The sequence below is a fragment of the Microcoleus sp. Pol17C6 genome, assembly GCF_036701145.1.
GTDB lineage: Bacteria > Cyanobacteriota > Cyanobacteriia > Cyanobacteriales > Microcoleaceae > Microcoleus.
In genome coordinates this window covers 1-45,567 of the sequence record NZ_JAUBQH010000057.1, presented here as the reverse complement: position 1 = coordinate 45,567, position 45,567 = coordinate 1, and the positions used below count along the sequence as shown (strand labels likewise).

Here is a 45,567-nt window from a genome sequence, read left to right as displayed (position 1 = left end):
CTCCTTCCCTCAAACTCCTGTGGATGCTTTTTATGCTTGTAACTCCTCCTAGTTGTAAAAAACCTACACCTGTCAGGGCCAGATCCCCCCTAGCCCCCCTTAATAAGGGGGGGACAAGATTCCGATCAAAGTCCCCCTTCTTAAGGGGGATTTAGGGGGATCTGGCCTCAGCTATAAACGAGAGCTCAAAAAGTTTTCAGGCGATTGTTGACACATATCAACTATTCCGCGTCCCTACAAACCAATCATCATCACTCCTCGCTAACAGCCAAACCAGAAACCACAGGGGCGATCGCATTTAACTTCAAAACAGGATGATCCCCTTCCACCTGTCGGCAATTCCACTCATTTCTAAACAGCAAAACCGGCCTTCCCCAAGTATCTTTCACCGTCACGGTATTAAACAGCCGCCCAACTTTTTCCAGCGCCTCCCAACCGCCGTCAACCCAACGAGCTACACTGTAAGGCAACATATCGATCGTCGTTTCCACATTATATTCCGACTGCATTCTGAACTGCACAACTTCAAATTGCAACTGTCCGACAGCCGCCAAAATTGGCTCGCGTTTCGCCTCATCAACCGAGTACATAATTTGCACTGCGCCTTCTTCCTGCAACTCAGAAACGCCTTTGCGGAACTGCTTAAACTTAGAAGGATTGGGATTTCTCAAAAAAGCAAAAAGTTCAGGAGAAAAACAGGGAATCCCTTCATATTCCAGTTTTTGGCCGGTGTAAATAGTATCGCCGATCGCAAATACCCCCGGATTGTTCAAACCGATCACATCGCCCGGATATGCAACCTCGATCGACTCGCGATCCTGAGCAAATAACTTTTGAGGCCTTGACAAACGCACCGTTTTACCGCTGCGAGCGTGAGTCACGTTCATGTCCTTTTCAAATTTGCCCGTACAAACCCGAATAAACGCCACCCGATCGCGGTGTCTGGGGTCCATATTCGCTTGCAATTTGAACACAAACCCGGTAAAGTCTTCATAAGTTGGCGGCAAATCTCCGGCGGTGCTCTTGCGGGCGATCGGCTTCATAGCGTAATCTAAAAACGCATCTAAAAACAGTTCTACCCCAAAATTGCTCATCGCGCTGCCAAAGAAAACAGGCGTCATTTTTCCAGCCCGAACCGAGTCTAAATCCAGTTCTGTTCCTAACTCATCCAGCAGTTCTAACTCTTCTTTGAGCTGATAGTAAAGGTCTTGTTCCAACAAATCTTCAATGCGCGGATCGCCCAATTCAATGACAGTATCAACAGCAGCCTGAGAACCGTGTTTAGTCCGCTCGAATAAGTGAATCTTGCGCCCTCTGCGATCGAAAACACCTTTAAAGCGATCGCCCGTACCTATCGGCCAATTTACCGGATAAGTCTGCAACCCCAATTCCTTCTCAATTTCGTCCAACAAATCCAAAGGATCTCTGCTAGGGCGATCGAGCTTATTAAAGAAAGTAAAAATAGGCAAACTTCGCAGCTTACAAACTTCAAATAACTTCCGAGTTTGCGGTTCCAAACCCTTAGCAGCATCCTCAAGCATAACTGCATTGTCAGCCGCCGCCAAAGTTCGATAAGTATCTTCGCTAAAATCTTGGTGTCCCGGAGTATCGAGCAGATTAATGTGATATTTTTTATACTCAAACTGCAAAACAGTAGAAGTAATAGAAATTCCCCGCTGCTGTTCCATCGCCATCCAGTCCGAGGTAGCGTGTCGCTGAGCCCGCCGCGCTTTCACAGAACCTGCTTCGTGAATTGCACCTCCGTACAGCAGCAGCTTTTCTGTCAAAGTAGTTTTTCCCGCGTCGGGGTGCGAGATAATAGCAAAGTTGCGCCGGCGCTCAACAGCAGTTAGCAATTCAGTTTCGAGTTCTGTTGTCATCACAAATTAGGTAGGGGAATCATCACCCGATCGCCATTATAGCCTGTGCTACAGTTGCTATTAAAGGTAAAATTATCACTAAAGTCAAGGAAGAAAACTAATATGTACGACTCCGACAAGCGGAAGCTGCTATCACTGGTGTGCCACGGGGCGATTTTTTTCAGTACGTTACTGTTCTCAATCGGTGCTCCGATCGCTGTATTGTTAGTATCAGATGACCCCGTTGTCAAAGAAAACGCCACAGAAGCCATCAATTTTCACCTTAATGTATGGGTGTACAGCACCGTGATTGTGGTGTTAACTGTCGTCACTTTCGGTCTTGCTGGTTTTATCTTAGTGCCCCTAGGTTATCTGCTGCACTGGGGACTGACAATAATGGCTATCCTCCACGTTTTGCAAAATCCTAACCAACCTTACCGCTACCCTTTTATTTTCCGAATAGTTTAGACAGCAAATCGCGCTTCACCATTGATTTCTACAACCCGATTTCTTTAAGAAGAAACCGGGTTTTTAATTGTTTTCTAACTCACAATAGTGCAACATCTCTGTTTAAACTTACATCTTGCACCATTTTCAAGAACAGGCAAGATGCCTGTTCCACAAGAGATGAATTTTATTGTGGAACAGGCAGCTTGCCTGTTGTTCCTAAACAAGTAATTGAAAATGGTGCAACATCTCAGTTTAAATGAATGTGGGTAGCTCGATAAGTGATGCCGAACCCTCATCTGCCTAAAGTCGCAATGGTGTCTTCACCCTGTTGCAGGGCTATTGCTGAGGCTAAGTTGATCTTCAGTTAATGCCGGTTCCCAAACTATCCTAAAGCCTTTGGGTTATTTCGCGGAGTTAGGGCGGATGTTCGATCGCTCCGAACCATCATTTTTGCTTTAGCTGTGCTATTTTTGCATCTGGCGATCGTTTTATTGAAATTGTCCACCAATTCTATCTCCACCAGGAGTCTTAAAACTTAATACAATATTTTTCCAATAAAAATCCCGCTCTTGTGGAACGGGAAAGCCATCAGGGTGCATCTATATATATGTCAGTATAACTCATAGGGGGTATAACCCCTCGTAGCTTTATCGAATCTTTACAATCACAAAATTTTTGTAAAGATTGAGGTTTTTATTTGACTGATCAGCCGTTTTATGAAATTAAAATGGAAAATGCTGACATTTATAAAATCAAGTGAGTTTCCTCTGAATAATCCAAACTTTAAGCTCCTTTACCATGCTTCGGCCAATGGTGGAGCAAATACCATAAGATGGCTACATTTGTGATAAATACCGCTAACTTAAGTACCGTGACCCCGTGAACTAATTCATATATTTCAGGGGGTATACTGATGCTTACCAGCACTAAAACTAAGATTTTTTCCAGTCTTTTTCGTACCAGAAACCGACGGCTTCAACAGCAGTTAAGACTGCATAAAGTGCTGCGGCAAGTCCTCTAAGTAGGAAGTTTTTTGGTTGGAGAATTAGAAGTTTTCCTAAGATGAATTAAATTATTTTTAGCTTGCTTTTTAACAAATAAAACTGCTAAAATTTTTCTCGGACTTGCTGATTGTTTAATGCAAAAAGCAAAGCAATTGAAGTTAATGCCAAGAGGGAAGCCACAAATGTTTCGTAAAGGACAATTGCGATTAAAGCAGGAGCGTGATGTTTCTTCACCTTAATTCTCGAAATATCAATAATATGCGATCGCCTGGTTAGCCTGTTTGGGATTGCAAACTAAAAATTTAGTAGAGTGCGTCAGCAATTAGCTAATCAAGTAGAGAAAAAATAACCCCTGCTGACACAGCTTACTAAGTTTGAGGATAACGTTGTGCTAAGAAAGAGATAGCAGCAGCCCGATCGCCCAAATCGCCATCCAACCTCGCCGCCAACAAATCATCCAACATTCGTTTAAACCCAGGCCCCGGCTTATAACCCAAAGCCTTTAAATCGTTGCCATTTAAAGGCGGTTCAACATTCGCCCATCTGGTGAGATATTCCCAGATTTGGCGGCGTGCACTTCGCGGACTTTGTAGGGCGATCGCAATTAACACCGGGAACTCATAATTTCTCAACAGCAGCACCAATTGACTCGGCAACTCGCACTTAGGCAAATTCTCTGCTAACTCGTTCTTTCCGGCTTCCAAAACTTCCAACCGCTTAATGCTGTCAGCGGGTAACTGAAGATTTGCAGCCACCTTGCCGCGATATTCCGGGGCTAAATAAGCTATCAAAACTTCCAGCCGCATCTGCCAATCGGGAATATTGATAATGGGGAATGGGGAATTGGGCATCGGGGATTGGGCATCGGGAATTGGGAATTGGGAATTGGGAATTGGGAATTGGGAAGTGGGGATAGTTTGTTCCTTCTTTCCTCTTCCTTCTTTCTTTTTCCCTCTTCCCTCCTCCTTCTTCCTGACCTCATTTACATCCGTTACATCCGTTACATCCGTTACATAATCCGTTGCCGAACCTTCCTTCTTCCTTCCATTCAAACACCGATCGAGCAAACGCAGTTGCCGCCACAACTCCCGATCCAACTCCAAACTAGGATGAATGCAGCGCAAAGCCTGCAAATCTCCCAGCATTTGCAAAGCAACTTTCCAGTAGGGGGCTTGCAAAATGTATTTCAATTCGCTTTTGAGCCGAGTTTCCAAAGCCGGAGCTCGGCCGTTTTCCCCCTGAATTCGGTAATAAATCCCGCTGGCCAAAGCGTTGCGGATGTATCCTTCCGTCTGCGGCTCAATTTCAAATCCCAACCGCACCGCAAACCGCACAGCGCGATAAATTCGCGTCGGATCTTCGATAAAACTATTGGCGTGCAAAACTCGAATTTGCTTCGATTCCAAGTCCAGCAAACCGCAAAAAAAATCTAACAATTCGCCGCTGCGAGGAACACCCAACCGCACAGCCAGCGCATTAATTGTAAAATCCCTGCGGTACAAATCTTGGCGAATTGAACTCGCTTCAACTTCAGGATTTGCAGCCGGATAAGGATAAAATTCAGTACGAGCAGTCGCGATATCCACCCACAGCGACCCAAAAGCAGAGTCTTTGTGCCACAAAAGCGCGGCGGTTTGAAATTGACCGTGAATGTCCAAACGCGATTCGGGGTAAAGTTTTTGCAGCGAGGAAGCTAACTCGACACCAGCACCGGAATCGTCGGAACCGCACTTTCCATCCACAACCAAATCGATATCTGTTAGCGCCAGTGTATCATCCGTGGCTAAGAGTAAATCCCGGACTGCTCCACCCACAATATAAAGTTGCCAGCCGCGATTTTGGGCAATATTGGCTGCGATCGACAATAATTGCCATAATTCGGGACTGATGCGCGATCGCAACAACTGCTCAACCGATTCGGGCACGGGACAATTAGAAAATTCTGCATTGCTTCCCCTGTCTCGCGCTTTTTGCTGGTGCAATTCCCGCAAAACATCAGTCCGAGTCACAATTCCCACCAGTTGACCGTTTTCCAATACTGGCAAGCGCCCGATATCGTATGTCACCATTAAAGATTCTATTTCCGGCAGCAAGGTATCTGGAGCGATCGTTTTTAGCTGCGGAGTCATGTAACCCTTCACCGGGGCGTGACTGAAACCGTGGTGCAGGGCAATGTCAATGTCGCGGCGCGAGATAATGCCAGCCAGTCGATCGCCCGCATCGACCACAGAAAGCCCCGAATGTCCGTAACGTAGGAGGATACGGTGAGCTTCCCCCACCGAGGTTTCCGGGCGAATACTCCGCACAGGAGACGACATTAATTCGCGGGCTGTCGGAGGGTGGGGAATTTGAGTTTTGAGTTCGTCAGCTAACTGATTTAAAGTCAGCAGGGGGTCAACATCGCGGGTGGCGAGGGAAGCGGCGCGGGCGTGGCCTCCGCCGCCGAGGGGTTTGAACAATTCGCTGAGGTTTGTTCCTTCGATTCGCGATCGACCGATAATAGTTAATCGATTGGAAACTGGCGATTCGGGAGCGATGTTGCGGTTGTTTTCGTTTTCGCCAAATTTATAAACATTACCTAACAGCAGAGCATCGGTTTCAGTTAAATCGAGCAAGCGAGAAGCCAGGGAAGAAAGCCCCGGAACGTAGGATTCAGTAGATAGCAGCACCCAGGCTAGGCTGTAACCGTGCAAAGTTTCCGATCGCAAATTATTCAGCGCTTCTCTCAGCAAATCTTGCAATTGAGGAGACAAACCGGGTTCTACATATTCAGCGATTACCCCCAAACTCGCTCCCTGTTCCATCAACCAGGCCAAAGCTATTGCATCTCGCGCAGTTGCGCCCTCAAAGGTGAGGGAACCGGTATCGACGTGGATGCCGAGGGCCATTACTGTTGCTTCCGAAGGCAGAAGGCGGAATGGTGTGTCGCTTTTTTCTGCTTGATTTTTGAGCTTTTCGACAATTAATGTCGTGCTGGCTCCGACTGCTTCGATCTGCGTAACAGTAGCGGGAATATCTAAATCGGCCTGTAGGTGATGGTCGAAAACAGCAATTTCGCTCACTTGTGGCAAATCCAGCCACTCGGCGGCTTTTCCCAAGCGATCGCGCTGGGAGGCATCAACTATAGTAATCGATCGAATTCGTTGCGGATTGACCGATCGGCGTTCAATCAGCGGGTACTCGTCGCGGTGTAGCGCCAAAAAATCCCGCACTGTCGGATGACACCCGCCCGTCAATACGATCCTGCTACCGGGGCGCAGCACGCAAAGTCCCACCGCCGCCCCCAAGGCGTCAAAATCTGCTGTTGTGTGGCACAAAACTAAGTCCATAGCCGAAAATCCCGCATCTCTAACTCAAACAGTAGCAATTTCTCGCCCTTTGAAACCGGATGTGTCGATCGGGCTTTAAGTTAACCTTTCCAGTTTTCTGTGCTGTAGCGAACAATGATAAAATTGATAAAAATCTTAAGAGCCGCTGACGCCTGTTCGCGCAACGCCCGAATTTGCCTGGGTTCTTTCGTATCAATCAACCGACAATTTCTCGATCGACTATCGGGAAACTGTCAAAAACTAGAATTTGGAAGATTTTTTTCGGTTCTGGGAAACTATTTCCGATCAACGCACGGTTATATCGAAAGGAGAAAAGATGTTATCAATTCTGTTTCAAGTGGTTTTACTGGGTCTGGTACTGCTGTCTTTTGTGATGGTCGTTGGCGTGCCAGTTGCTTATGCCTCTCCCCAAAACTGGAATCAGTCTAAATCCCTGATTTATGTCGGGTCGGGTCTCTGGTTTTTGCTGGTTATTGCAGTGGGTGTATTGAACTTTTTAGTCGTTTAATTTCACCCAACTCTCTCGAAGAAAGAAGGTAAAAGATAGAAGGCTGAAGGCATTTACCAGCGATTGAAAGGCATTCGGCAGAAGCTAGGAATTTTCCAGACCGCGCGACCCTGTATGTTTTTGCACTTGAGATTCAGATGAGATGCTGCTGCTTTCTGACTTTTGCCTTCTCACAAACAAAAATCTAAAATCTAAAACCTAAAATCTAAACTAGAGCACTATGACTGTTTTCGAGGGAACTTTTACTCACACCGAATCTTTGCGGTTTGCTATTGTCATCGGTCGTTTTAACGATTTGGTGGTTAACAAACTTTTGGAGGGATGTCAAGATTGTTTGAAACGCCACGGGGTTGATATTAATCCTCATGGCTCTCAGGTGGACTTTTTTTGGGTTCCAGGAAGTTTTGAGATTCCTTTGGTGGCGCGTCAAGCTGCTCTTTCTCACCGCTACGATGCGGTAATTTGTCTGGGTGCGGTAATTCGGGGTCAAACTCCTCATTTCGATTTTGTGGCTGGTGAGGTTGCTAAGGGAATTGCTGCTGCTGCTTTTCAGACAGGGGTGCCGGTGATTTTTGGGGTGGTGACGACTGACACGATGCAGCAAGCTTTGGAAAGGGCTGGAATTAAAAGCAATTTGGGCTGGAATTATGCGATGAGTGCTTTGGAAATGGGCACTTTGATGCGCCAAGTTAAGGGTTTGGGAACACACTCTTACGGTCACTTAGCTAGTGGATCTGCTGCTCAAGTGCTTTCGGGCGAAGCCAATCTGGCGATCGCCCCTGATGTATCATCGGATCAAATCCCCACGTAAGTTCGGCTAGCAGTATTTTTAAGCTAAAAAAACATCAAGATTTGCATCGGGAAAAATCTTAAGACTCTTGTGGGGTGGTAATTATGCCCGCCCCCAAGGTAAAAATTACACTCTGGGCCATTGGTAACAAGTTAAGCTAAGAAAGCATTTGTCAATCAGCAATTATGCTCAACATTTACTCGGATTTTGGGCATAAAACTGAGATTTGGGCGATCGTGCGATCGTGCCGAGGGTGATATTTATACCTACTTCCTCTCAAATCGTGAATTTTCCACTCCTAAAAAAGCTGTTTTTTTGAGTAATATTACTGATTGACAAATGCAATTAAGTTTTAACTTGTCACCAATGAACCGGAAATGATATTAGACCCATATCTTGCCAATGGGAAATGGCCACTTTGATGCGTCAAGTTCATGCTTGGGACGGAATTTCTGACGCTTCATTACCTGAGTCTGCTGCTGTTCAAGTGCTGTCGGGCGAAGTAAATCTGGCTATAGCCCCCGATGTATCCTCAGATCGAATACTGTAATTTCTACAAGGCATATTTTGCCAACAACGGCCACTATTCCGAATTCAGATTTTGACACGTGGCAGCATTTGATTCACTTTTTGTTCTGCAACACATATACCTTTCAAAGACTGATATCCTCCTAAACTGTTGAATAATGTGGAATATCTAGATTATCGTCTATTCCCAAAGAGGTATTATGGGATTTTTGTGTTGAATAAGGTTGAATCAATATCAAAAATTCGTTATCTTAACTGAAGTGTAAGTATTGAGGTTCTCTAAACTCGCTCCTGGCAGGGATTTCAGTATAAATGCTGTAGCAGGATAAGTATTTAACCTCTTCTTAATAAACAGCCCTGAAAACAGCTTTATAGATTAATTGTTCAGATAATATTGAATGACAATATTGTCAAGCGAATGCCTAGAAAGCTTTTCTGCTAAGGTATTCAGCGTTTTTGCCGTGACCTGAATACTTACAGTTACTTATCAATGAAAGTGCAAAAATCTTATGGGTGACATTCAAGCTACCTTTACATCTACCGATCGAGCTTTTCAGATTGAGGGGTACGAAAAAATAGATTTCAGCCTGCTATACGTCGATGGTGCTTTCAAGCAGGAGAATCCTGAGATTGCGGATAGTTACCGCCAATTCGGTCGCTGTTTAATGGTTGTAGATGAAACAGTCTACGGTCTGTACGGTGCACAGATGCAGAATTATTTCAAGCATCACGAGATAGATTTAACAGTCTTTCCAGTTAATATCAAGGAACCTGATAAAACGTTAAAAACCTTTGAAAGCATCATAGATGCCTTCGTTGATTTCGGACTCGTGCGGAAGGAGCCTGTTTTGGTGGTCGGTGGTGGATTGACTACTGACGTAGCTGGTTTTGCCTGCTCATCTTATCGCCGTCGGACTAACTACATTCGCGTACCGACAACCTTAATTGGGCTAATTGATGCCAGTGTGGCAATCAAAGTAGCTGTGAACCACGGTAAGCTGAAAAACCGCCTCGGCGCTTACCACGCTTCGCAGAAAGTAATTTTAGATTTCTCTTTCCTGAAAACTCTGCCGATCGACCAAGTGCGAAACGGGATGGCAGAGTTAATTAAGATTGCCGTAGTAGGTAACACAGAAATCTTTGAGTTGTTAGAAAACTACGGCGAAGCATTGCTGCACACCCATTTTGGTTATGTAAACGGCACACCGGAACTTCAAGAAGTGGCACATCGGCTCACTTACAAAGGGATTGAGTCGATGCTGGCATTAGAAGTACCGAACCTACACGAGCTAGATTTGGATCGGGTGATTGCCTACGGTCACACTTGGAGTCCGACGCTGGAACTAACGCCGGAAATTCCGATGTTCCACGGCCATTCTGTCGCCATCGATATGGCTTTTTCGGCGACCATTGCCCAACTGCGGGGCTACATTTCGATCGCCGAGCGCGATCGGATCTTAGGGTTAATGAGCCGCCTCGGACTAGCAATTGATAGCCCTTATCTCACATCAGAACTGCTCTGGAAAGCGACAAAATCGATCAGTCGTACCCGTGATGGTCTTCAACGTGCTGCGGCTCCGCGTCCAATTGGTGAATGCTTTTTCATGAATGATTTGACTCGAGGTGAGTTGGATAAAGCCCTACTGGTTCATCGAGAAATCTGTCAGGACTATCCGCGCCGCGGCGATGGGGAAGATATGTACCTGTGGCCAGAAAAAGCTGAAAATCTTTCCACATCAGGGGTTTGACCATGAGACCCGTTACCCCTGTCGGGATATTAGTGGCTAAATTGGAAAGTCTCGCCGAGCAAGTAGAAAAAATCGATAATCTCGATCGAGCTTTCAAGGCAGAATTACAAGAAGCCTACGAATTGGCAAACGGTCTCGATCCGTACCTGGATCTTTGTACCACACCTGAATCTCCTGCCTTAGCCGCGTTAGTGAAGCGCACTCAATCAGAAGATTGGAGTAAGCGATTCTCAGACGGCGAGACAGTGCGGCAGTTGGAACAGGAAATGCTATCGGGTCATCTCGAAGGCCAAATGCTGAAATTTCTCGTCCATCTCACCAAAGCACAGCGCGTACTGGAAATAGGGATGTTTACCGGGTACTCAGCACTAGCGATGGCGGAAGCACTGCCGGTGGATGGAGTGGTGGTAGCCTGCGAAGTAGATGCTTACGTCGCTGAATTTGCCCAGAAGTGTTTTCACGAATCGACGGCGGGTCACAAAATCTCAGTGAAGGTGGCACCGGCTCTAGAAACGATGAAAGAATTGGCGGAGAATGGAGAAGTGTTCGATCTGGTATTTATCGATGCCGATAAAGCTGGATACCTAGACTATCTCAATTTACTCCTAAGTACGGGGCTGTTGGCTCCCAATGGCTTGATATGCGTCGATAACACTTTGATGCAGGGACAGCCCTACTTGTCAGGTACTGCGACTCCTAACGGGGTAGCGATCGCCAAATTCAACCAGGCTCTAGTTGACGATCCGCGCGTAGAGCAAGTCTTACTGCCGCTGAGAGATGGATTGACCTTAATTCGGCGCGTTTAGTAGAACAAAACTTAGGCGTCAAAACCAAAAAAACCGGGTTTTTTGCCCAGGCGGGCTGTAACGAAGTCCGATGTCAAAAAACCCGGTTTTTAACCACCCGTGCGTCATATCAAATCCGCGCTTCATCGGCATGATTCATCTCTGTGTTCTGGACTGCGCCTGCGTAGCTTCAAAAGCGGTTTAATCCTTCAAAAACCACCGCTTTCTTAGAGTATTTACTTAGTAAAAAATTATGATGGAAACAGTTTCAACGGCAGCGATGCCATCTGAACAGGAAACAAACGCGACTACTACGCGCTTCCAGACAGTCAAAACCATAGCAACCTTAATTTTGTTGCTATTGGTACTGCCCCTAAATCTCGCTTTAACAGCGATCGCCCTACTGAGATCCATAATCCTCAAACCGTTTCAGTCTCGAACGAGATCGGACTCTCCCCAAACGATTTTGGTCGGCGGCGGCAAGAGGACAAAAGCATTACAGCTAGCCCGATCGTTCCATAAGGCCGGTCATCGGGTAATTTTGGTTGAAACCCACAAATACTGGCTGACAGGTCATCGTTATTCTTGGGCAGTCGATCGCTTTTACACAGTACCAAATCCCCAGACAGAGGAATACGCTCAAGCACTCTTAAAAATTGTCCAACAAGAGAAAGTTGATGTTTACGTTCCCGTCAGCAGTGCAGGCGGCAGTTACTACGATGCCAAAGCCAAAAGCGTACTTTCTCCTCACTGTAAGGTAATGCACGTAGATTTCGATACTCTGCAACGTTTGGATGATAAATATGAGTTGGCAACAGCCGCCGAAGCATTGGGGCTGCGAGTTCCGAAGTCCTACCGCATTACTAATCCGCAGCAAGTAATAGATTTTGATTTTAGTGACGCACAGCGTCCATATATTCTCAAAAGTATTCCCTACGATTCTATTCGCAGGTTAGACCTGACGAAGTTACCCTGCGCGACCCCAGCAGAAACAGCCGCTTTTGTCAACTCATTACCAATTTCCGAGAGTAAACCTTGGATTATGCAAGAGTATATTCCGGGGCAAGAATACTGCACTCACAGTACAGTTCGTGATGGTCATATTCAGTTGCATTGTTGTTGCAAATCGTCGGCGTTTCAGATAAATTACGAGCATATCGATCGCCCGGATATCGAAAATTGGATTCGTCACTTTGCCAAGAGTCTCAATCTGACAGGACAAGTTTCCTTTGATTTCATTGAGGCGGCGGATGATGGAGAGATTTACGCGATCGAATGCAACCCGCGCACCCATTCAGCCATCACGGTGTTTTACGACCATCCCGATGTGGCAAAAGCTTATTTGGAACCAGACCCTTTACCGCAGACAGTGCAGCCTTTGGCATCAAGTCGCCCGACTTACTGGATTTACCATGAAATTTGGCGGTTGGTGACTCATTTGTGGTCGCCCAAGCAAGTTTATGAGCGGTTAAAAATAATAGCCCAAGGCAAAGATGCCATCTTCGAGTGGGACGATCCGCTGCCGTTTTTGATGGTGCATCATTGGCACATTCCCTTGTTGTTATGGGCAGATTTACAGAAGACGAATGAGTGGATTCGGATTGATTTTAATATTGGCGAACTTGTGGAAATAGGGGGAGAGTGAGTAGGTCAGTATTAGGGGTTTTGCATTTAGTCGGATCGGCAGTTAGCGATTTTTACTGTGATTTATCGGGGTTAATGAGTCGCCTCGGACTAGCAATTGATAGCCCTTATCTCACATCAGACAGGCTCTAGTTGACGATCCGCGCCTAGAGCAAGTGTTACTGCCGCTGAGAGATGGATTGACTTTAATTAGGCACGTTTAGTAGAACAAAACTTAGGCGTCAAAACCAAAAAAACCGGGTTTTTTGCCCAGGCGGGCTGTAACGAAGTCCGATGTCAAAAAACCCGGTTTTCAACCACCCGTGTGTCATATCAAATCGGCGCTTCACCGGCATGATTCATCTCTCTGTTCTGGACTGCGCCTGCGTAGCTTCAACAGCGGTTTAATCATTCAAAAACCACCGCTTTCTTAGAGTATTTACTTAGTAACAAAGTATGATCGAAACAGTTTCAACGGCACCGATGCCATCTGAACAGGAAACAAACGCGGCTTCTAGGCGCTTCCAGACAGCAGTCAAAAGCATAGCAACCTTTATTTTGCTGCTATTAGTAATGCCCCTGAATCTCGCTTTAACAGCGATCGCCCTACTGAGATGCATCATCCTCAAACCGTTTCAGTCTCGAACGAGATCGGACTCTCCCCAAACGATTTTGATTAACGGCGGCAAGACGACCAAAGCATTACAGCTAGCGAGATCCTTCCATAAGGCCGGTCATCGGGTAATTTTGGTTGAAACCCACGAATACAGGCTGATGGGTAATCGATTCTCTTGGGCAGTCGATCGCTTTTACACAGTACCAAGTCTCCAGGCAGAGGAATACCCTCAAGCACTCTTAAAAATTGTCCAACAAGAGAAAGTTAATGTTTACGTTCCCGTCAGTAGTCCAGAGGGCAGTTACTACGATGCCAAAGCCAAAAAGGTACTTTCTCCTCACTGTACCGTAATGCACATAGATGTCGAAACTCTGCAACGTTTGGATGATAAGTATGAGTTGGCCACCGCCGCCGAAGCGTTGGGGCTGCGAGTTCCGAAGTCCTACCGCATTACTAATCCCCAACAAGTAATCGATTTTGATTTTAGTGACGCACAGCGTCCATATATTATCAAAAGTATTCCCTACGATTGTGTCCACAGGTTTGATCTCACTAAGTTACCCTGCGCTACCCCAGCAGAAACAGCCGCTTTTGTCAACTCATTACCAATTTCCGAGAGTAAACCTTGGGTTATGCAAGAGTATATTCCAGGGCAAGAATACTGCACTCACAGTACAATTCGTGATGGTCATATTCAGTTGCACTGTTGCTGCAAATCATCGGCGTTTCAGCTCAATTACCAGAATATCGATCGCCCGGATATCGAAAATTGGATTCGTCAGTTTGCCAAGAGTCTCAATCTGACAGGACAAGTTTCTTTTGATTTCATTGAAGCGGCGGATGATGGAGAGATTTACGCGATCGAATGCAACCCGCGCACCCATACAGCCATCACGATGTTTTACAACCATCCCGATGTGGCAAAAGCTTATTTGGAACCGGACCCTTTACCGCAGACAGTGCTGCCTTTGGCATCAAGTCGCCCGACTTACTGGATTTACCAGGAAATTTGGCGGTTGGTGACTCATTTGTGGTCGCCAAAGCAAGTTTATGAGCGGTTAAAAATTATCGCCCAAGGCAAAGATGCCATCTTCGAGTGGGACGATCCGCTACCGTTTTTCATGGTGCATCATTGGCACATTCCCTTGTTGTTATGGGGAAATTTGCGTCAGCCGAAAGAGTGGATGAAAATTTATTTTCATAGTGGAATAATTCTGTAAATAGGGGGAGATTGAGTATGTCAGTATTACGGGTTTTGCATTTAGTCGGAGCGGCAGACAGTGAATTTTACGATAAATTGTCGCGCTTTTATGCCCCATATTGTCTGGAGCAAACTGCTAATCCAGCACTCTATGAATTTCATATAGCCTATATTTCTCCCGGTGGCCAATGGCGTTTTCCCACCTCTCTCGATCCGAGTGCGATCGCGGCCGCTAATCCCATGTCTCTAGCGGACGCTTTACAGGTGCTGACACAGCTAAAGATTGACGTAATGGTACCGCAGATGTTTTGCATCCCCGGCATGACTCAATACCGTAGCTTGTTCGATTTGCTGAATATTCCTTACGTGGGTAATACCCCAGAGGTGATGTCACTGACTGCTGACAAAGCGAAGGCTAAGGCAGTAGTAGCGGCCGCTGGGGTAAGGGTACCGTTGGGAGAAGTTGTCCGCGCGGGCGAGAGACCTTCAATTGATTTTCCGGTGGTGCTCAAGCCACTGAATGCGGATAATTCTCTGGGAGTTGCCTTAGTTAAAAATGCTGCTGACTATGATGCGGCTTTGCAGACAGCATTGACTCATTCAGAGGAAGTGCTAGTAGAAAAATTCATTGAATTGGGTAGAGAAGTTCGCTGTGGGATTATTGTCCAAGCTGGCGAGCTAGTCTGTTTGCCGCTGGAAGAGTATCCTGTAGATCCTGATACCCAACCGATTCGGACTTATGCCGATAAGCTCCAACAAAATGACGATGGTAGCTTGACTGGTTCTACTAAAAATAGTACCAGGCCGTGGGTAGTTGACAAGAGCGATCCGATTACGGAGAGAGTTTGGGCCCAGGCCAGAAAATGCCACATCGCTTTGGGCTGTCGCCACTACAGTTTATTTGATTTTCGCATCGACCCCGATGGAAAACCTTGGTTCTTAGAAGCGGGGCTGTACTGTTGTTTTGCCGAAAAAAGCGTGATTGCGGTTATGGCCAAAGCATCAGGAATTTCTCTGGATACTTTGTTTCAGAGTATGCTGCAAAATGCCTTAATATAAATAAATGTGAGGATGAAACTAATGACTCAAACTTTTCAAGATTGATCAACCCAGCAATTTGCTGACTTATCGGTGTTTCCAGGTAAAAGTTGGGTTGTGTTAGCTGATCCTGCTCGAGTTGGAGCAATGGGAGAATTTGAAGGACATAACTTAACCTAAGTTCGGGATAAGAGTAGTCAAAACATCACAAAATTTCTGAAATGACGATCGCACTTTGTCAATCTCAGCAGATTTGTTCTAATCGAGTGCGTTCGCTCACAACGGTCGATCGCCTAGATACTAATTTTAGATTCAGTTTATCGGCGCGATCGGTATTTTGACATTGTGGGTCACATAAAACAGCAAACTTCACTTCCTATGTCAAGTCTTTTCCGTATTTTACGGAAAAGACTTGTGTCATCTTCTAGCTTTTCGCATACTAATCACCAGACAGAGGAAACCACAACATGATCCAAACCATATCCAAAACAATCACGTTTGATGAGTTCGTTGCCTGGTATCCAGAGAACTCTGTCCATAAGTACGAACTACACAATGGAGTTATTGTTGAAATGCCCAAAGGAACTGGCGACCATTCAGATGTTACGGGCTTTATAAGCTTAAAACTAGGAGTTGAAATTGACCGTGGTGAATTACCCTACTCAATTCCAGGTGACTGTCTACTTAAACCCGTCCGTGACGAATCAGGCTACGAACCAGACGTAATAGTCCTAGACAGAACCGCACTTGCAAACGAACCGCGCTATAAAAAAGAATCCGTCATCACGATGGGGTCTTCGGTGCGACTGGCTGTAGAGGTAGTCAGCACGAACTGGCGGGATGATTATTTTTTCAAAGCTTCCGACTATGAAGAAATGGGCATTCCCGAATACTGGATTGTAGACTATCTCGGTTTGGGCGGCCGCAAGTTTATCGGTAATCCCAAACAACCAACACTTTCGGTTTATCAATTAGTAGATGGAGAGTATCAGGTCAAACAGTTTAGGGGAAGCGAGAGGGTTGAGTCGCTGACTTTTCCAGAATTGAAATTAACGGCCGAACAGATTTTTCGGGCTGGCTTGCCAAACTAGCGAGTAAAAATTATGCAAAGGTCGATCCACACAAGCTTGCAATTTATCAAATTGTGTGATATCATGAAACGTTCTCGAAAATAGCGCAACAGCAAATATTACTGCATGGCAACGAAGCCAACGATCGCATTTAGTCACCTCGGCTGCGAAAAAAATCGCATCGATACCGAACACATGATCGGCTTGCTGGCTCAAGCGGGCTATCAAGTCGATTCTAATGAAGAATTAGCCGATTATGTTGTAGTCAATACTTGCAGTTTTATCCAAGCGGCGCGAGAAGAGTCAGTCCGCACCTTGGTAGAATTGGCAGAAGCTAATAAAAAAGTAGTAATCACCGGCTGCATGGCACAGCATTTTCAGCAGGAATTGCTGGACGAATTGCCCGAAGCAGTCGCAATTGTAGGCACCGGCGACTATCATAAAATCGTCGATGTTATGCAGCAGGTCGAAAAGGGCGATCGAGTTTCCCTCGTATCCTCAGAACCTACTTACATCGCTGACGAAACTACTCCCCGCTACCGCACCACATCGGAAGGTGTCGCGTATCTGCGAATAGCAGAAGGCTGCGACTACCGCTGTGCATTTTGCATTATCCCGCACTTGCGCGGAAATCAACGATCGCGGACGATCGAATCTATCGTCGCCGAAGCTAAGCAATTGGCATCGGAAGGGGTAAAGGAAATTATCTTAATTTCTCAAATTACCACCAACTACGGCAAAGATATTTATGGCGAACCGAAACTAGCCGAACTACTGCGCGCTTTGGGTGAAGTAGATGTACCTTGGATTCGGATGCACTACGCCTATCCTACAGGTTTGACTCCGCAAGTTGTGGCAGCCATCCGCGAAACACCCAACGTTTTGCCGTATTTGGATTTACCCCTGCAACACTCGCACCCGGAAATTCTGCGGGCGATGAATCGACCTTTTCAAGCCGGGATCAATGATGCCATAGTCGATCGGCTCAAAGCAGCACTTCCGGGTGCGGTGATGCGGACAACTTTTATTGTCGGCTTCCCGGGCGAAACCGACGAACACGCAGCACACTTGCTGGAATTTGTCAAGCGCCACGAATTCGATCACGTAGGAGTTTTTGTATTTTCGCCAGAAGAAGGAACCCCAGCCTTCAGCTTGCCCCAGCAAATACCTGCAGAAATAATGGAAATGCGGCGCAATTCGGTAATGGCGGCACAACAACCTATATCATTGAAGAAGAATCAAGAGTCTGTCGGTCAGGTAGTTGATGTCCTGATAGAACAAGAACAACCAGAGACAGGCGAGTTGATTGGTAGATCCGCTCGGTTTTCCCCAGAAGTAGATGGACTCGTCTACGTCACAGGAGAAGCGCGGCTGGGTTCAATCGTATCTGTGAAAATTACTGGTGCAGATGTCTACGACCTCTACGGTCAAGTGTAAGTATTGCTGGAACTGTTGTCTGAGACGGTGCGGCGAACAAAAACCGGACACGAGCCAAAAATGATTAGCGGATTGTGCAGCAAAAGTAACGGTTAGTACACAATTGTGCAAAGATATGTAGCAAAGGGGTTCTAAACTTTTTTAGCCCCTATCTGGCAATCGACCCTCCCCGTCGGGGTGCGGTAATCTCTACAGAACATCGGAAAATTTTAACGAATTTAATGTTTTGTTTCTGAATGTAAAGAGTTATGATGATAACAAGCCAGAAATAAGCGGGGATAATTTGAGATTGCTTCGCCGTCCGCCCTACACCACAACGGTATCCCGAAAGAGTGTTGAGATGGATAGGCGGTAACGGTCGCCCCATCCCCCGCTCAATCCCGCAGGCGACGGATTGCGGGATAGCGCCTGAACCAAACAACCTGTTACTACATGAGTAGTGAAGTGGGGCTGGTCATGATCCTCACTATAAAATGCCCTAGAGGGAAAGCTTGCAAGTACCTCAAAGGAAGTCCAATGTCCTGTTTTAAGAATGTTGGAAGCCTATAACCCGACCCCTGGCGGTTGGTATCGGTGATGTCACAAAATCAAAGACGGCTGTCGAATTGGTAAATTTAGTCACCATCGACGGAGCTGCCCTATACTCGATTGCTATTTAAGAAGGTGCGCGCAGGCGCAGCACCATAAAGAACTCTTATGAGTTCCTGCCCTAGAGCAGAAATCCGCATCCGAGTTGGGCAACTTAGAAGGCTAAGACTCGTTATTAGGAGCATTAATGAATTTATTGTTTGAAGGCTTAGGTCTTTCGGAAGAACTCGTTCTCCATCTGGAAACACTAGGCTTTACAGAACCTACTCCCATCCAAGTACAAGCAATTCCGCACTTGCTAGCAGGTCGCGACGTTGTGGGCCAAGCCCAAACAGGGACAGGCAAAACGGCAGCATTCTCGTTGCCCATCTTGGAGCGGATTGATTTAGATGTAACTGCGGTGCAAGCACTGGTGCTGACGCCGACTCGCGAATTGGCGATGCAAGTAACTGAAGCCATCCGTGATTTGAGCGGCATCAGCAGCGACGGCCCGGTAAAAGTGGGTCGCTCTCTGCAAGTTCTGACAGTGTACGGCGGTCAATCGATCGATCGTCAAATGCAGCGTTTGAAGCGCGGCGTGCACGTCGTCGTCGGTACACCCGGACGCATATTGGATATGCTCAGCCGTGGCAGCCTGAAACTAGACAAGGTAAAATGGCTGGTTTTGGATGAAGCTGACGAAATGCTGAGCATGGGCTTTATCCAAGATGTGGAAAAAATCTTGGATGCTGCACCAAAAGAACGTCAAACGGCATTTTTCTCGGCGACGATGGAAGCTTCCATTCGGAAATTGGTGGCGCGGCATTTGCGTAACCCAGTCAACGTCACCGTAGAACAGCCAAAAGCAACGCCAAAGCGCATCAGCCAAGGCGTGTACATGATTCCCCGTGGCTGGTCGAAGGCAAGAGCCCTACAGCCAATTTTAGAAATGGAAGACCCGGAATCTGCACTGATTTTTGTGCGGACTCGGCAGTCGGCGGCAGAACTCACCAGCCAACTGCAAGCAGCCGGTCACAGCGTTGATGAGTATCACGGTAATTTGAATCAGGCACAGCGGGAACGCTTGCTGCATCGGTTCCGCCAATGTCAGGTGCGCTGGGTAGTGGCGACTGATATTGCGGCGAGGGGTTTGGACGTGGATCACTTGACTCACGTGATTAACTACGATTTGCCCGACAGTGTGGAAAGCTACGTTCACCGGATCGGACGCACGGGCCGGGCTGGTCGCGAAGGAACGGCAATTACGCTGATTCAACCGGTCGATCGTCGCAAACTGCGCTTGATTGAACGCCACGTGCGATCGAGCTTGACGGTGCGAAACATTCCGACACGGGCGCAAATTGAAGCTCGTCAGTTGGAAAAGATGCAGGGTAAAGTTCGCGAAGCTTTGGCTGGCGAACGGATGGCATCTTTCTTGCCTCTGGTATCTCAGTTATCCGAGGAGTACGACTCCCACGCGATCGCCGCTGCTGCTTTGCAAATGGCTTTCGATCAAAGCCGTCCTGCTTGGATGGGCGCTGATTACGCTCAACAAGAAGATCCCCCGATTGGTGCAGAAAACAGCGTCAAGCCAATCTTGATTAAAAAGCGGGCTAAGACTGGTGCACCGAGTAATTCTGTACCAGCGCCGACTTTTTCTGGAGCACCGAGTGCTCCTGTTCCCCAGAACAGCTAATTTGTAGGGTGCACAATGTGCACCTTATTTATAATTTTTGTAGAGATGCGATCGCGATCGCACCTCTACTTTTTTTATGGGTGTGAGACTCTATGGGGAATAAAAATCACAAAAAAGCTCTTCGTTCGTTGAACAAGCGGATTGCAGAACATGAAGAAAAGATTAGACTGGAATATGAGAAGGATTTTCCCGATGAAGGCTTAATCCGGCATTGGGAAAGTGAAATTCGAGCTTTTGAGAAAGGAATTCAGCAAGCTTTAAAACGATTGGGTAAATAAAGATGCAAGTTAGCGATCGGACAATTTCTGTAACTAATTCTACACTGAGAACGTTAATTGATGAATTGGGTACTGAGTGTCAAAATGTGATTACTTTAATCCACCAGCTTCAGTTACCTGATTTGAGCGATCGACAAAAAGGTGAAATTCTAGCAGAGTTCATGAGTGCTGCAATCCATCTCAACGTTCACTGCGGAGAGGATTTTCAGACGCTAGTTGCTGAGGAAATGACAAAATTGTCGGATGAGGATGAAGAGGATTAAGGAGACGTGGGGGATTCCCTACGGGATAGCTACGCTTCACGCACATTAGGAAAAAGCCCTCCTGTCAACTCACCGAAGAGCTAAAAAAACTCATAAATAAGGACTAAATTCCTTAGTACAAACTTGTGAACGGAGACTTTTGTACTCTTGTCTAATATTTCAGTTTAGCTGCGTGCCGACAATAATCTTTTGCACGCGATCGCCCTTAATTTCCAAAATCAAATTAGAAGCCTTTTGGTCATTGCTGTAAGTCAAGCGAGTCACTCCACCCTGAACAGATTTCGACCCATAACCGTAAGTTTTAACGACTTTTTGGCTGTTATCTCCTAGCTTCACACCATCAATTGTCACGAACTTGGCCTTGGTAGCAGAAATCAAATAAACTTTTCCCTCCCATGCAGCTACCGTCAATCCTGAGTAGCTTAGCGTGCGAATCTTGCCGCCGATGCCAGATCCAGCAGGTTTAGTTTCGTCGCGCTGCGGTTTTCCCAACTTGCGTTTTGCCTCTTCTACAGCCATCCCCAACCGAACGCCGCCAATCCCCAGGCGCGAATAGTTCAGCGCCGCCGGCTTTTGTGTCGCACTGAGCATTCTTTCTAGAGTCGCAACAGTTTGATTCATGGCGGGAACAGGACGAACTAAAGCAGCAAATCCTAAGCTCGAAATTGCGAGATTCATCATGATGCCAGCGAGGGCTGTTGTCACAAATATTTTTACCATTTTTTTATAGCTTTATTTGGCAATGTATTCGTGGGATCGCCCGCTCGATCCGGATTGATACTAATAGGACTTACACCCACACTCCTGGACGCACTGCGCTGCTCTGAAACCGATTTTTTTTACCAAAACTACACACAGAAACCCGGTTTTTACCATGAATCTTAGGTTTAACAGTGAGGTTTTCAGCCAGAAACCGGGTTTCTAGGGCAACCTAGGTAAGTCCTGACTAATATTTTTTAAGCTTTGAAAACCGCCAATTTCGGGCGAACCGAATTTGCTTCCGCACAAGCTTGCGTCCGCCTGCCGGGACTGAAAGAAAGAATAAAAGAGGTAAATCAGCGGAAATTGCTGTGATATCCTAACAAAAGCCATATCTCGATAAAATTAGCAATTTAGATGACCGCAACAGATTCTACTAAACACCAAAAATCCAAAGCCCTCAAACCGGGTAGCCGCCGCCCCGCTAAAGAACTTTGCAGCGAGTGCGGTTTGTGCGATACATATTACATTCATTATGTCAAGGAATCTTGTGCTTTCTTAACACAGCATATCGCGGAATTAGAAGAAGAGATTCACGGGCGATCGCGCAATCTCGACAATCCCGACGATTGGTATTTCGGAGTCAGTCAAAATATGATGGCGGCTCGAAAAAAAGAACCAATTGAGGGCGCTCAGTGGACAGGAATCGTCAGCACAATTGCCATTGAAATGCTCGAAAAAGGAATTGTAGAAGGCGTTGTTTGCGTCCAAAATACTAAGGAAGACCGCTTTCAGCCGATGCCGATTATTGCTAGAAACCGCGAAGAAATTCTGGCAGCAAAAGTCAACAAACCCACTTTATCTCCCAACCTTTCAGTATTAGAACAAATAGAAAAATCTGGGATGAAGCGGCTGTTAGTAATTGGCGTCGGCTGTCAAATTCAAGCTTTGCGAACAGTCGAGAAAAAACTCGGTTTAGAAAAGCTCTACGTTTTGGGAACTCCCTGTGTCGATAATGTCAGCCGTGCAGGCTTGCAGAAATTTCTAGACACGACTAGCCGCTCTCCTGAAACAGTGGTTTCTTACGAGTTTATGCAAGACTTTAACGTTCACTTCAAACACGAAGATGGTTCGGAAGAAAAAGTGCCGTTTTTCGGGCTGAATACTAAGGAGTTGAAGGATGTTTTTGCTCCTTCTTGTTTGAGCTGTTTTGATTATGTGAATTCTTTAGCAGATTTAGTTGTGGGCTACATGGGCGCACCCTTTGGCTGGCAGTGGATTGTAGTGCGAAATGACACGGGGCAAGAGATGTTAGATTTGGTAACCGATCAGTTAAATACTCAGCCGGTGATGTCTCAGGGAAACAGAAAAGAAGCTGTTCAGCAAAGTATTCCGGCTTATGAAAAAGGAGTGACTTTGCCAATGTGGGCAGCGAAGTTAATGGGAGTTTTTATTGAGAGAATTGGACCGAAGGGCTTGGAATATGCTCGGTTTTCGATTGATTCTCATTTCACTCGCAATTATCTCTACGTGAAGCGCAATTATCCTGAGAAATTAGAGGCTCATGTACCCGAATATGCTAAGCGGATTGTGGGACAGTATAAGTTACCAGATGTGTAAACTTGTAGGGTGCGTCAGTCAAAAGCTGTTGGATTATTGAAAAAATAACGCTAACTGACGCACCCTACTACTGAAGCATAGCAAAAGAGAGAAAACAAATGCAATTGGGGAAAATCGAATTATGGAATCGCGGAACGTTAACTAGACTGGCTATCCTTAGTACGATCTTAATTACTCTAATTAGTTGGATATGGTTGAGTATGATTGCAATGCCAGGGAAAAGCTACAGCGGGACAATTCCCCCTTTAACAGCACAGGAAATCTCGCTCCGAGATGCTTTACAGCGCGATGTAGAAAAGCTCTCTGGTGAAATCGGAGAGCGCAACTTTATACAATATCAAAAACTTGGAGAAGCCGCTGACTTTCTCGAAGCATCTTTTCAAGCTGCTGGCTATAAAGTTGAACGACAAGGATATAAAATTGATGATAAATTTTATTATAACATTGAAGTGGAGATTTCCGGAAAAAAAAAGGCAGATGAAATCGTTGTAATAGGGGCACATTATGATTCTGTGGTGGGGAGTCCGGGGGCAAATGATAACGCAACTGGGGCGGCAGGGGTGCTGGCTTTAGCGAGAATGTTGGCAGGTAAAAAGCCTGAAAAGACTGTGCGTTTTGTTGAGTTTGTGAATGAGGAACCGCCTTTTTTCTGGACTGCTGATATGGGGAGTTTGGTTTATGCCAAAAGATGCAGAGAGCGTAATGAAAAAATTGTTTCGATGCTCAGTTTAGAAACAATTGGTTATTACTCCGATGCCAAAAATAGCCAGAAATATCCAGCACCATTAAACCTTTTTTATCCTACATCGGGAAACTTTATCGGATTTATTGGCAATACATCCTCAAGTAAACTGGTTAGAGAGGCGATCGCATCTTTCCGCCGCCATGCTGAATTTCCCTCGGAAGGTGCAGCAATTCCGGGTGGCATTCCTGGTGTTGGTTGGTCAGATCAATGGTCTTTTTGGCAACATGGTTATCCAGGGCTGATGGTGACAGATACTGCTCCCTATCGCTATCCTTACTATCACACGGCGCAAGATACACCCGATAAGGTTGATTGGGAACGGACGGCGAAGGTGATAGCTGGATTGGAGAAAGTTGTGGCAGATTTGGTGGGAGTTAATATTAATTAGTTGAGTGGTGCGGAGCGTGTAAATATCCTCGCTCGGCATAGAATATTATGCAAAATGACGCACCTAAAAATTAGTATAAGTTGCCTGAGTTAGGTGATTAAGAGAGTTTGTAAGATATGTTTTGCAGGGATACGGTAAGGCAGTGTCTTTGTTTTATACAGTTGGAAAAATTAGAGGTAAAAGATTATGAAACTTATAGTTGCACAGAAACACATGAAGTTACAAAAGTCGATCGCACTTACGGGTTGTGCGATCGTCCTAGCATCATGTGGAAATAGACTTTCCGAGTTAATTTCCAATTCGCAACCGGGAAACAATAGACCTTCCGCGTTAGTCTCTGAAACGCCACCGAAAAAAACTGGACTAACATTTGCCGATTGGTGTCGCCAAAAAGCTGATTTGAGTCCTGAAGCTAAACATACTGTTGAGGTGCTGTTGCAGCAAGCAGGGACTACTGAGTGCGAGGCGGCTAATCAGACACTTTCGAGTCTCCGGGCACTCGTCCTCCGCGACCATCAAATCAGTGACATCAAACCGCTAGAATCCTTGACTAACCTGACTTCGCTCTTCCTCGACTACAATCAAATCAGCGACATCAAACCGCTACAATCCTTGACTAACCTGACGGAGCTCTACCTTGGCGACAATCAAATCAGCGACATCAAACCGCTACAATCCTTGACTAACCTGAATTCGCTCTACCTCAGCGACAATAAAATCAGTGACATCAAACCGCTACAATCCTTAACTAACCTGACTGAGCTCTACCTCGAAAACAATCAAATCAGCCACATTAAACCGCTACAATCCTTGACTAACCTGAGACATCTCTACCTTAACGACAATCAAATCAGCGACATCAAACCGCTACAATCCTTGACTAACCTGAGACATCTCTACCTTAACGACAATCAAATCAGCGACATCAAACCGCTACAATCCTTGACTAACCTGACTCATCTCTCCCTCAACGACAATCAAATCAGCGACATCAAACCGCTACAATCCTTGACTAACCTGAATTGGCTCCCGCTCAACGACAATCAAATCAGCGACATCAAACCGCTAGAATCCTTGACTAACCTGACTTGGCTCTTCCTGGGCGACAATAAAATCAGCGACATCAAACCGCTAGAATCCTTGACTAACCTGACTATTCTCCTCCTCGACAACAATAAAATCAGCGACATCAAACCGCTAGAATCCTTGACTAACCTGACTGGGATCTCCCTCGAAAAAAATCAAATCAGCGACATCAAACCGCTCGAATCTTTGACTAACCTGAATTATCTCTACCTCAGCGGAAATCTAATCGCCCCCAAAACTTGCCCACTCAAGCCAGCGTCTATCTGTCAATGGGAACCAAAACCTAACCCATAAAACTTTACAGTTCAGAAAATTATAGGTACAAAATTATGACACAAATCACCATAATTATCATTTGAAAGTCCGCGTAGGCGGACTTAGTTTGTGTCACCGCGATTTCAATCGCCTAGATATTTTTGCAAGATGTCTATTTAATCACTTAGGATTAACAACAAACTCACTGACAATAAACGGCTTTCGATTAATAATCGCACTGGGATTAGCATCAAGTTGAGACTGCGTGTAAGGTTCAATACCATAAGTTATTACCCGCAACTGCTGACTCTCAGGAGCAACTTCAAACTCATTCCAGCCGTAGGTATGCACTCCTAAATACTCTCCCTGAATCAGTCTAGCGTCAATCCCAGAACCTTCCAAACCAACTGGATCGTATCCTAGCGGCGCTGTCCGAGTATCCAGAATATTGCGGACAAAGGCATCTTTTTGTTCCCTTGTCGGCAATGCATTATAGCGATCTTTTTCCGATTGTGGCAGCAAAGCGGTGGGCGTAAAAGCAACTGTTGCGGGGCCAAAGGGGGCGGCAAACGGCCCTTGCCCGATGTTCAACTGAATAGCAACAGGACTGGTCATTACATCAATAACATCCGTAGGGATTTGCGGCTGACCTGCGGCTTCTTGATAGGTGACATTATTCACGACATATCCGTGAAAATCTCCGGTGGCAAAGACCACATTTTTGATGTTATTTTCTTTGATGAAACGCAGCAAATCTGTTCGTTCAGCAGCATAACCTTCCCAGCGATCGCCTGCAACCGGAATACCAAAATTTTGTATCGGATCGCTTGACATAACAAACTTCCAAGTGATGCCATTTTGTTGAGCTTTCAGTAAGTCATTTTTCAAGTCTTGAAGTTGCGCTGCCCCTAACAGCGTGCGATTGGGCGCAAAGGCATCATTGAGAAACTTATTAACAGTAGCTTGGTCGGAAGTTTCTGGGATACTTTTCAAAGAATTATCTCGGAAAGAGCGCAAGTCTAACACAAATGTAGCTGCATCACTGCCGAAGGTATTATAGCGATAAAGTTTCTGCTCATTAGCAGTGCGAGAGTCGCCCGTATTGCCATAAAAATCATTTCGCACGGGATTGTAGGCTTGAAATGCTTGTAAACCTATGTCAAATACAGGCGTATCATTGACAAAGCCTCCCCCCGTCCCGAAAATTCCTTCTTTTTGCGGCGACTCAGTAGGTGTTGCACCCCCGGCAAAATCATTTGTGAGTTCGTGGTCATCCCAGCTAGCATAGATGGTGGTGGAAGCCTGCAAATCAGCCCAGGTATTGAGGCCATAACGTTGAGCGTAGACTTCATTGTGCTTGGTGCTAAACTCTTCAAAAGTTTTAGGTTGTCTGACTCCCGGCAAATCTGGTGATAGATCGTCTACATAAGCGCTGTCGCCGAGGCGAACAAAAAAGTCTAGATTGCGTTCCGGCGCATTTGCGATCGCCGGGAAAGGAGTAAGTTGACCTTGCCAGTCGCCTGCTACCCCAAATCGTAAACCCTGGCGATTTCCCAACTCAGCAGCAGTGCGGAATTGCCCAACTGCTGAAGTGCCAGCGGCATCACGCACTCGATAAAAATATTGAGTACCAGGGTTTAAATTCGTCAGTTGAGCTTTCACGGGTAGGGTAACATCGGTGACGGTATCTGTGAGAGTACCGAGATTGTTACTGAAGTTTGGATCTGTGGAGTATTCAAAGACAACATTACCCAGAACTGTGCTGCGAGTCCACAAAACAGTTGAAGTTTGGGTGGTATCTCCAGAAGCAACGCCATTTGGCAAGGTTGAGTCACCAGACTTAATAAATGGGGTGACATCTCGCCCTTCAGCAGCACCAAAATTGATAAAGTGTTCAATGCCAGTGAGTTCGTCGCGCTCAACAGCAGCAGTAATATCTGGGTTTTTTGCCAGATAATAGCTATCGTTATATAAAGGGCTAGGACTGCGGTTTTCCGATTCACCAAATTGGATGAAGTGACCAATACCAGTAATTTCATCGCGATCAACAGCCGCAGCAACATCGAGATTTTTCCCTAGATAATAGCTGTTGTTATAGAATGGGCTAGGATTGCGGCCTTCTGATTCTCCAAAATTAATGAAGTGTTGTATTGCTGTGGTAGCTTTGCTGTTGACAGCGGTGGCAACATCAGGGTTATTCAGGAGATAATAATTAGTATCGAATAGGGCCCTAGGGTTGCGACCCTCAAATTGACCGAATTGGGTGAAGTGTTCAAATCCGTTTTGGAAGTTTCCTTTGGCTAGAGCGGCTGCTACCTCTGGGTTTTTAGCCAGATAGTAGGTTTCCTGAAATAGAGTTTTAGCGTCTAACATAAGGAAAAATATGAAGTTTTGTTGAATGACCCTGGTGGCTCAAAATAGCCTTCACAGGATTATACAGGATTATGCAGTGTTGCGATCGCGATCTTTAAGTAGAAGAAAGAAGGAAGAAAAAAGAAGACTTACACAGCCAGCTTTTTAGTGGGACTTAAACATTTTCCAGCCCCTTTAAAAGCTGAAACCCTCTCTAGGGAATGGAAAGAAATCGATCACATAAAAATGTCTGAAACCCTTGGTCTAACTCGGTTAAGACCCATTCTAGCTAAAAGTATTTCTCTATCTGCGTTGGAAGCCAAAATGGCTTCAGTTTTTGTCTAAGTCCCGTTAGTCATCCTTGTTTTACCTTTAATATCACCTCCGATGAAATGCGATCGCTAATTCTGGCCAAACTTCAGCGACTAAACTTCCTGAATTTGCATCAACCGCTGCTTTAACCTTGGTGCATCGCCCCGAGCGAGCACTTCACACTTCTCCAACAAAAAAGCCCGATCGCAATAATTCAACTTATCCAAACGGTGAGTCACCCACAAAGCCGTCAGCCCGCAATTTTTGACCAAACGCTGCACCGCGGGTACCAAATATCACTGAGAATCAGGATCGAGTAAAGCCGTAGGTTCCTCTAATAGTAAAATCTCGAAATGACGAGCGATCGCACTTAAATATTTGAGTGGCGATCGATCTCAAATCTCAAATCCATTGACTTGATGTTCATCAGAAAAAGACGATCGCCCTTATTGACTAAAAGCGATCGCACACCAACATCCTCCTACAAATCAGCAGCGTGCTGCTTCAATTCATCCAAAGAAACGTATTCCAAAGTCAAGGCGTGAGTCGCAGCCAAAACCACAGGCGGCGCAACTCCTGCATCCATTGCTTCCTTCCAGCGAGACGCGCACAAACACCAGCAATCCCCAGGCTTCAAACCGGGAAAGTTAAATTCAGGAACCGGAGTGCTCAAATCATTTCCATTCGATTTAGTGAATTGCAAAAACTCTTCCGTAAGTTGAGCACAAACAGTGTGAGCCCCAAAGTCGCCACCACCTGTATTGCATTTGCCGTCTCGATAATAGCCCGTCATTGGCGAAGTGCAGCAAGTCTCTAACTTTCCGCCCAGCACATTTGTAGCTTCCGTCACCATCGCAACTCCTGAGTAAAACTCTTCGATCTAATTTTACACAAATCGTTGTTTATATATTTTTTTCCATGACAAAGTTGATGAATTGTTGTCCTCGCCGTTCTACTTCTTGTTTTCTAATCACCATAAATCCCTGGCTTTCAAAAAAAGGTCGAGCTGTAATGCTGGCTTCGGTAAATAAATAGTTAATTCCTAAGTCTTTGGCTTTTGACTCAATTTGTTTTAAAATTAGCCTGCCGACTCCTTGTCTTTGAAAATCTTGATGACAGTAAAAGCGATCGATATGACCGTTTGCTTCCAACTCCCCAAAACCAGCAATTTTATCACCCTCTTCTGCTACGAAAGTAAATTTACTGCTTAAACTTTTAGTCCAACTTTCGATATTTATCTCTGCTGGAGCCCAAGCATCTACTTGTGCTTTTGTGTAATCGCGGATGTTTACTTCGTGTACGGTGTCGTAAAAAAGTTTTACAATTTGTTGGGTATCACCGATTTCGTAAGTTCGTATTCTCATAAATAGTCTCCGCTGTTAATTAGATTGTGTGCCTCGATCGACCTCACTCTCAAAGATAATCCGATCGGGTGATTTCCCGACTCTGCTAAATGAGCTACAAGTAATTTAAAATAGGTGGAATGGGAAGGTTTGGAGGAAATTAATCTGTTATGGTGAAAATCATTTAATCTTTCCTTTTTTTTTCATAAGCTAACTGTTGGCTCTAAAAGTATGGACTTTCGGACTTTAAGTAGAGACCACGTTCTCACCCACATTTGGGGTCGAGTCAATCATCCCGAAGTTTTGGCTTTGCCTTTGCCAGATATGCTTTGCTGCCAAAGTGAAGATATCGATTTTTTTCAAGAGCAACTCGCTGAGACTCTCTTAGAAAATTATAGCTTAATTACGGTTTATCAATATATTTTTTTACAAGCTTTAAAGCAGGAAATAAATTCGACGGGGTTTGAGATCCGCCGCTTTTTATCGGGTTCAACCGAGGTGCTGTTTGAATCTCACCCTAATTCTCTAATCCTTCAAAAAAAGATGCTGGCAAGTTGGCTGTTTATTATTCCCAATAAGGAAGTTTGGGAAGGCTACAAAGTGGCGGAGCAAATTCAAGCGGCGCATTATATTTATAACTGTCTGGTTCGTAATTCTGATGACTTGTTAACTGCGGACGAATGCCAGGAATTATTGAAGGCGATCGCCTCATTGCTGCTGCGGTAATTGCTAGAAAAGTAGGTTTTTAGTTGCGCTTGGGTATTCCGGAGGGCCCAAGCGCAACTACGAACCTTTTTTAAGGTACAAGTTGGGTAACTTCTGTGTTAGTCTCCCAGGCAAATTCCCAAGCCGCGGGCCATTTTCACCCGAGTAGAAGGGGGTTCCACTGCTCTGTATTTGGCGATCGCATCTTCCAATGGTAAGGTGTCGTAAAACTGTTTTACAATTTGTTGGGTATCACCGATTTTGTAGGTTCGTACTCTCATAAATTATCTCACTGCGATCGCTTGTTTAATATTAATTTGGGATTTTAATCGCTTCGGAACGCGGATGGATGTTGGCTTTTACCATTTTGTCTCATTTCTTGCAGGGCGATCGACCCAAAATTTATCGCCCACCCCTTGACAAACTCTATTACTCTATGTTACTGAAACACAAGGCAACCTAACTCGAATTAACACTACATCAATCCAGCAGCTTAACGAATAAGGATGGAAATTTATGACAGAAATTGGGCCCGATCCAAACCGACCTTATCCGATGGCCGATCAGCGGCGCGTATGCTTCATCAAAAACTTTATTAAATCCCCCAACATTATCGTCGGCGATTACTCATATTACGACGATCCAATAGAACCAGAAAACTTTGAAAAAAATGTACTTTATAACTACGGAAACGACCAATTAATTATTGGTAAATTTTGTGCGATCGCCACCAAAGTCAAATTCATCATGAACGGTGCAAATCACAAACTAGACGGGATTTCAACTTATCCTTTTCCTGTTTTTGGGAATGGTTGGGAAACAGCCATGAATTTATTAATGGAACTGCCCAGTAAAGGCGATACCGTCATTGGCAATGATGTTTGGATCGGCTATGAATCCCTGATTATGCCCGGAGTCAAAATCGGCGACGGTGCCGTCATTGCCGCCAAATCCGTTGTAGTAAAAGACATTCCCGCTTACACCGTTGTCGGTGGAAACCCCGCACATCCAATCAAACAGCGTTTTAGCGATGGTGAAGTTGCACAACTATTAGAAATTAGGTGGTGGGATTGGAAAATAGACAAGATTTCGCGCAATGTCAGCATAATTATGCAAGGCGATATTCAAGCACTCAGCAATGCTGAGTAAACTCCCAAATACAGCGATTTTAAATTAACAAAGTGGAGGTAGGAAAATGTTGAAAATTGCCTACTTATTTTTCTGTATTCTAGGCACTGCTTTGCCATACTCCCAGCTTGTCCCGTTTATCTTAGAAGAAGGGTTGAATATTAACGCTTTCTTCAGGGACTTGTTTGCCAATCAAATTTCCGGTTTTTTCGGCATGGATGTAATAGTGTCATCCCTGGTTTTTGGTACTTTTGTATTTAGCGAAGGTTCGCGTCTAAAAATGAAAAATTTGTGGGTTTATATTGCCAGTAACTTATTGGTGGGTGTTTCCCTGGGTTTGCCTTTATTTCTCCTAATGCGGCAGCGCAAACTTGAAGAAACACCTTGAGAGTTTTGTAGTTATTGGGTTTGGCTTCCGCTAAACCCAACCTACACAATCTAAAAACCCAACATCAGCGTCAATCTGCCTGCATCTGCGGTCAAAAAATCCCCAAAAATCACCATGCAAAGTCAGGGAACCCCCGTACCGCACCGCCCCTACAACTTACTTAGCTGGGCCCACAGCTTCGATCGCATCCTCAAGAGCGATCGATACATGAGTCCAATGAGTGCCCCCCTGACAAAAAGCCACGTAAGGCTCCCGCAGAGGCCCGTCAGCCGAAAACTCCGACGTACTCCCATCAATAAAAGTACCCCCAGCCATCACCAACTGACTTTCATACCCGTGCATCGGAGCCGGCACCGGGTCTAAATACGAACCAACGGGGGAATTTTGCTGAACCGCCCTACAAAAAGCAATTAACTTATCAGCAGAACCGAATTCGATCGCCTGAATCACATCTCGTCTTCTGGCCAAAGGCATAGGATTCACTCGATAACCCAACTTATAAAAAACATAAGCCGTCAAATGATTGCCCTTCATCGCCTCCCCCACACAACCGGGAGCCATAAACAAACCCTGAAACAGCAAGCGATTCAAATCAAAAGTTGCGCCGCCGCTGCTGCCAATTCCCGGCGCCGTCAAGCGACAAGTTGCCGCCTCCACCAAATCAGCCCTGCCGGCGACGTAACCGCCAGCAGGGACGATCGTACCCCCCGGATTTTTGATTAAAGAACCAGCCATCAGATCCGCACCCACAGCAGTAGGTTCGCAATCATCCACAAACTCCCCGTAACAATTATCAACAAAGCAAATTGTGTTAGGATTCTGATGTTTGACTATGGCGACGATTTTTTCAATCTCAGAAATAGACAAACTCGACCGCCAAGAATAGCCGCAAGAGCGCTGGATAAAAACCAGGCGAGTCTTTGCTGAAATAGTAGAGCTCAATGCCTGCCAATCCAAACTTCCTTCGCGAGTTAGAGGCAACTCACGGTAACTAATGCCAAACTCAAGCAGTGAACCTTGACCTTGCCCCCGCAAGCCGATCACTTCTTCTAAAGTATCGTAGGGAGAACCAGCCACTGCCAACATTTCGTCACCAGGACGCAGGATGCCAAAAAGAGCACAGGCGATCGCGTGAGTACCCGAAACAAACTGTACCCGGACAGCCGCAGCCTGGGCCCCTACCACTTCGGCAAACACCCCGTCCAAAGTCTCCCGACCCAAATCATCGTGGCCGTAACCCGTAACCCCTGCAAAATGGTGGACTCCAACCCGGTGGCTGCGAAAAGCTTTTAAGACTCGTTGAAGATTTTGCTTGACTGTAGTGTCAATACCAGAAAAAATCTGAAAGAGTGCCTGTTCTGCTTCCTGTAGCCGTGAAACGCTATTCATCTATACCTCGCTCACCCTTTGCGTGCGCGCTGTTCATTATGGCGTAGATGCGGCCCCTAGTTTGTAAACATAATATATTCATGACGATTGCAACTTCCAAAAAAACTTCTCCTGATTGGCCTGTCGTAGGCTTTATGGCCTTTCTGCACATCGGTGCTTTATTTGCTTTGCTGCCGGGTAATTTTAGCTGGTCTGCGGTCGGGCTAGCAGTCTTCCTGCATTGGGTAACAGGTGGTTTAGGAATTACTCTCGGATTTCACCGCCTCGTCACCCACCGCAGTTTTCAAACACCGAAATGGCTAGAGTATTTTCTAGTTATTTGCGGTACCCTTTCCTGTGAAGGTGGCCCGATCGACTGGGTAGGAATGCATCGGTTACACCACATACATTCCGACACCGAAACAGATCCCCACGATTCCAATCAAGGCTTCTGGTGGAGCCACATGGGCTGGATGCTCTCGGATCTCCCGATCAGAGTGGAAATCCCCCGCTTTACTAAAGACATCGGCGACGACCCAGTATACAAGTTTCTCCAAGCATATTTTATCCCCATCCAAGTTGTCTTCGGTGTGTTGCTTTATTTATTAGGCGGCTGGTCTTTCGTGGTTTGGGGCGTGTTTATGCGGATCGTGGTGGTGTTCCACTGCACTTGGCTGGTTAACAGCGCTACCCACAAATTCGGCTACCGCACCTACGAGTCGGGCGATCGCTCGACCAACTGCTGGTGGGTGGCTTTGCTCACCTACGGCGAAGGCTGGCACAACAACCACCACGCTTTTCAATACTCGGCTCGCCACGGCCTTCAATGGTGGGAAATCGACTTCACCTGGATGACAATTCAACTGCTGCAATCGCTGGGTTTGGCAACCAAAGTGAAATTAGCAGAAAAATAGCGATCGGCAATTAGTCATTGGTTGTAGGTCATCAGTTATGGACTAATGGCTGGTCACCAATGCCTAATCCTGTTTTTTGCGATCGGTATAGGTTGGGTTGAACACAGATCGAATCCTCTGGTGCGATCGACCCAACCAAAACCAGAATCCGTTATAATATAATTGGGAAGAAAAAATTTTGTTGGGCAGCCAAATTTTTTATTTTCAAAATACAACCGTAAATCTTTTTCAATCCTAATCCCAAATCTATCATTGATTCTTTATTAGTTTGGGCAAGTGTGCAGCAAAAAAGTTCACTGCTCAATCCAAACTATTATGCGTGAATCCCGGTCGGCATCTCATCAGAAATCAAAAAAAGAATGACAATAGCAACGCAAGAAAAACTCCAATACAATTGGAAGCACGTTATTAGTTTAGCAGGACTTCATATCGGCGCTTTGTTCGCACTGCTACCCAGTAACTTCAATTGGACAGCAGTTGGTTTAACAGTATTCATGCACTGGATAACCGGCGGTTTGGGAATAACTCTCGGATGGCATCGTATGCTCACCCACCGCAGTTTTCAGACACCAAAATTCGTAGAATACTTTCTAGCATTTTGCGGAGCCCTTGCCTGTCAAGGAGGAATAATTGATTGGGTTGGGCTGCACCGATTGCACCACACTCACTCTGACCAAAATGCGCTCGACCCTCACAATGCCCAAAAGGGTTTTTGGTGGAGTCACATCGGCTGGATGCTATATAAAGGTCCAGCTCACGCTGAAATTTCCCGCTGCACAAAAGACATTTCGAGCGACCCCTTTTACCAGTTTTTGCAAAACTACTTTCTCCCGATGCAAATCGTCTTTGGCGTCTTGCTTTACTTAGCAGCAGGCTGGCCGTTTGTAGTGTGGGTAATTTTTGTCCGCTTAGTTTTGGTGTATCACTGCACCTGGTTTGTTAACAGCGCCACTCACAAATTTGGCTACCGCACTTACGAAACAAAGGATAGTTCTACTAACTGTTGGTGGGTTGCGCTTTTGACTTACGGCGAAGGCTGGCACAACAACCACCATGCTTATCAATACTCTGCGCGTCACGGGATGGAAAGGTGGGAAATTGACTTCACTTGGATGACAATTCAAGTTTTGGAAGCACTAGGTTTGGCTACTAAAGTGAAATTACCAGCCAAGTAGCAGCAATTGAGTCCTCGACGCAGAACTTTTGTAGGGTTCGTACTTGGCACCATACCGCTTCATAAACCCGGTTTCGTTGAGAAACCGGGTTTTTTGGTGACTAATAACCAAATGACCAATGACTAATGAGCCCGTTTTTGCTCGCCCCGGCCGCGCAAATATTCCGCTAAAAACGCCAATCCTCCCGAACCTACTATCAACAGCACGCTGAGAGCATTAATATCAGGTTTCACCCCAGTCCGAATCCGGCTAAAAATTTCCATCGGCAGAGTTGTAGTCCCGCTACCTGCGGTAAAACTCGCAATCAAAAAATCGTCCATGCTGAGGACAAAAGATAGCAGACAACCCGACACAATTCCCGGTATTAATTGAGGGAGCAAAACCTGAATAAAAGCTTCAACAGGCGTTGCACCCAAATCCAAGGCAGCCTCTTCTAAATACGGGTTTAAATCTGCCAATCTAGTAGAAACAGCTAGGGCGATGTAAGCCAGACAAAACACAATGTGAGCGGCGACAATTGTCCACAAACTCAGAGGAATAGCCAGCGCCGCTAAAAATACCAGAGTAGCAACTGCGGTCGCAATATCTGGAATAATAATCGGCAAGTAGGAAACTCCCTGATATAAACTCTTGCCAGGAAAGCGGTAGCGGGCTAAACCAACTGCCATCAAAGTGCCGAGTACAGCCGAGATTGCAACTGCACAAACAGCCACTGTTAAACTGTTTCTCAGGGCAACTAAAATCCGCGTATCGCTAAATAATTTAACGTACCAATCTAAAGTAAATCCTTCCCAGCCGGCGCTAAAACGCGATTTGTTAAAGCTGTAAAAGGTGAGTACCAGGATGGGCAGGTACATATAAAAAAACATCACAACGGCAAATATCACCTGCCAAGAAATCTTAAATTTAGGTTTTAAGTACATATCGGGTTGTATTTCCTCCTGTGGATTTTCGGGGGTATTTTCCATTTCTCGGTAATCGGTAATTGGTAATCGGTAATCGGTAATTGGTAATAGGAAAAATTAGGATTGTTTTCTTCCTTCTTGCTTCTTCCTTCTACATCCTAAATTGCTTCTTCCTTCTACATCCTAAATTGCATTACGATCGCCATATTTGAGCAAAAGGGCAATTCCGATACTCACTGCAAAGATTAATACCATACTCAGAGCCGAACCCAGCCCCCAATTTTGAGTTGCCCCCAAAAACTGATTGTAAATCAAACGAGCCGCCGTCATGCTGGAAGCTCCACCGAGCAACTCTGGATCGACAAAATCGCCCAAACTGCTAATAAATACTAGCAAAGAACCCGCAGCAATTCCCGGCATCGTCTGAGGTACTGTCACTTTCCAGAAAGTTTCCACTGGATTCGCGCCCAAATCCTGAGATGCTTCTAGCAACCTGCGGTCTAACTTTTCCAAAGAAGCGTAGAGAATTGTCACGATATAAGGCAAATAACTGTAAGCCATGCCGATGAGAACTGCGGAACTTTGATTGAGCAATTCTAGAGGAGGGATGCCCAAAAACCCCAGGAGCGAGTTGAGAACACCCGTAGGACGCAAAATTGTAATCCAAGCATACGATCGCAAAAGCGAAGAAGTCCACAGCGGCAATACAAAGCCTAACAAAGTTAAATTCCGCCACTTTTTCGAGACATTGAGGGCGATCCAGTAAGCGACGGGAAATCCCAGTAGCAGACACAGAATAGTAGTCCCCGTTGCGAAAAAAAGCGATCGACCCATCACCTGCAAATTCAGCGGCTCAAACACTCGCAGGTAATTGCCGATTCCCGAAGGATTCACCAAATCTCCCGGTTTAATATTCGGCACCAAACTAAGCTGAAAAATCACCAAAGTTGGTATGACTAATAATAAAAGCAGCAACAAGCCAGAAGGGCCGAGCAATGCCAGTGGCCCAGCCCAAGCAGACCACGGGGAAACAGTTTCAGCCTTCAAAGGAGAATTGGGAGGAATAGGAGGGGGAGTTCTAGTTGAAACAGCCATAGATCAATTTTTTTGATTTTTTAACCGCTGATGAACGCGGATTAACGCGGATATAATACGGATAGAGTGGGCTATCTGCTGTACGGGGGCGGGTTGATGTAAATATTGGGTGAGAATCAGAGATAGGCTGTAAAACCCGCCCTACTTTTGAGGATTAGCCGCTGGTTAATTGAGTCCAATAGCGATCGTACACTTCCATAAATTTCCCTACCGGAGCCACACCTTCGCACTTTTTCAAAATATCTTCCGAAGGGAAAAGAATGTCGTTTTCGCGCACTTCCGGCGGCAACAAACTAAAAGCATCTTCCGAAGGAGTTGAAAAACTGAGTCGCTCTACTAAAGAAGCTGCCACATCGGGTTGCAGCATAAAGTTAATCCATTTATAAGCTGCTTCGGGATTGGGAGAACCTTTAGGAATTACTAAAGTGTCAGTCCACAGAGAAGAACCGCTTTTGGGGACGACATACTTCAATTTATCGTTATCTGAAATTACTTCATTAGCATCAGAAGAATAACACATAGCTACCTTCAAATCCCCCGTCAGCATTTGAGGCCGCCAAGCATCAGTAGTAAAAGATGCGATCGCCGGTTTGAGTTCCACCAACTTTTCGTAAGCTTGTTTCACTTGCTCTTGGTTCGTAGAATTCAGAGAATAGCCCAGCATCCGCAACGCAGCGCCCATGACTTCTCGAACATCACTCGCCAGCGTCATTCGCTTTGCTAACTCCTGTTTGTGCTGCCACAAATATTCCCAATCTTCAGGAGCTTCTTTGAGTTGTTCGGTGTTGTAAATCAAGCCTGTGGTTCCCCAACTCAAAGGCACGCTGTAGCGGTTTCCTGGGTCATAAACAGGGTTTTGGAACTGTTTTCGGAGCCGATCGATCCCGCCCAAAATCGAGTGGTCTAATGGACTCAACAGCCCGAGTTCCGTCATCTGAACCACCATGTAGTCCGACGGGTAAATGATGCTGTAGGCGCGCGCGCCACCGGCTTGAACTCTCGCCAGCATCTCTTCGTTGGAGCTAAACACGTCGGCCACTACGCGAATGCCTGTTTTTTCGGCAAAGCGATCGAGCAAAGCGTCATCGGTATAGCCTGCCCAAGTATAGATGAAAAGTTGGTCTGCCGAACCTTTGACGGGAGGAGCAGATTGTACGTCTGCAAGTCGCCAGCCGCAACTCGAAACAGCTAACCCGGAAATTGTCGCCGCCGAATTTTTTAGGAACTGACGGCGTGTAGAATTAGCCGGAAAAATCCTGGAAATTGGTAAGTTAGTCGGAGGCACAGTTCGATTTTAGATTTTAGATTTTAGATTTTAGATTTTAGATTTGGAGATTGAAGATTGGGGAATTGGGAATTGGGAATTGGGAATTGTCCTATGTTATTTGTTAGGAGAACCAACCACCAACAAATAACCAATGACTAATGACTAATACCAACTACCAACTGCCAACTGACTAATTCCGATCGGTCAAAGCGAGACAATCAGTAGTTCCCCAATAAGCGTAAATCGGCGTGTGCGGGTCTGGGAAAGAACCGCCGGTATTTGGCTGGCGCACCGTAATTTTATCGCCCGACGCCAACTCAACCACGTAATGAACGTGCGTACCCATGTACATAGTATTTTTGAGCCGCCCTTCAAAACAGTTGACCGACACTTCCGGCTGGTAGAGATTCAAATATACTTTTTCCGGCCGGACGCTGACCACCACAGAGTCGCCTGTGACGCCACTCCACATATCCGACTGCTGAACGACTATTTTCAGATTGGCTGATGTGCGAACTGTGATAGTCGATCGGTCGATCGATTCTACCGTACCCGCAAACAAATTCGTATCGCCAATAAAATCCGCCACAAAAGCCGTCTGCGGACACTCATAAATTTCTTCAGGAGAGCCAATTTGCTCAATCCTGCCCTCGTGCATCACCGCAATCCGGTCAGACAGACTCATCGCCTCTTCTTGGTCGTGAGTCACCATCACAAAAGTCAAACCCAATTCTTGATGCAAATTCGACAGTTCCAACTGCATCTGCTTCCGCAACTTCAAATCCAGAGCACCCAGAGGTTCGTCCAGCAGCAGAACCGCCGGTCGATTTACCAGAGCTCTCGCCAAAGCCACCCGCTGCTGCTGGCCGCCCGACATTTGACCGGGAAACCTGTTGGCGAAAGATTCCATTTTCACCAATTGCAAAACTTCCCGTACCCGTTCTTCAATTTCCGCTTTCCCCAGTTTTTTTATCCGCAATCCAAAAGCGATATTGTCCCAGACATTCATGTGTCCGAACAAAGCATAGCTTTGAAACACAGTATTTACCGGACGGCGGTAAGCTGGAGTGTTGGTCATCGACTGGCCGCGAATCATCAATTCGCCCGCCGAGGGAGTCTCGAACCCAGCGATTAAGCGCAGCGTCGTAGTCTTGCCGCAGCCACTGGGCCCGAGGATGCTAAAAAATTCTCCTTGGCGGATGTTGAGGTCAACTCCACGGACTGCGGTTTCGCCGTTAAATACCTTAAAGACCTTGCGGAGTTCAACGTCAAGCGCTGTATCCGTTGCTGTCGTACCTTGGTTGAGTGCTGTCTGAAACATATTCGCCCTTTCCTGGGGGTAATGCACGCCACTTAAATACAGTTTAAGTTTAGACTTTTCTGTATTTTAGGTGAGGAATGTTGGATGTAACAGGTTTTGGGATTTGTTATTTAAATTCTATCCCAGAGCGCACCATTGTCAGCAACAGGCAAGATGCCTGTTCCACAAAGAGTAAATGTTCTTGTGGAACAGGCATCTTGCCTGTTCATAAAAGCCTTATTGAGAATGGTGCAACATCTCAGAGCGACTGGGCATCTATTTGTTCTCAGGACTTGGCGTGGGAGAGGGTTTTTGTGGTTTCTCTGTTTTGGGTGCTTCTGCTTTTTTCCACTCTGACAAAGGTCGCTGGACGGCATTTTTAAAGTCAAAAGGCACTAGCAGCACGGGCAAATTTTGGGCTGAATTTTGAGGGGGCGCTTCCGGCGGATTGGCTTGAGCGTACAAGAAGCGGCCACTAAAGTCTGTTTTGCCTAAAACTAGGCGGTGAGTTTCCTGGTTGTCCAGTTTTACTGTGACTGTAGCTTGGGGTTGGTCGAGACCGAATTCGGGCAGTTGAGCAGCAGTAATATTAATCGTGCGATCGCTCTTTCCGGTTGCCAGCCTGTCGAGCAAAAAATCCACCGATGCCTGACTCGCGTGTGCTTGCACTGGCAATTTCATTTCCCAGCTAGACTTGCCTCCTTTTGTAGCATAAACTCGTTCAAAAGTCAATATTTTTTCGGGAGTTTTGACTGTAAAGAATTGTATGCGATCGGACTTAAAAGCAAAAATTTTCTGTTTTTCTTCCTTAGCGGCTTCCTGTTTCGGAGATACTTGCATCTCGAACAAAGCAACCAACCCCGTCATGCTCAGCGCGACGGCTATCAATACTAATGTATTTTTCTGCAATTTCATAGTAACAGCGAATTCGGCATGGTAATGGGGAATGGGGTATGGGCAATTGGTAAGAGACGCACCCTAGGGAAATTAGGAATTAGGAACTTGTACGCTCGCGTAGCCGAAGTATTAGGAATTGACAATTGGTAAGGTGCGCGACCGGGCGCACCTTGCGGAATTAGGAATTAGGAATTGGTTATGGGTAAGAGGTGAAAAAACCAGAAAGAGGCAAATAAATCCGTTAAATTCCTTAGAGAATTTGTTGGCGAACTTATCTTCTCTTCCACCAGATAGCGCCGCCAATTCCCAGTCCGAGTAAAGGCCAAATTAGCCAAGCTAACACCAGCAATCCTACTTGGATGGTCGTCATGTTAATACGGCGGTTGGTAGCTTTTTTCGGGCTGATAGAAAAGCTTTGCTGGTCTGGTTTACTCAACCAACTGACTGAATTGAGAAACACGTCGCTATTGAGTTGTTGGTCAAACCAACCGTTAGTCACAAATTGAGATGTACCAATTATTACCATTCGCGATGTTTTTCTAGGAGTTGAAGGCGCGGAAGGAGTTGCGGTTGGACTGGGAGATGCTGTGGGAGATGCTGCGGGTGTTGGTGTTGGCGAACTTTCTGCCGATTCTGTGGGAGATGCTGTGGGAGATGCTGCCGGTGTTGGCGAAGTCGTCGGTAATGCTGGAGGCGTAGCTTCTTGCGAGACAATCACTGAATAGCTGATTGGGGAAGCTGTTGGGGAAGTTGTCGGCGATGGCGAAGTTGTCGGCGATGGCGAAGTTGTCGGCGATGGCGAAGTTGTCGGCGATGGCGAAGTTGTCGGCGACGGTGAATCTGTCGGCGATGGGGAATCTGTCGGCGACGGTGAATCTGTCGGCGATGGTGAATCTGTCGGTGATGCTTGGGGTGAAGGCGAGAGCGAAGTTGTCGGTGATGCTTGGGGTGAAGGCGAGGGCGAAGTTGGTGTTGGTGAAGGGGAGGGCTTTAAGGGAGTGCTGTCAGTGGACGATCGAACTAAAGCTACACCTAATAATAGCGGGCCTTGTCGATCGGTCTTCTGATCGAACTCCAATTTCTTAGTCGTCAAATCGCTTTCCGCCCAACTTTCCTGACTCGTCCAAATCAGCGGTTTTTCCTCTATCCCTTCTACGGGCGAGGTTTCCAAAGCACGCGCAAATGGATAAAATGAAATACCGGTGCCAAAACTTTGAGTAATAGGATGTTCGCCGTAGCGCCTGACTGTCGGAACCGTAGGGCCCAGGCCAAATCTTTGACCAGTGCCCGAAGCATCGATGGCCAAACGGGCGTCTAGTTTGACGCCCCATTCTTGCAGAAATTTGTCCAATCCCGTATCAATTGCCGGGTCTACCATTAACAATAAACTGCCGCCGCGATCGAGATAAGCTCTTAGTGCTTTAATTTCTGTATCGGAAAACGGTTTGTCCGGCCCGGGAACGATTAAAGCATCTGCATCTTCTGGCACTTCTTTGCGTTCGGTCAAATTCAGTGTTTGGGCGTTGTAGTATTTATCTTTCAGAGCTTTTTCAGCTTGCTGAATTCCGCCTTGACCTTCCTGTAGCGGGCGGGATCCTTTGCCTTGCAAAAAGTAAACTGTAGCAACGCGAGTGCTCAGGATTTCTTCTAAGCCATTGGTAAGTTTTATCTCTGAAAGACCTTGATTTGGGTCGCTACCAAAAGCAGTGCCACCTTTTTGCAATACCTGTTTTTTGTCGCCGGATTGCAGGTAAACTTCTCCGATGCTGGTAATACTAAATTCCCGCGCTTTTCCCGGTTGGGCCTGCGGGTCAACAAACTCGAATTGGAACTTGTCGCCTCCCTCGCGTTTGTAGCTTTGCAGCAATTCTTTAATTTGGGGGTTTTGGATGGGGTCAAATACCCAAACTTTGACTGTTTGTTGCAGGTTTCGCAGTATTTGTTGAGTCTGCGGGGCCAGGGTAAATTGTTGGCTTTCGGTTAAGTCGATGCGGACGGGATAGCGAACGGCTATGAAGTTAATTACTCCGAGAATCACAAAGACGGCGAGGGTGGCAATCAGGGCGTTGGTGCTGGCTTGAGTGGAACGCTGCCCCCAAAAGCTTTGTTCGTAACTCAAATATAGCAGCCAAAGTGCGATCGTCACTGCTCCGGCAATAACTAAACCGACTGTCAGGGGGTCCCATACTCCAGATACAAGTGCTGCTGTTACCCCCGCTGCGATGAGGAGGGGGCCCAGCAAAAAAACATATTTCCAATTTTTTTTGCTAATTTTCATAATGTAAATATTGAGTGAGAAAATTCCGCTTCGAGGATGTTATTCTATATCGCATTAGCCTGCAACCATGCTGTTAAATCTGACTGATGGTTGAAATCCAGCACGGCATCTCCTAGTGCTTCTAATTCCTCTACCCCTAATTCACGGATGCAGTTTTCAGTTTCCGGTTGTATTGTGCCTAAGCGCTTCACTAGCTGACGCAATATTAACGAGAGTTGAGCAGCTTTTGTCACCTGTTCTCTTGCTACATCTATGGCAATCTGCTGGTCTTGAATCCACAGTTCTTGCTTCTGCAATTCATTTAATTCTTCCTGAGTGAAGTTGTCCTCGCTGGCAATGCTAAAAGCTTTCTGAATTTCTGGAACTGCCCTCAATGTTTCTGGTACTGTCTCCAGAGTGCTGGTATTTTCTAGAAAGTAAATCCATTGATCAGCGGCTGTTTCTAATTCTGCTAATCCCTTGCTAAATTTTGGCAGTTCGATAAATACTAATTCTATTTCAGTATCTGGACACTCAAACTGTTGCTCTTTTTCTTGAAAAACAAACTTTGACATAAATTCCGGCTGATTTTCAAACATTTCAAAGTCGGCAATTTTCAAGGAAATTACTGTTTTTAGTCTTTCGTAGCGTTCTTTCCCTGTTAATTGCTGGCTGTAGCTTTTGGCAGCATTGTACAAAACTCTGTTTCCAAAGGAAGGCACGTTGATCAGTTGAATTTCAACTAGGGCGATTCTACCGCCGTTAATTGTGGCTTTGACATCTAGGTGTGTGTCTTGGGTTGCCAGAGTTGGAGGTTCTGGTTGGGAGTCGATTATTTCTAAGTCTTCGATGACCGGCTGGGCTTCATAAAGGATGGCGTTTAAAAAATTAATCAGGATGTCTTTGCTGTCGCTGGAACCGAATATTTTTTTGAACGCAAAGTCGATTTTGGGATTAATAAATCTCATTCTTTCAAGTAATTAGTGGAATAACTAACATTAATTGGGAATTGGGAACTGGGAATTGGGAATTGGGAATTGGGGATTGGGAATTGGTGGTGTTTACTTTAATGTGCAACTCTCCAAATCTCCTACTTTCCCACTCTTTCCTCTTTATTCACCGAAGCCTTCCCTGATGCTTTTAGGAACGCTGATATCGCAGCGCATCGATGGATTGGGCGGTCAGAAATACTCCTAAAATGATGTAACTGGCAAACATAATTAAACTGCTGGTATCGAAAACTCCCTTGACAAGATTGGTGTAATTTGTTAAGAGCGACAAATGTCCTAATGCTGTGCCGAAGGGGCCACCGATACTGACGGCGACTGCATCGATCACCCAGAGAAATAATACTAGAGTGAAGGTGAGGATGGCGGATAAAATTGTGCTGTCGGTGAGGGAGGAAATAAACATTCCGAGGGACAATACTCCTGCTGCTAGTAAGATTAAGCCGGCGTGTCCTAGCAGAAGAACTCCGGGGGGTACGGGTGGGGTTGAGGAACTGAGGGCGATCGCCTCGCAGAACAGCAGAGGCAGCAACATTGTGGTATAAAATGTTAAAACTCCCAGGAGTTTGCCGGTAGCAACTGCCCAGTTTGTTAAGGGCGATGTGGCTAATAGTTCTAAGGTGCCGCGTTTGCGTTCTTCTGCGTAAAGTCCCATTGAGAGTGCGGGTAGTACGAACAAGGAAAGGGAACCCATGATTCGCAGAAAGAGTTGCAGGAATTCGTAGGCTACGTCGATGGGAGGTTCGGTAATTCCCATTTGGTCTCGCTGGCCGATTTGGGGAATTAACCCGTCGGGGGCGAGGAGGATAGCTATTAAAAAGTAGCCGGTGATTAGCCAAAAGACTGCTGCGATGGCATAGGCTAATGGCGAGGCAAAATAGCTTTGTAGTTCTTTGCGGTAAATTGCGATAATATTACTAAGCATTACTAACCTTTAGGAATGGGAATGGGTAATTGGCCATTGGTAATTGGTTCATTCTGAGTCGCCTGCGGGTGGTGTTTCGCTGCCGTCGCTATCCTGTTGCTTTCTTTCTATTTGTCGCTTTCTGGTAATAGGTGGCTGTTCTGGTCGAGAATCGCTAGTTGGTTGTGGCTTTTTTTTAAGTGGCCGTTTTTTTACAACTGGTTCGGATTCTGGTTGAGAATGTTCGCTCGACTTTGGTGAATCTAGAATCGGTTCGGATTCTGGTTGAGAATGTTCGCTCGACTTTGGTGAATCTACAATCGATTCGGATTCTGGTTGAGAACGTTCGATCAACTTTTGCGCATCTAAAATCGGTTCGGGTTCTGGTTGAGAAGGTTGGCTCGACTTTGGTGTTTCTGAAAATTCGAGATTTTCGACAACCGGTTCTGGTTGAGAAGGTTGGTTCGACTTTGGTGTTTCTGAAAATTCGAGATTTTCGACAACCGGTTCTGGTTGAGAAGGTTGGTTCGACTTTGGTGTTTCTGAAAATTCGAGATTTTCGACAACCGGTTCTGGTTGAGAAGGTTGGTTCGACTTTGGTGTTTCTGAAAATTCGAGATTTTCGACAACCGGTTCTGGTTGAGAAGGTTGGTTCGACTTTGGTGTT

The 45,567-nt window shown here is 45.9% G+C and carries 39 protein-coding genes and 3 pseudogenes; 23 read left to right on the top strand and 19 right to left on the bottom strand.

Annotation, left to right across the window (positions count from 1 at the left end; genetic code table 11):
- Window positions 1-251 precede the first annotated feature (251 nt).
- Window positions 252-1,880 carry a peptide chain release factor 3 gene (gene prfC, locus QUA25_RS22970; RefSeq protein ID WP_333041436.1) on the bottom strand — a complete coding sequence of 543 codons (1,629 nt, stop codon included), beginning with the start codon at window positions 1,878-1,880 and terminating at the stop codon, window positions 252-254.
- Between the two features lie 102 nt (window positions 1,881-1,982).
- Between prfC and QUA25_RS22965 the strand changes: the two genes are divergently transcribed.
- A complete protein-coding gene (locus tag QUA25_RS22965; protein ID WP_333041435.1) occupies window positions 1,983-2,327 on the top strand; it encodes a DUF4870 domain-containing protein in 345 nt (114 codons plus the stop codon).
- 765 nt (window positions 2,328-3,092) lie between these two features.
- Here QUA25_RS22965 and QUA25_RS29570 read toward each other — a convergent pair.
- Window positions 3,093-3,373: pseudogene (locus QUA25_RS29570) on the bottom strand (DUF2127 domain-containing protein).
- Between the two features lie 308 nt (window positions 3,374-3,681).
- Window positions 3,682-6,642 (bottom strand): CBS domain-containing protein, encoded by a 2,961-nt coding sequence (locus QUA25_RS22960; protein WP_333041434.1) that lies wholly within the window; start codon window positions 6,640-6,642, stop codon window positions 3,682-3,684.
- 316 nt (window positions 6,643-6,958) lie between these two features.
- Here QUA25_RS22960 and psbZ point away from each other — a divergent pair, with 316 nt between their 5' ends.
- From psbZ to QUA25_RS22890, 14 genes are all read left to right on the top strand, one after another.
- Entirely contained in the window at window positions 6,959-7,150 is a 192-nt protein-coding gene (gene psbZ, locus QUA25_RS22955; protein ID WP_190735314.1) for a photosystem II reaction center protein PsbZ, read from the top strand.
- Window positions 7,151-7,370: 220 nt separating this feature from the next.
- A complete protein-coding gene (gene ribH / locus QUA25_RS22950) occupies window positions 7,371-7,961 on the top strand; it encodes a 6,7-dimethyl-8-ribityllumazine synthase (protein ID WP_333041433.1) in 591 nt (196 codons plus the stop codon).
- 388 nt (window positions 7,962-8,349) lie between these two features.
- Window positions 8,350-8,490: a hypothetical protein gene (locus QUA25_RS22945; RefSeq protein WP_333041432.1), complete on the top strand. Its 141-nt coding sequence runs from the start codon at window positions 8,350-8,352 to the stop codon at window positions 8,488-8,490.
- Between the two features lie 487 nt (window positions 8,491-8,977).
- Window positions 8,978-10,216 (top strand): sedoheptulose 7-phosphate cyclase, encoded by a 1,239-nt coding sequence (locus tag QUA25_RS22940; RefSeq protein WP_333041431.1) that lies wholly within the window; start codon window positions 8,978-8,980, stop codon window positions 10,214-10,216.
- A 2-nt stretch (window positions 10,217-10,218) separates the two neighbouring features.
- Entirely contained in the window at window positions 10,219-11,022 is an 804-nt protein-coding gene (locus QUA25_RS22935) for a class I SAM-dependent methyltransferase (RefSeq protein ID WP_333041430.1), read from the top strand.
- A 232-nt stretch (window positions 11,023-11,254) separates the two neighbouring features.
- Window positions 11,255-12,646: an ATP-grasp domain-containing protein gene (locus tag QUA25_RS22930; protein WP_333041429.1), complete on the top strand. Its 1,392-nt coding sequence runs from the start codon at window positions 11,255-11,257 to the stop codon at window positions 12,644-12,646.
- Window positions 12,647-12,761: 115 nt separating this feature from the next.
- On the top strand, window positions 12,762-12,848 hold the full coding sequence (locus QUA25_RS22925; RefSeq protein ID WP_333041437.1) for a hypothetical protein: 87 nt from the start codon (window positions 12,762-12,764) through the stop codon (window positions 12,846-12,848).
- 232 nt (window positions 12,849-13,080) lie between these two features.
- Window positions 13,081-14,460, top strand: a complete 1,380-nt coding sequence (locus QUA25_RS22920) for an ATP-grasp domain-containing protein (RefSeq protein WP_333041428.1) — start codon at window positions 13,081-13,083, stop codon at window positions 14,458-14,460.
- A gap of 17 nt (window positions 14,461-14,477) precedes the next feature.
- Complete coding sequence (locus QUA25_RS22915; RefSeq protein WP_333041427.1) at window positions 14,478-15,500, top strand: ATP-binding protein; 1,023 nt, start codon at window positions 14,478-14,480, stop codon at window positions 15,498-15,500.
- A gap of 446 nt (window positions 15,501-15,946) precedes the next feature.
- On the top strand, window positions 15,947-16,570 hold the full coding sequence (locus QUA25_RS22910; protein ID WP_333041426.1) for a Uma2 family endonuclease: 624 nt from the start codon (window positions 15,947-15,949) through the stop codon (window positions 16,568-16,570).
- 105 nt (window positions 16,571-16,675) lie between these two features.
- Window positions 16,676-17,986 (top strand): 30S ribosomal protein S12 methylthiotransferase RimO, encoded by a 1,311-nt coding sequence (gene rimO, locus QUA25_RS22905; protein WP_333041425.1) that lies wholly within the window; start codon window positions 16,676-16,678, stop codon window positions 17,984-17,986.
- A gap of 775 nt (window positions 17,987-18,761) precedes the next feature.
- On the top strand, window positions 18,762-20,249 hold the full coding sequence (locus QUA25_RS22900) for a DEAD/DEAH box helicase (RefSeq protein WP_333041424.1): 1,488 nt from the start codon (window positions 18,762-18,764) through the stop codon (window positions 20,247-20,249).
- A gap of 92 nt (window positions 20,250-20,341) precedes the next feature.
- Window positions 20,342-20,527, top strand: coding sequence for a hypothetical protein (locus QUA25_RS22895; protein WP_242725046.1), 186 nt, complete (start codon window positions 20,342-20,344; stop codon window positions 20,525-20,527).
- 2 nt (window positions 20,528-20,529) lie between these two features.
- On the top strand, window positions 20,530-20,790 hold the full coding sequence (locus QUA25_RS22890) for a hypothetical protein (protein ID WP_333041423.1): 261 nt from the start codon (window positions 20,530-20,532) through the stop codon (window positions 20,788-20,790).
- 159 nt (window positions 20,791-20,949) lie between these two features.
- Here the strand turns inward: QUA25_RS22890 and QUA25_RS22885 are convergent, their stop codons facing one another.
- On the bottom strand, window positions 20,950-21,510 hold the full coding sequence (locus tag QUA25_RS22885; protein ID WP_333041422.1) for a hypothetical protein: 561 nt from the start codon (window positions 21,508-21,510) through the stop codon (window positions 20,950-20,952).
- Window positions 21,511-21,906: 396 nt separating this feature from the next.
- Here QUA25_RS22885 and QUA25_RS22880 point away from each other — a divergent pair, with 396 nt between their 5' ends.
- The 3 genes from QUA25_RS22880 (at window position 21,907) to QUA25_RS22870 (ending at window position 25,622) form a co-directional block, all read left to right on the top strand.
- Window positions 21,907-23,109, top strand: a complete 1,203-nt coding sequence (locus tag QUA25_RS22880) for a Coenzyme F420 hydrogenase/dehydrogenase, beta subunit C-terminal domain (protein ID WP_333041421.1) — start codon at window positions 21,907-21,909, stop codon at window positions 23,107-23,109.
- Window positions 23,110-23,207: 98 nt separating this feature from the next.
- The gene (locus QUA25_RS22875) at window positions 23,208-24,242 is read left to right on the top strand and encodes a M28 family peptidase (protein WP_333041420.1); all 1,035 of its coding nucleotides are present in this window, start codon (window positions 23,208-23,210) and stop codon (window positions 24,240-24,242) included.
- Window positions 24,243-24,428: 186 nt separating this feature from the next.
- Complete coding sequence (locus QUA25_RS22870) at window positions 24,429-25,622, top strand: leucine-rich repeat domain-containing protein (RefSeq protein WP_333041419.1); 1,194 nt, start codon at window positions 24,429-24,431, stop codon at window positions 25,620-25,622.
- Between the two features lie 141 nt (window positions 25,623-25,763).
- Here QUA25_RS22870 and QUA25_RS22865 read toward each other — a convergent pair whose 3' ends face one another.
- From QUA25_RS22865 to QUA25_RS22850, 4 genes and pseudogenes are all read right to left on the bottom strand, one after another.
- On the bottom strand, window positions 25,764-27,956 hold the full coding sequence (locus QUA25_RS22865; protein ID WP_333041418.1) for an alkaline phosphatase D family protein: 2,193 nt from the start codon (window positions 27,954-27,956) through the stop codon (window positions 25,764-25,766).
- 404 nt (window positions 27,957-28,360) lie between these two features.
- Window positions 28,361-28,615: pseudogene (locus tag QUA25_RS22860) on the bottom strand (ABC transporter ATP-binding protein); the annotation flags it as partial.
- A gap of 113 nt (window positions 28,616-28,728) precedes the next feature.
- Window positions 28,729-29,100: a DUF2237 domain-containing protein gene (locus QUA25_RS22855; RefSeq protein WP_333041417.1), complete on the bottom strand. Its 372-nt coding sequence runs from the start codon at window positions 29,098-29,100 to the stop codon at window positions 28,729-28,731.
- Window positions 29,101-29,149: 49 nt separating this feature from the next.
- Window positions 29,150-29,611 (bottom strand): GNAT family N-acetyltransferase, encoded by a 462-nt coding sequence (locus QUA25_RS22850; RefSeq protein ID WP_333041416.1) that lies wholly within the window; start codon window positions 29,609-29,611, stop codon window positions 29,150-29,152.
- Window positions 29,612-29,821: 210 nt separating this feature from the next.
- Here QUA25_RS22850 and QUA25_RS22845 point away from each other — a divergent pair, with 210 nt between their 5' ends.
- Window positions 29,822-30,316, top strand: coding sequence for a hypothetical protein (locus tag QUA25_RS22845; protein WP_333041415.1), 495 nt, complete (start codon window positions 29,822-29,824; stop codon window positions 30,314-30,316).
- A 98-nt stretch (window positions 30,317-30,414) separates the two neighbouring features.
- Here QUA25_RS22845 and QUA25_RS22840 read toward each other — a convergent pair whose 3' ends face one another.
- Window positions 30,415-30,576: a hypothetical protein gene (locus QUA25_RS22840; protein WP_333041414.1), complete on the bottom strand. Its 162-nt coding sequence runs from the start codon at window positions 30,574-30,576 to the stop codon at window positions 30,415-30,417.
- Window positions 30,577-30,811: 235 nt separating this feature from the next.
- Between QUA25_RS22840 and QUA25_RS22835 the strand changes: the two genes are divergently transcribed.
- On the top strand, window positions 30,812-31,444 hold the full coding sequence (locus QUA25_RS22835) for a Vat family streptogramin A O-acetyltransferase (protein ID WP_333041413.1): 633 nt from the start codon (window positions 30,812-30,814) through the stop codon (window positions 31,442-31,444).
- 46 nt (window positions 31,445-31,490) lie between these two features.
- Complete coding sequence (locus QUA25_RS22830; protein ID WP_333041412.1) at window positions 31,491-31,811, top strand: DUF2834 domain-containing protein; 321 nt, start codon at window positions 31,491-31,493, stop codon at window positions 31,809-31,811.
- Window positions 31,812-31,967: 156 nt separating this feature from the next.
- Here the strand turns inward: QUA25_RS22830 and QUA25_RS22825 are convergent, their stop codons facing one another.
- The gene (locus QUA25_RS22825) at window positions 31,968-33,200 is read right to left on the bottom strand and encodes a methionine gamma-lyase family protein (protein ID WP_333041411.1); all 1,233 of its coding nucleotides are present in this window, start codon (window positions 33,198-33,200) and stop codon (window positions 31,968-31,970) included.
- A gap of 80 nt (window positions 33,201-33,280) precedes the next feature.
- Here QUA25_RS22825 and QUA25_RS22820 point away from each other — a divergent pair, with 80 nt between their 5' ends.
- Both QUA25_RS22820 and QUA25_RS22815 read left to right on the top strand, forming a co-directional pair.
- On the top strand, window positions 33,281-34,093 hold the full coding sequence (locus QUA25_RS22820) for an acyl-CoA desaturase (protein ID WP_194063518.1): 813 nt from the start codon (window positions 33,281-33,283) through the stop codon (window positions 34,091-34,093).
- Between the two features lie 359 nt (window positions 34,094-34,452).
- On the top strand, window positions 34,453-35,268 hold the full coding sequence (locus QUA25_RS22815) for a fatty acid desaturase (protein ID WP_333041410.1): 816 nt from the start codon (window positions 34,453-34,455) through the stop codon (window positions 35,266-35,268).
- A 122-nt stretch (window positions 35,269-35,390) separates the two neighbouring features.
- On the opposite strand, the gene QUA25_RS22810 is transcribed toward QUA25_RS22815, so the two are convergent.
- The 9 genes and pseudogenes from QUA25_RS22810 to QUA25_RS22770 form a co-directional block, all read right to left on the bottom strand.
- A complete protein-coding gene (locus QUA25_RS22810) occupies window positions 35,391-36,236 on the bottom strand; it encodes an ABC transporter permease (protein ID WP_333041409.1) in 846 nt (281 codons plus the stop codon).
- A 120-nt stretch (window positions 36,237-36,356) separates the two neighbouring features.
- Window positions 36,357-37,268, bottom strand: coding sequence for an ABC transporter permease (locus tag QUA25_RS22805; RefSeq protein ID WP_333041408.1), 912 nt, complete (start codon window positions 37,266-37,268; stop codon window positions 36,357-36,359).
- Between the two features lie 154 nt (window positions 37,269-37,422).
- A complete protein-coding gene (locus tag QUA25_RS22800) occupies window positions 37,423-38,553 on the bottom strand; it encodes a spermidine/putrescine ABC transporter substrate-binding protein (RefSeq protein WP_333041407.1) in 1,131 nt (376 codons plus the stop codon).
- A gap of 172 nt (window positions 38,554-38,725) precedes the next feature.
- Window positions 38,726-39,856, bottom strand: coding sequence for an ABC transporter ATP-binding protein (locus tag QUA25_RS22795; RefSeq protein ID WP_015177403.1), 1,131 nt, complete (start codon window positions 39,854-39,856; stop codon window positions 38,726-38,728).
- Between the two features lie 255 nt (window positions 39,857-40,111).
- A complete protein-coding gene (locus tag QUA25_RS22790; protein ID WP_333041406.1) occupies window positions 40,112-40,750 on the bottom strand; it encodes a DUF4340 domain-containing protein in 639 nt (212 codons plus the stop codon).
- A 253-nt stretch (window positions 40,751-41,003) separates the two neighbouring features.
- Window positions 41,004-43,010, bottom strand: coding sequence for a Gldg family protein (locus QUA25_RS22785; RefSeq protein WP_333041405.1), 2,007 nt, complete (start codon window positions 43,008-43,010; stop codon window positions 41,004-41,006).
- A 44-nt stretch (window positions 43,011-43,054) separates the two neighbouring features.
- Window positions 43,055-43,957: an Rpn family recombination-promoting nuclease/putative transposase gene (locus QUA25_RS22780; protein WP_333041404.1), complete on the bottom strand. Its 903-nt coding sequence runs from the start codon at window positions 43,955-43,957 to the stop codon at window positions 43,055-43,057.
- A gap of 172 nt (window positions 43,958-44,129) precedes the next feature.
- Window positions 44,130-44,921: an ABC transporter permease gene (locus QUA25_RS22775; protein WP_333041403.1), complete on the bottom strand. Its 792-nt coding sequence runs from the start codon at window positions 44,919-44,921 to the stop codon at window positions 44,130-44,132.
- A gap of 48 nt (window positions 44,922-44,969) precedes the next feature.
- Window positions 44,970-45,567: pseudogene (locus tag QUA25_RS22770) on the bottom strand (ATP-binding cassette domain-containing protein); the annotation flags it as partial.

Bases quoted from the DNA above. Each gene is read 5' to 3' on its own strand.
- QUA25_RS22900 (WP_333041424.1), top strand. From the start codon at position 18,762: ATGAATTTATTGTTTGAAGGCTTAGGTCTTTCGGAAGAACTCGTTCTC.
- prfC (WP_333041436.1), bottom strand. From the start codon at position 1,880: ATGACAACAGAACTCGAAACTGAATTGCTAACTGCTGTTGAGCGCCGG.
- rimO (WP_333041425.1), top strand. From the start codon at position 16,676: ATGGCAACGAAGCCAACGATCGCATTTAGTCACCTCGGCTGCGAAAAA.
- QUA25_RS22945 (WP_333041432.1), top strand. From the start codon at position 8,350: ATGGCCACTTTGATGCGTCAAGTTCATGCTTGGGACGGAATTTCTGAC.
- QUA25_RS22935 (WP_333041430.1), top strand. From the start codon at position 10,219: ATGAGACCCGTTACCCCTGTCGGGATATTAGTGGCTAAATTGGAAAGT.
- ribH (WP_333041433.1), top strand. From the start codon at position 7,371: ATGACTGTTTTCGAGGGAACTTTTACTCACACCGAATCTTTGCGGTTT.
- QUA25_RS22785 (WP_333041405.1), bottom strand. From the start codon at position 43,010: ATGAAAATTAGCAAAAAAAATTGGAAATATGTTTTTTTGCTGGGCCCC.
- QUA25_RS22930 (WP_333041429.1), top strand. From the start codon at position 11,255: ATGATGGAAACAGTTTCAACGGCAGCGATGCCATCTGAACAGGAAACA.
- QUA25_RS22915 (WP_333041427.1), top strand. From the start codon at position 14,478: ATGTCAGTATTACGGGTTTTGCATTTAGTCGGAGCGGCAGACAGTGAA.
- QUA25_RS22805 (WP_333041408.1), bottom strand. From the start codon at position 37,268: ATGGCTGTTTCAACTAGAACTCCCCCTCCTATTCCTCCCAATTCTCCT.
- QUA25_RS22940 (WP_333041431.1), top strand. From the start codon at position 8,978: ATGGGTGACATTCAAGCTACCTTTACATCTACCGATCGAGCTTTTCAG.
- QUA25_RS22820 (WP_194063518.1), top strand. From the start codon at position 33,281: ATGACGATTGCAACTTCCAAAAAAACTTCTCCTGATTGGCCTGTCGTA.
- QUA25_RS22865 (WP_333041418.1), bottom strand. From the start codon at position 27,956: ATGTTAGACGCTAAAACTCTATTTCAGGAAACCTACTATCTGGCTAAA.
- QUA25_RS22965 (WP_333041435.1), top strand. From the start codon at position 1,983: ATGTACGACTCCGACAAGCGGAAGCTGCTATCACTGGTGTGCCACGGG.
- QUA25_RS22890 (WP_333041423.1), top strand. From the start codon at position 20,530: ATGCAAGTTAGCGATCGGACAATTTCTGTAACTAATTCTACACTGAGA.
- QUA25_RS22960 (WP_333041434.1), bottom strand. From the start codon at position 6,642: ATGGACTTAGTTTTGTGCCACACAACAGCAGATTTTGACGCCTTGGGG.
- QUA25_RS22835 (WP_333041413.1), top strand. From the start codon at position 30,812: ATGACAGAAATTGGGCCCGATCCAAACCGACCTTATCCGATGGCCGAT.
- QUA25_RS22775 (WP_333041403.1), bottom strand. From the start codon at position 44,921: ATGCTTAGTAATATTATCGCAATTTACCGCAAAGAACTACAAAGCTAT.
- QUA25_RS22790 (WP_333041406.1), bottom strand. From the start codon at position 40,750: ATGAAATTGCAGAAAAATACATTAGTATTGATAGCCGTCGCGCTGAGC.
- QUA25_RS22845 (WP_333041415.1), top strand. From the start codon at position 29,822: ATGGACTTTCGGACTTTAAGTAGAGACCACGTTCTCACCCACATTTGG.
- QUA25_RS22920 (WP_333041428.1), top strand. From the start codon at position 13,081: ATGATCGAAACAGTTTCAACGGCACCGATGCCATCTGAACAGGAAACA.
- QUA25_RS22875 (WP_333041420.1), top strand. From the start codon at position 23,208: ATGCAATTGGGGAAAATCGAATTATGGAATCGCGGAACGTTAACTAGA.
- QUA25_RS22885 (WP_333041422.1), bottom strand. From the start codon at position 21,510: ATGGTAAAAATATTTGTGACAACAGCCCTCGCTGGCATCATGATGAAT.
- QUA25_RS22815 (WP_333041410.1), top strand. From the start codon at position 34,453: ATGACAATAGCAACGCAAGAAAAACTCCAATACAATTGGAAGCACGTT.
- psbZ (WP_190735314.1), top strand. From the start codon at position 6,959: ATGTTATCAATTCTGTTTCAAGTGGTTTTACTGGGTCTGGTACTGCTG.
- QUA25_RS22855 (WP_333041417.1), bottom strand. From the start codon at position 29,100: ATGGTGACGGAAGCTACAAATGTGCTGGGCGGAAAGTTAGAGACTTGC.
- QUA25_RS22840 (WP_333041414.1), bottom strand. From the start codon at position 30,576: ATGAGAGTACGAACCTACAAAATCGGTGATACCCAACAAATTGTAAAA.
- QUA25_RS22825 (WP_333041411.1), bottom strand. From the start codon at position 33,200: ATGAATAGCGTTTCACGGCTACAGGAAGCAGAACAGGCACTCTTTCAG.
- QUA25_RS22880 (WP_333041421.1), top strand. From the start codon at position 21,907: ATGACCGCAACAGATTCTACTAAACACCAAAAATCCAAAGCCCTCAAA.
- QUA25_RS22895 (WP_242725046.1), top strand. From the start codon at position 20,342: ATGGGGAATAAAAATCACAAAAAAGCTCTTCGTTCGTTGAACAAGCGG.
- QUA25_RS22780 (WP_333041404.1), bottom strand. From the start codon at position 43,957: ATGAGATTTATTAATCCCAAAATCGACTTTGCGTTCAAAAAAATATTC.
- QUA25_RS22810 (WP_333041409.1), bottom strand. From the start codon at position 36,236: ATGGAAAATACCCCCGAAAATCCACAGGAGGAAATACAACCCGATATG.
- QUA25_RS22830 (WP_333041412.1), top strand. From the start codon at position 31,491: ATGTTGAAAATTGCCTACTTATTTTTCTGTATTCTAGGCACTGCTTTG.
- QUA25_RS22910 (WP_333041426.1), top strand. From the start codon at position 15,947: ATGATCCAAACCATATCCAAAACAATCACGTTTGATGAGTTCGTTGCC.
- QUA25_RS22870 (WP_333041419.1), top strand. From the start codon at position 24,429: ATGAAACTTATAGTTGCACAGAAACACATGAAGTTACAAAAGTCGATC.
- QUA25_RS22850 (WP_333041416.1), bottom strand. From the start codon at position 29,611: ATGAGAATACGAACTTACGAAATCGGTGATACCCAACAAATTGTAAAA.
- QUA25_RS22795 (WP_015177403.1), bottom strand. From the start codon at position 39,856: ATGTTTCAGACAGCACTCAACCAAGGTACGACAGCAACGGATACAGCG.